Origin of the sequence: Lactococcus formosensis (assembly GCF_018403745.1) — a bacterium.
Classification (GTDB): domain Bacteria; phylum Bacillota; class Bacilli; order Lactobacillales; family Streptococcaceae; genus Lactococcus; species Lactococcus formosensis.
In genome coordinates this window covers 56,789-114,459 of sequence record NZ_BOVP01000006.1, presented here as the reverse complement: position 1 = coordinate 114,459, position 57,671 = coordinate 56,789, and the positions used below count along the sequence as shown (strand labels likewise).

Genomic DNA, 57,671 nt, shown 5'->3' with positions numbered 1-57,671 from the left:
CAACGACGCATCCTGTATTCAATGAATAAGGATGGTAATACTTTTGATAAAGCTTATCGTAAGTCTGCCAAGTCTGTCGGAAATGTTATGGGTAATTTTCACCCTCATGGAGACAGCTCAATTTATGATGCGATGATTCGCTTGTCGCAAGATTGGAAAATGCTTGAGCCTTTGATTGAGATGCACGGGAATAACGGATCGATGGACGGTGATCCACCGGCTGCTATGCGTTATACAGAGGCACGTTTGGCAGAAATTTCGTCGTATCTATTAAAAGATATTGAGAAAGATACCGTTGCTCATGCGTGGAACTTTGACGACACAGAAAAAGAGCCAACTGTACTGCCCGCAAGTTTTCCTAACTTGTTGGTGAATGGCTCAACGGGTATTTCTGCGGGTTATGCGACAGATATTCCACCCCATAATCTCGGCGAGGTTATTGATGCGACAATCTATATGATTGACCATCCTAAAGCTGATGTCGAGAAAATCATGACCCTCATGCCTGGACCAGATTTTCCGACGGGTGCTATTATTCAAGGACGTAGCGAAATCAAAAAGGCATATGAAACAGGAAAAGGGCGCATTGCTGTTCGGTCCAAGGTAGAAGTTGAAAAGCTTAAAGGTGGTCGTGAACAACTTGTTGTTACGGAGATTCCTTATGAAATCAACAAGGCGACTTTAGTTAAACGGATTGATGATGTGCGGGTAAATGCTAAAGTACCTGGGATTTCCGAAGTACGTGATGAGTCTGATCGTGAAGGATTACGTATTGCTATTGAGCTAAAAAAAGAAGCCAACAGTCAACTGGTGCTTAACTACCTCTATAAAAACACAGATTTGCAAATTAATTATAATTTCAATATGGTGGCAATTGACAATATGACGCCACGTCAAGTCGGTGTTCTTCCTGTTCTGCGCTCTTATATTGCCCATCGTCAGGATGTTATCGTTAAACGTTCAAAATTTGACTTGAGTAAGGCTGAGAAAAGGTTACATCTGGTAGAAGGTTTAATCCGTATGGTTTCTATCTTGGATGAAGTCGTTGCTTTGATTCGTGCATCTGAAAACAAAGCTGATGCTAAGGAAAACTTGAAAGTGAGCTATGCTTTCAGTGAAGAGCAGGCAGAAGCCATAGTAACTTTGCAACTTTACCGTTTAACCAATACAGATATCGTAACTTTAGAGAATGAACAAGCCGAACTTGAAGCTAAGATTTTAGAACTCCGTGCGATTATCAATGATGAACGTACACTTTATAACTTGATGAAACGCGAATTGCGTGAAGTCAAGAAAAAATTTGGCAAAGAAAGACGTTCAGAACTGCAAGATAATGTTGAAACGATAGAGATTGAAGCGCAGCAACTGATTGCGGAAGAGGAAACGGTTGTTTCTGTAACACGTGGAGGGTATATCAAGCGTACATCGCCACGTAGCTTTGCCTCTTCTAATGTTGAAGAAGTCGGTAAACGTGAGGATGATGAATTAATCTTTGTTAAAGCAGGCGCTCGGACGACGCAGCATCTCCTGATGTTTACTAGTCTTGGAAATGTTATCTATCGTCCAGTCCATGAATTATCTGATGTTCGTTGGAAGGATATTGGAGAGCATATTTCCCAAACTTTGAACAATTTTGCTAGCGATGAAGAGATTATCTTTGCACAGGTACTGGATAATTTTGAGACTGGTGAAAACTACATGGTCGTCACTGCGGCTGGTCAAATTAAGCAAGTTGAACTCGCTTCCTTTAAACCTTGGCGGACATACCGTTCGAAGTCAATGGCTTATGGAAAACTCAAAGGGGACAAAGACAGTATTGTAACCATCGAGCCTATTTTTAAAGGCGATGAAGATGTGATGCTGATTTCTGAAAATGGATATGCCCTTCGCTTTAACATCTCAGAAATTCCTGTTGTGGGGGCTAAAGCAGCTGGTGTTAAGGCAATGAATCTTAAAGCGGGTGATAGGGTGAAAGCTGCCTTCTTTGTGCAAACAGACAGCTGGTACCTGCTTACACAACGTGGTTTTATCAAACGGGTAAAATCTGAAGATATTCCAGAAACAAGTCGCGCGAATCGTGGTCTTCAGGTTCTACGTCCTTTGAAAACCAATCCACACACCGTATTTGCAGCTGGTAGGGTGATAAATACTGCTAAGACACCACTTTCAGAGACGGTTGATCTTTTCAGTCCTGCAGAAGTAGAAGAAACACAAACTGATAAGAGCCAGATTTTAGAAGTGACCTCAGCAGTGGGCAAAGTCTACCAAACAGAATTAACAGACTTGAACTTATCTGATCGCGCAAGCAATGGTCATCCTTTAGCTGAAGATATTGATCGTGTATTAGAGGCAAAAATAAAATAAAAAAATAATCCTCGGATGAGGGTTATTTTTTTATTGAGAAAAAGTAAATTTATCCTTTCAAAGAGAGGGTCGGACAAGTTTAAAAAAGGTAGCCCAAAGATTTAAAAACAACTGTAAACAGTAAGAAATTATGGTATAATAGAGACAGTGTTTATACATTGAAAGAGGAGAACATGGAAGATAAAAATATCATAAATGTCAATCTTGCTGAGGAGATGAAAACCAGCTTTCGTGACTATGCAATGTCAGTTATTGTGGCACGTGCCCTACCTGATGTACGCGATGGTTTGAAGCCAGTTCATCGCCGCATTCTTTACGGAATGAACGAGCTTGGTACAACGCCTGACAAGCCACATAAAAAATCTGCCCGTATTACCGGGGATGTCATGGGTAAATATCACCCACATGGAGATAGCTCGATTTATGAGGCAATGGTACGTATGGCTCAGTGGTGGAGTTACCGCCATATGCTGGTTGACGGACATGGGAACTTTGGTTCCATGGATGGAGACGGTGCTGCCGCTCAACGTTATACTGAAGCACGTATGTCCAAAATTGCCTTGGAGATGCTTCGAGATATCAACAAAAACACTGTTGACTTTGTTGATAACTATGATGGAACTGAGCGTGAGCCAGAGGTACTTCCAGCACGTTTTCCTAACCTCTTGGTTAACGGAACAACGGGGATTGCCGTTGGGATGGCGACAAATATCCCACCTCATAACTTAGGTGAAACAATTGATGCGGTTGATTTGCTGATGGAAAATCCAGAGGCAACAACGCGTGATTTGATGGAAGTTTTACCAGGGCCAGATTTCCCAACAGGTGCTCTGGTTATGGGGAAATCAGGTATTCGCCGTGCTTATGAGACAGGTAAAGGCTCAATTACACTTCGTGCGAAAACAGAAATCGAAGAATTACCTGGTGGTAAGGAACGTATCATAGTCACTGAGTTCCCTTATATGGTGAATAAGTCAAAAGTGCATGAGCATATTGTGCGTTTGGCACAAGAAAAGCGTATAGAAGGTATTACAGCCTGTCGTGATGAGTCAAGCCGTGAAGGTGTGCGTCTAGTGGTTGAAGTCCGTCGTGATGCATCTGCTCATGTGATTTTGAACAACTTATTCAAACTTACACAATTGCAAACATCCTTTGGTTTCAATATGTTGGCGATCGAAAAAGGGACGCCGAAGATTCTGTCATTGAAACAAATCTTGACCGACTACATCGAACACCAAATCGAAGTTGTTGAACGTCGTACGCGCTTTGATAAAGCTCGTGCAGAAGCCCGTGCGCATATCTTAGAAGGTTTGCGTATTGCCTTGGATAATATTGATCGTATGATTACAATTATCCGCGAATCTGCAACGGATGCTATTGCGCAAAAAGCGATGATGGATGAATTCCAATTGTCAGACAAACAGTCGCAAGCTATCTTGGATATGCGTTTACGTCGTTTAACAGGCTTAGAACGTGACAAGATTGAAAATGAGTATCAAGAGCTTATTGCCTTGATTGCCGATTTGGCAGACATCTTAGCTAAACCAGAACGTGTCAAAGCTATTATTCGTGAAGAGTTAGGCGAGATTAGACGTAAATTTGCAGACAAACGCCGCACAGAGCTTTTGGTGGGAGAAGTCTTGAATCTGGAAGACGAAGATTTGATCGAGGAAGAAGATGTCCTTATTACGCTCTCAAATAAAGGCTATATCAAACGTCTCAGCAATGACGAATTCCGTGCACAAAAACGTGGCGGACGTGGCGTTCAAGGTATGAATATGTCAGACGATGATTTCGTACAGCATCTTGTGTCAACAAGTACGCATGATCATTTACTCTTCTTTACAAATCTCGGACGTGTCTATCGGATGAAGGGCTATGAAATCCCTGAATACGGTCGTGCTGCTAAAGGCTTGCCAATCGTCAATCTTTTAAAACTTGATGAAGGTGAAAAAATCCAAACAGTTATTAATGTTGTGAAGTCAGATGAAGAAAGATATTTGTTCTTTACGACACGTAATGGCTTGGTCAAACGTACAAATACACAACAATTTGCAAATATCCGAACTAATGGTCTAAAAGCTTTGAATCTTCGTGAGGGTGATGAACTTATCAATGTTCTGCTTACATCAGGCAAAGAGAATATCATTATTGGTACGCATAATGGCTTCTCTGTACGATTTGAAGAAGCAGTCGTTCGTGACATGGGGCGCTCTGCCACTGGTGTTAAAGGCGTGAGCTTGCGTGAAGGCGACTTTGTCGTTGGTACAGCGATTGTTCATGATGAACAGGAAGTCTTAGTGATTTCTGAAAAAGGCTTGGGTAAGAGAACCATCGCGAGTGAATATCCAGTCAAAGGCCGTGGTGGTAAAGGGATTAAAGTCATGAATATCACTGAGCGTACAGGTAAGCTTGCTGGCTTAACTGCTATCAATGGTGATGAAGATATTATGGTCATTACCGACACAGGTGTTGTAATCCGTACAAGTGTCGACAATATCTCACAAACTGGTCGTGCAGCACAAGGTGTGAAAATCATGCGTTTAGATGATGATGCCCAAATTGTGACATTTGCTCTTGTCGAACCAGAACAGGAAGACGAAGAAGTAAGCGATACAGAGGTAACTTCAAATACGGAAGAATAAAATGAAAAAATTATTTATCTTCTTAACTGCAGCTGTCAGTATATTTTTACTGGCAGCTTGTAGTTCAAATAAGGAGACACGTGATCTTTTAGAGCAGCCAATCAAAAAGGACGCCACAACGATGGGAACTTATATCCAAGTTACTGTTTATGATAAAGGTAAGGAAAAAGCGGTTGAAGAAGCGCTAAATATTGCCAAAAAATATAACGATTGGGTATCTGTGGATCAAGCAAACTCAGTTGTTGATGAAATCAATGACAATGCTGGTATTAAACCTGTCAAAGTAAATGCCGAAATTTATCAGTTAATCAAGTTGGGATATAACTATTCTGCTAAGAATATGGGCTATGATATTACCATTGGTCCTTTGAGCAAGCTCTGGAATATTGGTTTCCCTGATGCACGAAAGCCATCACAAAGTGAAATAGACAGTGTTTTGCCGTTGATTAACTATCAATTTATTGAATTTAATGAAAAGGAGAGTACCGTCTATCTAAGAGAAAAAGGTGCCCGTTTAGATTTAGGTTCGATAGCTAAAGGTTATACAGCCATGAAGATGGTGGAAAGCCTTAAAGATAATGGCGTAACAACAGGGATTGTTGATTTGGGATCAAGTTCTATTTATGTGATAGGACACTCCCCACGTCAAACGAATGATGCGTGGACGATTGCTATAAAAGATCCTAATGATCCAGAGAAATCGCAATTGGGTATTTTAAAAGCGAGCGACCAACATGTTAATACCTCTGGTATCTATGAACGTTATCTAGAAATTGATGGGCATCGTTACTCGCATATCCTTAACCCTAAAACCGGTTTCCCATTTGATAATGATATTGCCAGTATTACTCTTTTAATCTCTGGTGAAGATGCTACAAATGGAGATGGTTTATCTACGATGATCTACGCTATGGGAACAAAAAAAGGTTATGAATATGTACAAAGCCTGAAAAATGTTCAAGCTGTGTTTGTAGACAAAGATAATAAAGTCTATATTACTGATGGTTTAAAAGATAAATTTGATTTAACCAGTGAAAACTATAAGATAGGTCAAATTAAAGACTTAAAATAGAAAGAGGCAACATGGCGAAAAAAAACAAAAGCTGGAAACGTGTGTTGGTTAATTTGCTTATTTTACTTCTCTTTCTTGTGGGTTTGGTTCTTGTTTTTAATAAGCCTATCCGAAACTGGTTAATCGGTAGAAATACGGCGCATTATCAGATACATAATGTGACGCGTGAAACGATTAAAGAAAATAAAGAAGTAAAGGGAAACTTTGACTTTGATAGCGTGGAATCAATAAGTTTTGAGCAAGTGATGCGGCATCAGTTAAACCGTCAACCGATGCCAGTAATTGGGGGAATTGCGATTCCTGATGTTGGTATTAACCTGCCAATTTTTAATGGTTTAGCTAATGAGAATCTCGCCTTTGGTGCGGGAACGATGAAAGAAGATCAAGTGATGGGGCAGGGGAATTATGCCTTAGCCAGCCATAATGTCACTGGATTTAGTAGTGATGTTAGTCTCCTCTTTACACCCCTTGAGCGTGCGAAAGAGGGCATGGTTATCTATGTCACGGACAAAAATAATATCTACCAATATCGCATCAACAAAATATCTGTTGTTTCTCCAGAACATTCTGAAGTAATCGATGATACTCCAGGAAAGACAGAGATTACCTTGGTAACTTGTGCTGATCCAGAAGCCGTCAACCGAATCATTGTGCATGGCATATTTGAGAAAAAGGTTGCTTATGATGATGCAACAAAAGAGATGACAACTGCTTTTAGCCGTAGTTATAATCAAGTACTATAATAAAAAAACTTCCAGAAAATGTTCTGGAAGTTTTTTTGAGGTTTTTATAAGTCTTGTTTGCGAAGATAGAAAATACCAATTAGACCGAAAACCAAAATTTCTATAATATGATAACCAATACTGAAGAGGCTATTATTGCTTACAAATGTCGAACTAAAATCCGAAGTGCCAACTTGTGCAAGAAAGAGGAAAAATAGACTCATTAAGACTGTTTGGAGAATACGTGAGGCAAAATTAAAAGCGATGTATACAAACAAACCAGAAGTGCTTCCGCGCGTGATAATAACAGCTAAAGCCATCGTGACCATCATTGCAATAAGTCCTAAAATGTAAGACAGAAGTCCCGAAAAAATATCGGCGGAATGAACCAACAAATCAAGCGATCGAAAGAGAGAAAAGACCGTTTCTTGGTTGAAGATAAAGAAAGTAACAAAAGGAACAACTAAGATAAGAAAAAGAGCAATTAATTGAGTCAAAATTGTTGTACCGATTTTGACAAAGTAATATTTGACCCGAGAAACACCACTGGCAATCATCAAACTCATGACTTTATTTTTGTAATCGACATTGAGTAGATGAAAAGGGTATAAGAGAGAAAAGATAGCTAGACCAATGATGGCAAAGACAGTTGTAATCAAAAGAAAAGTGAGGAGGATGGGGAAGTTTTGAAAATCAATGTTTGTCAAACTTACAGCCAACCATGAAAAGTTAAGCAATAGACTTAAAGAAATGAATACAGTAAGGACAATCATGTAGGTTTTATCCATTATGTTTTTGTACATTTCCATTTTAAAAATATTTTTGGCATTCATATTGAGTTCCTCCTATTTCACAAGTTCAATGAACTTGCTTTCTTTTTTTATCTGATAAAACTCAATATCTTGAGCAACAGCTTGCTTGAAGAACTCGCGGTAATTGTCTTCATTCATTTCAAAAATCGTCCAGTTTTCGGCTTGCTGTGAAAACTTAACGTGTAACTCCGTTAGGAAGGTGTGAAGTGCTTGAGGTTGATTTGTTTGGACACGGTAAATATAGGTCTGATTCTTCTTATGAAGATCGAATTTTTCAACAAAATTACCATTTTCTAGGACTAAAACTTCATCGGCTAGAGTTTCAATGTCTTCTTGAACATGACTTGAAATAAGGACCATTCGTCCCTCTGTCTTTAAATGAAGCAGGTAATTTTTAAACCATTCGACAGTTCCTTTATCTAGGCCACGGAAAGGTTCATCAAATATGAGGATATCTGCATCGCTCATCAGGGAAATTAGAAGAATCAGCTTTTTATTCATTCCCAAAGAATAACGGCTTACTTTTTCGTTCAGGTTGTTGTCAATATTTAATTCTTTAGCTAAGATACGTGTTCTTTCTTCATCAAAATTTCCGCGGAGGCCACCAAAATAGCGAAGATTAAACCAACCTGAATAATTTTTATAAAGTTCCATATCATCAAGAACAATACCTACAGATGTCAGTATCCTAGGATTTTCTTTAATGTTTTGGCCGTCAATCTCGATGCTGCCAGAATAGTTGGTAATAATATTGGTTAGCGTTTTAAAAAATGTCGTTTTTCCGACACCATTTCGTCCCACGATTCCATAAATTTTTCCTTGTTCGAAAGTTACAGGGGATAAATCAAGGACATTGTGCGCCTGATAAGAGAAGCGGAGATTTTGAATGTTCAGCGTCATGTTTTTCCTTCTTTCATTTTATGAATAATTCTATCATGTGTGAGTCGCTTTTACAAGCCAATCGAGCAACTGTAATCCAGTATTTACAGCTTTGTTTATTGCGAGAATTATTACGCTTAATGAAATAGAATTAAGGGGAAACAGATGTGCATGAAAGTCCCTCTTTTGTTATAATAGGAGAGCAAGACTAGACTGGAATTGAGAGAATAAATGAATCCTTTATTAAATGGAATGAATGAAAAACAAGCAGAGGCAGTACAAACTACAGAAGGACCACTTTTAATCATGGCAGGCGCGGGATCAGGAAAAACTCGTGTTTTGACACACCGTATTGCTTATCTTATCGATGAAAAAATGGTGAATCCATGGAATATTTTGGCGATTACCTTTACCAACAAAGCTGCGCGTGAGATGAGAGAACGTGCGCTTAATTTAACCCCGGCAGCTCAAGATACATTAATTGCAACATTTCACTCTATGTGTGTCCGAATCCTCCGACGTGATGCTGACCATATTGGTTATAATCGAAACTTTACGATTATTGATCCAGGGGAACAAAAAACCTTGATGAAGCGTATTTTAAAAGAAGCAAACTTGGATCCTAAAAAATGGGAACCTAAAACGATCCTTAATACAATTTCAAACGCTAAAAATGACCTTCTAGATCCAGAAGCTTACGAAGGACAAATCAACGCGCGTAATCCTTATGAGTTATTGACCGCGCGTGTTTATAAAACTTATCAAGCAGAACTGCGTAAAGCGGAGTCGATGGACTTCGATGATTTAATCATGCAAACTTTACGTCTTTTTGATAAAAATCCTGATGTTTTAGCCTATTATCAGGGTAAATTTCAATATATTCATGTTGATGAATACCAAGATACAAACCATGCACAATACCAGCTCGTCAAGTTAATGGCTCAACGTTTTAAAAATATTTGTGTTGTGGGTGATGCAGACCAGTCCATCTACGGTTGGCGTGGCGCAGATATGCAGAATATCCTTGACTTTGAAAAAGATTATCCAGATGCGAAAGTTGTTTTACTTGAAGAAAATTATCGTTCTACAAAAACAATCTTACAGGCTGCCAATAATGTGATAAATAACAATGTGAATCGTCGCCCTAAAAAATTATGGACCCAAAATAATGATGGGGAGAATATCCTTTATTACCGCGCCAATGATGAGCGGGAGGAAGCAATCTTTGCAGCTTCGACGATAAATGAGCAAGTGCAAGCTGGTCGGAAATATTCTGATTTTGCTGTCCTTTATCGGACAAATGCACAATCACGTACAATAGAAGAAGCCTTTTTGAAGTCAAATATTCCCTATAGTATGGTTGCAGGAACAAAGTTCTACTCACGTAAAGAAATTCGTGATGTTATTTCTTACCTTAACGTGATTGCCAATCCTCGAGATAATATGAGTTTCGAGCGGATCGTCAATGAACCTAAACGTGGTGTTGGTCCAAGTGCTCTGGAAAAATTGCGAAACTTTGCGGATATGCAAGGTAAGTCTTTGGCAGAGTCAACTTTGGATATTACTTTATCGGATATTCGAGGTAAAGCAGCTGGTGAAATCTACAATCTTGGACTGATCTTTGACTTCTTGCGTAGCTTTATTGAAACGTCCAGTATCACGGAGCTTGTCGAAGAAATGCTCGACCGCACGGGCTATATGAAGTTCCTACGAATGCAAGCAAATCTTGAAGCTCAGACACGGATTGAGAATATCGAAGAATTTCTCTCTGTGACAAAGAATTTTGATGAAAAGTCAGAAGTACCACTAGATGAAATGACCGGAGAACCAATCAAGGAAACTGGCTTGGACCGTTTGAGTCGTTTCCTTAATGAAGTGAGTCTTCTTTCTGAGGTTGACGAATACGAAGAAGCGAGTGATGCGGTTACCATGATGACTTTACATGCTGCAAAGGGTCTAGAATTTCCTGTTGTATTTCTTATCGGTATGGAAGAAAACATCTTCCCGCTTTCTCGTGTCAATGATGATCCTGATGAATTGGAAGAGGAACGTCGTCTCGCCTATGTGGGAATCACGCGCGCCGAAGAATTTCTTTATATGACAAATGCAAATCAACGTGTACTCTACGGTAAAACCAGCTATAACCGTCCGAGCCGTTTCATCTCGGAGATTGATGATGAATTATTGGACTATGGCGGGATTGCACGTAAGGCTAACTCAAGTTTCAATGCTAGTTATAAAACGGCTGATGGTGCGACACGATTTGGTACTGGCATGTCTATGACAGATGCTCTACATCAACGTAAAGCAGCAGTCAATCCTGGTACAGCACGTGTGATTGAAAAAGCAGATATTGCAACCGAAGACTGGACGATTGGAGACACCGCCGTCCACCGCAAATGGGGCGAAGGGATTGTGTTAGCTGTTACCGGAACTGGTAAGAACATGGAACTGAAAATTAAGTTCCCAGAAGTAGGCATGAAACGCCTTTTGGCTGCGATGGCACCTATTGAGAAAAAGGAGTAAAAATGGATAGGAAACGATGCAAATGGTGCCTTTCTTCGGAGAAGATGATTCATTATCATGATACTTATTGGGGAACCCCGGTCCATGATGATCAGGAACTTTTTGCAAAACTTGTTTTAGATATGAATCAAGCGGGCCTCTCTTGGTCAACCATTTTAAATAAACAGGAAAGCTTCTATAAAGCTTATGATCAGTTTGAGATTGAAAAAGTAGCCAGCTACAGTAAGGAAAAGGAAGAAGAACTGCGCCAAAATGCAGGGATTATCCGGAACAAGCTAAAGATAGCAGCTGCAGTCAATAATGCTCAAAAAGTTTTAGAACTTCAGAAAGAATTCGGTTCTTTTGATAAATACATCTGGTCTTTTACAGAAGGGCAAGTGTTGCAACATCAAATTACTGATGAAAGTTTAGTACCTGTCACCAATGCTTTAGCTGAAGCCATGTCTAAAGACATGAAGAAAAGAGGAATGAAATTTGTTGGTCCAACAATCATCTATGCTTACCTTCAAGCTATAGGTGTGATTAATGACCATGCCGAATATTGTTTCCGAAATAAAGAACTACTGTAAATACTAAGAGTCTGATATCGTTCAGGCTCTTTTTGATGCTTCTTAAAAATCAGTAAAATACTTGAAGTTAAGGTTTAAATTGCTTTGAGAACTCTTCCTTTTTTGATATGCTAATATTTAAAAAGGAGACGAATATCTGTTGGCTTACGGATAAAATTTTAGGCTCTTCAAAGAAGATATAGAAAAAGGAATCCTATGAACACAAAAGTACCAACCAACTGGCGGAAAAATTTTTATTTGTTTTTGATTGGTCAGCTTCTAACGGGTGTAACGTCAATGATTGTCCAATATGCGATAATTTGGTATTTAACCCTTGAAACAGGCGAAGAATCCGTTCTTGCTATTGCCACACTAGTAGGTATGTTACCTATGGCGATTCTGAGCCCTTTTGTTGGGCCGTTTATTGACCGTATCAACAAGAAATTCTTACTGATTTTTTACGATGCTGTGGTTGCAGTAATCGCTTTAGGACTATTTATTTACGGAATTAATAACGATGTTTATCCACTCTGGATGGTTTTTGTGACTATTGGTATTCGTGCGGTAGCACAGACTGCTCAGATGCCTACAGTCCAATCTATTATGCCCACAATGGTACCAGAAGAAGAAATCACTCGAGTCAATGGACAGTTCGGTATCATTCAATCTCTGATATTCATTGTTTCACCTGGGATTGGAGCATTCATGGTAGCAACTCTGCCGATTCATTGGGTTATTTTACTTGATGTGATTGGCTTCATCCTTGGTGCTGGAATGCTGCTTTTGGTTAAAATTCCGGAAGTCGCTTCACAAGGTGAAAAGATTTCTGTTATTAAGGATGCACTTGAAGGGTTTAATATTCTCCGTGAGAATAAACCGATGTGGAAAATGACTCTCATTGGCGCCCTTTTCATGTTACTTTTTATGCCCGCAATGAGTCTCTATCCTCTTGTGACCACGAAATATTTTGGAGGTACAATTGTTCATGCGGGCTGGGTTGAAGTTTTATTTGCCGCAGCGATGCTGATTGGATCTTTTGCTGTCGGTATTTTTGGAAAGACTAAGAACCGTATGCCTTGGATTATTGCTGCCTATCTTATTGTCGGCTTAAGTATCGGTGGTTCAGGCTTTCTTCCTGGAAATATGAATGGGTTTTGGATTTTCCTTGTTTTGAATGTTTTTGCTGGAATCGTGGGACAGATTTATACCACAATGAATATGGCAATTACACAGCAATCATTTGAAGCCCAGTATTTAGGACGTGTTATGGGAATAGTTTCGGCACTGATGAGTATTGCTGGGCCAGTTGGGTTAATCTTCGCTGCCCCTGTAGCAGAGTCTATAGGTGTTCAAAATATGCTCGTGATTGCAGGATTTGGAGGCATATTGTCTGCTTTCCTCTTGTATGTTACACCCTCAGTCCGGAATTATGATAAGTTCTTACAAAGAAAACTAGAAAATGAAGGACAGTGAAATAAATATCAAACCAATAGTTGAAATGGATCCCTTATGATAAAATGAAGCTATCACATCAGGAAGTAAAAAAGAAGTAAAAAAGAAAGAGGCGCTTATGGCTAACATACATCCTTATATTGCACTTAATAATACAAAAGAAGCACTCGATTATTATGAAGAAGTACTTGGTGCAAAAAATATCCGACGTGTTCCTGTCGCAGGTGAACAAGCAAAAGAATTTGGCTTGTCTGAGGAACAAGCAGCAGAAATGACAATGCACAGTCAGTTTGATATTCTAGGAACGACTGTTATGGCAGCAGATAATTTTCAACATGAAGTTTTAAGTTATACGGGAATATCGATTTTATTAGATCTTAACTCTGAAGATAAAGATGCAATGGCAGAAGCGCAAGAATTTTGGAAACACTTATCTGAGTCAGGACAAGTGACAATAAATATGCCTTTTGAAGAACAATTCTGGGGTGGCGCTATGGGAGATTTTACCGATAAATATGGTGTGCGATGGATGTTACATGCACAACCTTACTCTAAACTTGGGGAAATCTAAAAACATTATAAAAAATATATTTTCCTAAAAACGTAGCTAAAAGCTACGTTTTTATTTTCATTGATTTGTATCAGTACAGAGAAAGAAAATAAGTAAGCAGCCAGCGAGTTATGAAATTCTCGCTGAAAAATTAAGAGAGATACTCCTTTATCTGAAATAAGTCTGAAAAAGTGCTATAATTATGTATCTATGAATGGAATTTTAAATGTATATAAAGAAGCGGGTTGGACATCTTTTGATGTTGTTGCCAAACTTCGAGGAATTTTAAAAACGAAAAAAATCGGCCACGGAGGAACGCTTGATCCACAAGTGACAGGTGTGCTGCCTGTCGCCGTAGGTAAAGCCACGCGTCTTCTCGAATACATGGAGGAGGCTGGAAAAGTATACGAAGGTGAAGTGACGATCGGCTTCTCTACAGAAACAGAAGATGCTGAAGGTAAAGTCATTGAAACTACATCTGTTCCGTTAACCCTTTCGGAAAAAGAAATTGATGAAGCAATACGCCTTTTTGTTGGTGAGATTCAACAAATACCGCCGATGTATTCAGCGGTTAAGGTAAAGGGGAAGCGCCTTTACGAATATGCACGTGCGGGGGAAATAGTTGAGCGCCCCGCCCGCAATGTTACAATTAAATCATTCGTGCGGACAAGTCCGGTGACTTTTGAAAATGAATGCGCACGATTTACGTTTCGTGTAGCTTGTAGTAAGGGCACTTACATTCGTACTTTGGCAGTAGACCTCTCTGCTGCTTTGGGTTATGCTGGACATATGTCTAAGTTACAACGGACTGCGGCTAACGGATTACAGATTGATAAAGCACTGACTTTGGAAGAAATTGAGGCTTTTGTCCTTGATGATAAACTTACTGAGATATTGCAGCCCAAGGAAGTTGCAGTGTCTGATTTACCTCGTATTGATGTAACAGACGAACAGGCAGCAGCCGTGCGTGTAGGTAAAAAGTTTGAGGAGGCCGAATTTGGTGAGCTTTGTGAAGCCAAACGCTGTGCTTTCTTTTATCAAAATAAATTGATCGCTGTCTATATGAAACATCCCGAAAAACCAGGAATATTAAAACCAAATAAGGTAATAAATTAAAATGAAAACTTTGTATTTTGACGAAATTGAAAATTGGAATGAACCCACTGTTCTTGTCTTGGGCTATTTTGATGGTTTGCATCGCGGCCATCAAGCACTGTTTGCTGAGGCAAAAAAAATCGCAGCTGTTCTAAATTTGAAGATTGCCGTCTTAACTTTTCCAGAAAAACCGACACTTACTTTTCAAAAATTCGAACCAGATATGTTGCTTAAGTTAACAAGTGATAAAAAACGAGAAGCACTTTTTGCAGAAAATGGTGTGGACTATCTAGTTTTTAAAGATTTTACTTCAAGTTTTGCTAAGCAAACAGCAGAAGAGTTCTCTAAAAATATAGTGGAAAAGTTCTTGCCGAAAGTTGTTATTACTGGATTTGATCATAAAACCGGGTCAGACATGACTCAACTTAAAAGTAGTGAGCAATATAAAGTGGTTGTTGTCCCTGAGGTTGCAGATGATGAAGGAAAGATTTCTTCTACACGGATACGTGAACTTGTGAAGACTGGCGATATCGAAGCAGCAAATGAACTTTTAGGTTATCCTTATGAGACAACGGGAATAGTTGTACATGGCTTTGCTCGTGGCCGAACAATAGGTTATCCCACTGCTAATTTGGCGATTAAAGACTTTATTCACATCCCATCACCTGGTGTGTACACAGTTGATGTTCTTTGGGATGGTAAACGACAACGTGGCTTTGCTTCGATTGGCTATAATGAAACCTTTAACGGTAAAGAAAAAACAGTTGAAATTCATATTTTTGATAAAGATTTGGACTTATACGGGGAAAATTTAACAGTACTCTGGTTAGACAAGATTCGTGAGATGATTAAATTTGATAGCATCGAAGCCTTGATTGTTCAGATGAAAGACGACGAAGAAAAAGCACGTCAATATAAAGTAAAAGAAGCCTAATTTTGATTAGGTTTTTTCTGTTGCTCTTTATTCGGTTTATGAGTTGGGTGTGAGAAAGTTTAAAACGTTAATTCAAGCAGAAAGGGCTAGATTGTGATATACTTAATAAGAACAATTTTTAAGGAGAACATTAATAATGTCACGTAAACCTATTATCGCTGGTAACTGGAAATTGAATAAAAACCTCAAAGAGGTTAAAGAATTTATCGCTAACATTGACGGTAAATTGCCATCAGAAGACAAAGTAGAAGTTGCTATCGCAGCTCCTGCACTTTACCTTGTATCAATGGTACAAGAACGTGGAAATAACCCACTTAAAGTTGCAGCAGAAAATGTTTACTTTGAAAATTCAGGTGCATTCACTGGTGAAATCGCTCCAGCTATGCTTGCAGCAGAAGGAATCGAATATTCAGTAATCGGTCACAGCGAACGCCGTGAGTACTTCCACGAAACAGACGAAGACATCAACAAAAAAGCTAAAGCACTTATCGCAGCTGGTGTAACACCAATCCTTTGCTGTGGTGAAACACTTGAAACTTTTGAAGCTGGAAAAACAGCTGAATGGGTTTCAGCTCAAATCGAAGCTGGTCTTGCTGGTATCGACGGTAAAGATGTTGCAAACATGGTTATCGCTTACGAACCAATCTGGGCTATCGGTACAGGTAAAACTGCCACTGCGGAAATCGCTGACGAAACTTGTGGAGTTGTTCGTTCAACAGTTGAAAAACTTTACGGAAAAGAAGTTTCAGACGCTGTACGTATCCAATACGGTGGTTCTGTAAAACCTGAAACAGTTGCTGAACTTATGTCTAAAGAAAACATTGATGGCGCTTTGGTTGGTGGAGCTTCACTCGAAGCTGATTCATTCCTTGGCTTGCTTGAAATTTACAAATAAGATAAAAAAAAGAAACCTCGATAGGTTTCTTTTTTTTATCTTTTTATCTTTATGAAGTTTTTCTTTTACATCTATCTCTTCTTCAAATAATCTGAGTAATATTCCTTAAGGAGATTAATAATTTGCTTACCAATCAAGTAATAATCCTCTGTAGGCAAGTTGGCTTGGGAAATGCGGAGTGTACCACTAGAAGCACCAAAACCTGTCCCATCCATTAAGACAACACCATTTTTGTCAGCGAGATTGAGCAAGAACTCTAAGTAATCAAAATTTTCTTCCAAATAGATACGGAATTTTTTACCAAAACGGATTTCGGCAAGTTGATAAATATCTACGAGCGTATAATATTTAGCATTCTCTTTCGAGTTGTCTGGCTCTAATTTCATAGCTTTAAGCAAATCTTGATAGCGCTCATCGATAAGAGCATCACAAGCTTCAAAGTAAGGATCTGCCTCTTTACGATGAATCAAATGCGTAAAGGCAAAAAGAACTTCCATGATTTGTTGCGGTGTAGAGAGGCCAGCTGTGTGATAAAGACCAACAGAACGTGAATCAGCAACAATACGTTCGATAAATGGCAACTCTTTAGTGTCATGTGTTACAATATCATAGCGCTTGTCTAGTTTCTCAATATCCTCAGGATCAAGTTCAGAGATAAGACGATCAAAGACATTATCTTCCTGCATAGCAATAAGCCCTAAACGCCAACCTGTTGCACCAAAAAGTTTTGAGAAAGAATAAACGAGAATGGTATTATAAGGGACAACACTATAAACAGATTGGAAATCTTGAACAAAGGTTCCATAGACATCGTCTGTAATAATGATAAGATCCGGATTTTTTTCAACAGCTCGTTTTAAAGCGTCAAGTGTTTCTTGACTGAATGCTTTAGAACCCGGATTTGATGGATTAACTAAGAAGAATGCCTTAATTTCAGGATCTGATAATTTTTCGATTTCTGTTTCGGGAATGCTCCAATTATCACTTTCATCTGAAGTAATCAAGGTTTCGACGAGATTGAACTCACTTAGACCAGGAAGTTGCAAGTAAGGTGTAAAGATAGGTGTGTTAATAGCGATTTTATCACCTGGAACAACTAATTTATTACGCTTGAGTGAGTTGAAGATATAGACAATCGCAGCTGTACCACCTTCCGTTGGGAAGATTTGTGTCTTATCTTCGAGATGAACGCCATTATACAGAATTTTTTCCATAAAACGGTTCAAGACAATTTCGGTATTTCTCAGACAGCGGCTAGGAACAGGATAGTTATTTCCGATAGCGCCATCGATAAATTCCTTAATCACATCGTCAATATTGAGTTTAAGATCAATTTCGATATAATCCATGACATCAATCAAAAATTTGTCAATCTCATCATCGTCAGGTTCTAAGAATGCTTCAAAACGTTGCCCAATACCTTTCAATGTCGTATATCCAGCCATATCAGCTTTTTCAATCGTACGAAGGGAGTCTTTAATACCAAATTCAATTAAGCGATTAAAGGCTAAACGTGCTTTAGTATTAATCCAGTTTGGATTACCGCGACCGGCATTCAAAAAGATATTGGCTTTTTTATTTTTTTCTGCCAGTTTAAGCATTTCAAAGCTAACTTCAAAAGCTCCTAAACCGGTGTAATCATTAATGGTAACTTCTTTTTCCATGTGTTCTCCCATTTAAATTTATTGAACTTTTGTTATTAATTATAACACAAAGAGAGCAAAAGTAGTTATAAGTATCAAACTGGTGAAAATAAGGCTATTCTTACATTACCGAAGATTTTCTATAGAAGTGGTAATTGTTCACTGTTTAGTAAATTTACAGACAGAAAAAGGTCAAAAGCATTATGATATAAGCTGTCTCACTTTTTTGAAAGCCTAGTTTAGGATAAGAAAATTTATTTATCTTATCCTCTTCATTGAATAAAAATCTTGATTATAGAAACTTTTCATGGTATTATTACAGCCTCTCATGTACATTAGGTTAAAAAGTCTGATAGGTATAACGTTTTAGGGATTGAATATGATATACTTTAGTTATCAAACATTATGGAGTAAAAGATGGCATTGCATACTTATGAATTTTATAAAAATAGAAGACACGATCCGAAATGGAGAAGTGCTTATATAAAATTCAGGAATCAGCGGATAATTCAGATGATAATTGGGATTATCGTCGTGTTATTTCTATTAACTCTTGCAGCACTATTCTTAAACTATATGACTACTTATAATTTGACATCGAACGATTTAAATTTAGAGGTAGCTAAAGATTTCTTTGGCTACTGCCTAAGATCATTTGGACGAGCTATTGATAAAATATCTAGTCTGTTTTAATAGTGTCTAAGTTAAATATATTTTTAAAATGAGAGCGTTCGATCGATTAATCGAACATTTTTTTGTTACAATAGTAAGATATGAGTTTTTACCAGTAAAGGAGAGCGGCGAGATGGCATATTTACTTCTTCTAAGTGCTGCTGTTACCTTGTATTTTGCTTTAGGCTACGTTAAAGCAATACTCAAAGGCTGGGTGATTCCCAATAAAGTAACTTGGTTTCTCTGGGCTTTAGCGCCAATGATTGCTTTTTTTGCCACCTTTTCTTCGTCGGGGTTTAGCCTTGGTCAAATTCCTGTTTTCATGGCTGGCTTTACGCCCTTACTTGTTTTTGGCGCTTCCTTTATAAATAAGCAGTCTTTTTGGAAAATAACCTTTTTTGACTTGTCCTGTGGAATAGTTTCACTGATCACCTTAGTTATCTGGTATTTGACACAGAATTCTAATGTGGCGATTTTATTGGCCATCATGAGTGATGCTTTAGCAGCTTTGCCTACCTTGATTAAAGCTTGGAGATATCCTGAAACTGAAAGCATTAAGCCCTTTGCTGCGGGAATAGTGACCACGGGAATTGCCCTTCCCGCTACAAGTACTTGGGATTTTGCACACCTTGCTTTCCCTGTTTATCTTTTTCTGCTTAACATCTTAATGACAGTGATTTTAAAAGTGAAAGATAAGTCAATAAAAATAGAATAAAGTGAAATCTGTAAAAATTATAAAACAAATAATGAAGAGGTAATAAAGTGAAAAAGAACGAAACAAAAGCAGCTTATATACATATCCCTTTTTGCTCACATATTTGTTACTATTGTGATTTTGCTAAAGTTTTGATGACGGGACAACCGGTCGAAGCTTACATCGATGAGTTGCTTAAAGAGTATGATAGCTATGGTATTAGTAGTTTAAAAACGCTCTATATTGGGGGCGGAACACCTAGTGTTTTGCCTGCAGATCAACTTGAAAAATTACTCACGCATTTGACGAAAAATCTTGATTTAGAAGAACTTGAAGAGTTCACGGTGGAAGCAAACCCTTCTGATTTAACAGATGAAGTTCTTGCTGTTTTAGCGGATTCGCCTGTGAATCGTATCTCACTTGGCGTACAATCCTTTGATAATAAACTCTTGAAAAAAATTGGGAGAACACATACTGAAGCAGAAGTCTATTCTTCAATAGAAAGACTACGTGCTGCCGGATTTGAAAACATCACGATAGATTTAATATATGGCTTACCGAACCAAACAATGGAAATGGTTGAGAGGGATGTTCATAAATTCTTAGAATTGGACCTTCCCCATGTTGCCTTATATAGCCTGATTCTAGAAGATCATACAGTATTCATGAATCGTCAACGTCGTGGACGCCTCCGTTTACCATCTGATGATCGCAATGCGGATATGTATGAGTATATTATTGAAACGCTGACTTCTAAAGGTTATTCACATTATGAAGTTTCAAACTTTGGAAAAGTCGGCTATGAAAGTAAGCACAATATGACCTATTGGGATAATGCGGAATACTATGGCGTTGGAGCTGGAGCTTCAGGTTATCTTGATGGCATTCGTTATAAAAATCATGGACCTGTTCATCATTATTTACGCGAGGAAAATAAACGCGTAAATGAAGAAGTATTGACAAGGAAACAAATGATTGAAGAGGAAATGTTTCTAGGATTACGTAAAAAAAATGGTGTATCTATAGAACGTTTCCAAAAGAAATTTGGCCAAACACTTGAAGAAGTTTATGGTGCAGTTATTGCGAAATTAAAGATTCAAAAGATGTTGTTTGAAGCTGATGGACGTATACGGATGACAGAAAAAGGATTTGAATTAGGAAATGAAGTTTTTGAACAATTTTTGTTAGATTAAGTATGTATATCTGAAAAAAATTGTCCTAATCTGTGTTACAATAGTGTGAATGAAGAGTGAAAATAGTAATATGAGAAAAAAGCTTACCCCTCTGGCAACCGTGATTGTTGCTGGAATTTTTACTGCTCTGGTCTTTGTTTTTGGTAACTTAAGGTATCAGGTTCCCGAGATGGCATCGACGCATGAAAAAGAGGAAACGGTGGTTGTAAATAAATCATTAAGCAACGAAGATGTTGATTTAAACCGATTTGTAGTGGATATCTCCGCATGGCAACGACCAGAAGATATTGATTATAATTTAATGAGTCAAGAAGTCATTGGTGCTGTCGTACGTGTACAGACAGGAAAGTCAAGTAAGGACAATGCAGCAGCTTATAAAAGTGGTGAAGATCGTCAATTTAAAACGCACATGAGCGAATTGCAAAAGCGTGGTGTTCCTGTTGCTGTATATGCCTATGTCAATGGTAAAAATGTTGAAGAGATGAAAGAACAGGCACGTCTTTTTTATGAGCGCGCTCATCCTTTTAAACCAACGTATTATTGGCTGGATATTGAAGAGGTCAGCATGGATAACATGAGCGAAGGTGTGGATGCTTTCCGTGAGGAGCTTAAGAGCCTAGGTGCAAAGAATATAGGTATCTATGCTCAAGATTGGTTCTTGACTGACCATAAGATTGATTCTAGTCATTTTAGCTCAATTTGGATGGCTGATTATGGTCGAAATACGGGAATGTGGGATACATCTCCTAAAACGGATTTGAACTATGATATGCACCAATTCACGGACCGTGGACAATTGTCGAGCTATGGTGGGCATTTAGATTTAAACATGATTCGTACGCAAGAACAGTACGATAAACTTTTTAGAAATCCCTAATAAGATAAAGGGAAGTAGCAGTAGACGAAAGTCTATTTTCTTTATGTTATTTTTGAGATAATAAGAAACGAAACAATTGAACAAGTAATAAGATAAAATCAGGAGCGAAGATGGCAAAGAAAAAACAAACAGGATTGAAGGCAGGGGCGGGTATTCTAGGGACAGTTATTGTTCTTGGTTTAGGATTTCTAAAGTCAAATCCAGAAATACTGTCGACAGTTACAGGAACACCCTCGCTGAATCAGCCAGCACAAAGCCAGCAACTTAAAAATTTTAGCAAGGTCGATTATGGCAGTATCAAAGACAAAGTGCCGACACAGTCTTTAGCACAATCGGTTTTAACACCTTCAATTAAAAAGAATCTCAAAGATTCAGTAACTTACAATGGGACAGGTGCTTTTATTGTCAATGACAATAAAACAGATTTGGATGCAAAAGTTAATAGTGCACCTTATGTCCAACTGGCTAAGCAAGATGCTTTAGGCCGTCCTAAACTTGCCAATGCGCTTCTCAATAAGACGAGTCGTCAGTACAAAAACCGTTCAGAAACAACGGGAGCAGATGGGAAGTCTAACAGTGCGAAAATAAATCCTGTAGGCTGGAAACAACTCATGATTCCTTCCGGTTCATACAGCACACTCTATAACCGAGGACATTCGATTGGCTACGCGCTAGCAGGAAATATCAAAGGCTTTGATGCCTCAGAAGCAAACCCACAAAATATCAGTACACAAACCGCTTGGGCCAACCAAGCAAGTAATGGCAATGACGAAAATACAGGACAGAACTACTATGAAGGATTAGTCCGCAAAGCTCTCGATAAGAATAAAACAGTCCGCTATCGCGTAGAACCTATGTATGACGGGAACGATCTTGTTCCTTCCGGTACGCATATGGAAGCTAAGTCGAAAGATGGAAGCTTAGAGTTTAATGTTTTCATCCCTAATGTCCAGCCTGGGATTCAAATTGATTACGCCTCAGGTAAGGGAACAATATTGCAGTAGAATTGTATACTCACTATTAAATAAAATAAAAAACGTAGAAACCCATACTCTGTTTTTACGTTTTTTTATATCTTTTGAAAAGAAGGACTAAATCTTATCGTATTGATCTAGACCGTAGCTTTCAATCATTTGAATGAGCTTCTCGGTATAAGCAGGGTCTGTTGCATAACCAGAGGTTTGCACGGCTTTAGCAGCTTCTTTATAGTTTTTCGCAGCTAAAACACTTGCGTATTGCTTAGGGTTCCATGTTGTTCCTTTAGTAAAGAGATAGGCGTGTCCTTCAACAGATTCTTTCCAGCCATCATATACCCGAAACTTTGCTTTTACGGTAATCCACTTATCATTTTCAAATTCTTTCGTATCTAAAGTAACAGTTGGTACATCACCATAAGCTTTGATCCCAAAAAGATTGTAGTATTTTGCTGCAAGTCCACTTTGACCAAAATTACTTTCTAAAGCAGCCTGAGCCAAAGTCAGAGAGGCGAGAACATGGTACTTTTCTTGCGATTCTTGTGCGTAGGGAGCTATAGTGCGAATGAAGTTGTATTCTGTAATTGTTTCAACTTGGTTAGCGAGCTCAGTGTCATTACGATTATCACTGGTTTGTATAATTCTAAAGTTCAAGAGGTTTGCTGCAACAAAGAGAAAAATCAAAAGCTGCAAAACAATGCGAAAGAAACTTCGGATTTTAGAAGTAGACTTGCGACGCTTTTTATCATATGTCATGACATTAGTATAACAAAAAAGTCTCAATTTGTGGATAGGTTCAAAACTTATTACGCTAGAAAAAATGACAGCTGATTCGTTTTTGAACAGAAATAAAAAAGCTTCCTTTTTGGAAACTTTTTATTTCTTATTTTCTATTTCGCTCTTTAATGGCTTGAGTACCAAATTGTGGTAGGCGAATGACTGAAAGTCGTTGTAAGAGCTCTTGACGATAATCCGCACGACCAACAATTAAAGTGACTTTACTGAAGAGATAGCAAGACAACAATGTGACGGCAAAGTTGGGCAAGGTAAGGTATGTGAGAAGAGAAAGACTTAAGACAATGACATCGCCACCAAATAAAACTTTATCCACTTTGAAGCTCCATTTTTCTTCTAATATTCGGCCCAAAAGCAAGGTGCCTCCAAAAGTACCTTCAGAGATAATGACTAATCCAGCAGCTGTTCCTGAGAGAATTCCGTCAAAAATACCAGCAAAGACGATATTAGAAAACTGGATTCCTGTAATCCCGATTGCTTCGTAAATTATCATCCAGACACTCATAGCGGCTGCACCCGGAATACTGAGAAGAAGCTCACGTGAAGATAAGTATTTACGGCCAAAAGTAAAGAGTGGCACATTAACGAGGAAGAAAGTTAGAGCAGGATTAACACCAAAGACAAAGTCCATCAATACAGAAAAGCCAGCAACGCCATTGCTGGCTAGTCGGTTGGGGATGACGAAAAGCTGTACAGATAGGACATATAGCCCTACGCCGATAAGTAGTATCAGTAAATCCCGCATAAAATATTTATCTATTTTTACGCCTAAAAGTGTCATAAGTTCTCCTTAACAGTTCATTATTTCTAGGATATCCTTAAAGCTTCGAATAAATAATTTCGTATCTTTGTAATTGCTTTAAAGGAGCCTACATTTATCAGTGTTGTAACTATTATTATTACATTTAAAACTTAATTAAACCTTGTATTGGGCAGAAATTACTATTATATTATAGTAAAATCATAAAGATTCAGACAAATATAGAAAAAGATATTGATTCATTAAAAAAGCAGTCTTTTTTAGTCTTGGTTAAGAAGACGAATGTATAATATAACTATTCCAAATAATACTCTTTTTGTAACATCTTTAGTCCTCACCAATGTGAGGACTTTTTAAAATCACAAAATGTTATAATATAAGAATTAGTTAACAGTTTAGTTTAAAGGAGGGAAATACACATGAACAATATAAAAAAAATAGGTGTTACAAGTGAGTTTGCGCCACTGAGACGTGTAGTTTTAACACAATCGGAATTTATCTTACCTCACGAAGAGCATACCAATGATGACGGTTCTTTCCTTGAAGCCGATGTCCTTGATATGTTTAATAATAAAGACACCAGCGGAAAAAATTATGCAGAAGTGTTTCCCGAAAGACAAAAGCAGTGGGAAGAAGAGCGTGCAAATCTGCAAGCTTTGCTAGAAAAATATGATATTGAAGTTTTGCGTCCACGTCTTCTCACGGATTATGAGAAAGAACAAGGAAAAGTCTATGGTGCTGCAAACTTTTTTGTACGTGACCCGTTCTTTACGATTGGTGACTCCTTGATTGAAGGGTCTATGCGCTTTTTCCACCGCCGCAACGAGGTTTTACCCGTAAGAAACTTACTCACTGAACAAGCCTATTCTAGCGATGCTTTTTACGTTTCTCTTCCAATGGCAGATACTTCACAAGGAGAAACGGATGAGAGTGGACCTTTCTTAGAAGGTGGCGATATCCTCGTTTTAGAAAAAACAGTATTTGTAGGAAATTCAGGTAAAGCGAGCAATCATAACGGCTATTTATGGCTTAAAGCTTATTTAGCACATTGGGGCTATCAGGTGATTGAGGTTAAACTCCATCCTGATGTTTTACATCTTGATTGTGCTCTAAGTCTGGTCAGAGATGGTCTAATGATTGTCTGTGAGGAAGCCTTTTTAACAGGTGTACCTGAGCTGCTTAAAAATTGGGATAAAATAAATGTTCCTTTCGAAGATATTGCAAAGCTTGCGATTAATGGCCTCCCAATAAATGAAGAAGTATATATTTTAGATTCAGAGTTTAAATACATCGGTGAAGCCCTTGAAGCACGGGGAGTCCGTCCGGAATACCTTGATTTCAAAATATCCCGAAGTTTAGGTGGATCATTTAGATGTAGCACACAGCCCTTACTTCGAAAATAAGAAGCATAAGTTTAAAACAGAAAGCCAGCCCTTAGCTGTGATATAATTATCAAATGAACTACGAAAACTATATCTGGGATTTAGGTGGCACTTTACTTAATAATTACGAAAATTCTAGTCATGCTTTTGCTGCAGCACTTTGGCAAAAGGAAGAACGAGTCGTTTTGCATGACGATGTATATGCAGCGCTCAAAGTTTCCACTGCTCATGCTGTGGAGCAATACGCGAGCCACATACCAGAGTTTCTTGAAACATACCGAAAACTGGAAGCAGAAGCTTTGGTCAAACCAATTTTGTTTGAGGGGGCTTCAGAGCTCTTGGGTACTATCGTGAATCAGAACTGCAAGAACTTCATGATTTCTCACAGAGACAAACAGGTACTGGATATTCTTGAAGCAGCCCATATTTCTCAATATTTTACTGAAGTTGTCACGGCAGATAATGGTTTTCCGCGTAAACCAGCACCGGATTCAATTAATTATTTAGTGCAAAAATATAACTTAGACCCCAAGAAGACGGTGATGATTGGTGATCGTCCTTTGGACATTGAAGCCGGTCGTGCAGCGGGTATTGCGACTATTTTCTTTGATACTCAGCAGGAGTATTCCAAAGCAACGCGAAGCATCAAAAAATTATCAGACATTATGGAGTAAACTGAACCACAATGAATACTTTTCTTATATCGAATGAAAAAGCTGTTGGGCCAGGCTTTGGCCTTTTTAGTGCCGATCACTTTTTTGCCCTTGCTGTTCTAGCACTGCTCAGTTTTGGCTTGATTCGTACGTACCTTCGGGCAAATGAGGAGAGACGTAAACTGTTACGTCTACTTGTTGCTTCAGTTACCTTATTGCTTGAAGTCATTAGAGATATTATTTTAGTTATGACTAATCAATTTTTGTACGCAGATTTGCCCTTTCAACTGTGTGGACTTGGCATATTCATTATTTTATTTGATGCAGTGCGCTCAAATAAAACGAGTCGTGAGCTCTTGTATAGCTTGACTTTACCTGGTGCAATTTTTGCCCTTGTAACTCCAAACTGGGTAACTAATAACTTTATTAACGTCTTTGTATGGCAGAGTTTCTTGATTCATTGCTTACTCATCTCGTATGTTTTAATGCGGTTGTTTGCTGGTGATCTGATTCCACAATGGCGAGAACTCTGGCGCTCTGCTGCATTTTTGACGATTGTTGTGCCTATTTGTGCCTTTCTCAATCAAGTTTGGAATCAAAACTTTTTCTTCCTAAGAACACCAGTTCCGGGAAGTCCACTTGAACCCATCTATAATGTATTCGGTTCTTATTATATCTTAGGTTTAATTTTTATTGTATTGATGTTTTGGCTTGTTATTTATCTTCCTTGGTCATGGAAAAAATCACCGAAAGTTCGGATGAATTAAGAAAAAAGACGAAATATATTAAACAAAAAAGCAGCGTAAAGCTGCTTTTTTTCTGAAATTATTAAGATGGAATAAAAGCTTTTATGGCTCGCACTATATAGTAAAAAAAGCTAAAATGTGCTATAATTATAAGTAAGTATTTTCAAAGAAATGAGATTATTTTGAACGAAGAAAATAAAGAACAAATTGAAAAAAAGGCAGAAGAATATGATGCCAGTCAAATTCAAGTTTTAGAAGGACTTGAAGCGGTTCGTATGCGTCCTGGGATGTATATCGGATCAACTTCAAAGGAAGGACTACACCACTTAGTGTGGGAGATTGTTGATAACTCTATCGATGAAGCGTTAGCGGGGTTTGCCAGTCATATCGAAGTGTTTATTGAACCTGACAATTCTATTACAGTTGTGGATGATGGGCGTGGTATTCCAGTAGATATCCAAGAGAAAACGGGACGTCCTGCGGTTGAAACGGTCTTTACTATCCTCCATGCTGGGGGTAAATTTGGCGGTGGTGGCTATAAAGTTTCTGGTGGTTTACACGGTGTTGGTTCATCCGTCGTGAATGCTCTCTCTACACAGTTAGATGTTACCGTACATAAAGATGGTCAAAAATATTATCAAGAATATCATCGTGGTGTTGTTGTCGAAGATTTGGCTATTGTCGGTGAAACAGAGAAACGTGGTACGGTCGTTCACTTTACACCAGACCCAACGATTTTCACTGAGACACAAATCTTTGACTATGATAAGTTGGTGACACGTGTCCGTGAATTAGCTTTCTTAAATCGTGGCTTACGTATCTCTATTACCGACAAACGTGAAGGGCAAGAAGACAACCATGCTATGTTCCACTATGAAGGTGGGATTCAATCTTATGTTTCCTTCATTAATGAAAATAAGGAAGTTATTTTTGACACACCCATCTATACAGAAGGTGAATTAGATGGTATTACTGTAGAAGTTGCTATGCAATATACAGGGACTTACCATTCGACAATCATGTCTTTTGCAAATAATATTAATACACACGAAGGTGGTACGCATGAACAAGGTTTCCGTACTGCTTTAACGCGTGCGATAAACAACTATGCAAAAGCTCAAAAGCTTCTTAAAGATAATGAAGAAAATCTTACAGGAGATGATGTCCGTGAAGGCTTGACTGCTGTTATTTCTGTTAAACACCCTAATCCACAATTTGAAGGTCAAACTAAAACCAAATTGGGAAATAGTGAAGTGACAGGTATCGTCAATAAGCTCTTCTCAGAAGCCTTGCAAACTTTTATGCTTGAGAATCCTCAAGTTGCGAAGAAAATTGTTGAAAAAGGTATTCTTGCGAGCAAGGCACGTATCGCGGCTAAGCGTGCGCGAGAAGTGACACGTAAAAAATCAGGTTTAGAGATTTCTAACTTGCCTGGTAAACTTGCTGACTGCTCTTCCAATGATCCAAAACAAACGGAACTTTTCATCGTCGAAGGAGACTCTGCTGGCGGTTCTGCTAAGTCTGGCCGTAATCGTGAATTCCAAGCGATTTTGCCTATCCGTGGTAAAATCTTGAATGTTGAAAAAGCGACAATGGATAAGATTTTAGCAAACGAAGAAATCCGCTCTCTCTTTACAGCGATGGGAACTGGTTTTGGTGCTGATTATGATTTATCTAAAGCACGTTATCATAAGCTGGTTATCATGACCGATGCCGATGTGGATGGTGCGCACATTCGTACACTCTTGTTGACACTTTTCTACCGTTATATGCGTCCTGTAGTTGAGGCGGGATATGTCTACATCGCTCAACCACCAATTTACGGAATCAAAGTCGGCTCAGAAACAAAAGAGTATATCCAACCCGGAGAAAATCAAGAACGTGAGTTGAAACTTGCACTTGAAAAATGGTCTCAAGGACGTGCAAAACCAACAGTACAACGTTACAAAGGTTTAGGGGAAATGGATGACCATCAGCTTTGGGAAACAACTATGGATCCTGATGCTCGTCTTATGGCGCGTGTATCTGTAGAAGATGCCGCTGAAGCAGACAAAATCTTTGATATGCTAATGGGCGACCGAGTTGAACCACGTCGCGAATTTATCGAAGCAAATGCACAATACTCTACTATTGACGTTTAATAATTAAAAACCCTTGTATTTGCAAGGGTTTTGTTATGTCGATTTTCTTGTGTTATTAAAAAGGGGCATGGTGTTGAATGTCATTCAGAGCCTCAATAACTTCTTCACGAATTTTTTTAGTGACATGATTGTAAATATTTAGTGTTGTATTAGCGTTAGAATACCCTACACGTTCCATTATGGTTTTTAAAGGAAGATTTAACTCTGCAAGAAGTGAAACGTTAGAATGACGGAATATGTGGCTATAAAGTGGTTTACTTATATTACATTCTTTTTTTGCTTTTTTTTTGAGATACGATTAAAGGATTGAACTCCTAAGGGTAGATTTATATTTGAAAGAAAACTACCTTAAAGCAAAGAGAATTAAATCTTCAGCTGGTGGAAACACCAATAAAAATCAACGTTTAAAAAATGTGTTTAAAATATCAAATAAATCTCTCTGGTTAACAATGTTTTATGCTAAATTATTTCGTTTTTTTTGTTCCCAAATTGGATATCGCAAAGCTAAAATTTAACCTTTTTTATTCAGCTTACCTTAAGATATAAGCTCTATAATACACACATTCCATAAAAAAGAGTTGGAGATTTTCTAAAAAAGATTTTCGCCTTATTATTCTTCTTCACTCGTATTATCTATTATCTATTATCGAAAAAATGGCCGTAAAAGTAGACCACAATTAGGAGGTCTCTTTTTCTATGAAAAATTTTCACTAGTATTACAAATAAATAAAGAGGAGAAAGCCTTGAAGAAGTAAGCTTTCTTTATCATAGTAAATTTTTGACAATTTATAATAAAGAGAATATAATACTAACAGTGTTAGATAATTAATAGTGTTAGGAATGAAAGATATGGATTACAATCAAGCAGCAGAAACTTTTTTGTCTTGTGTTAAAAGTCGCAGTAAAACTGAAATGATGAGTCGTTTTAGTAAGTATGCGCATGGTGAAAAACTCGTTTTGGTTGGCCTTTATAAAAATACCGGCTCACCGATTTTGCCTAGTGATATTGCAAAGCAAACCAATATGAGTACTGCACGAGTAGCGACAATTCTCAATAATCTTGAGGAAAAAGGACTTGTTACACGTGAGATTTCGCGTACGGATCGCCGTAAAATTTTAGTTGCTATCACAGCTAAAGGACGTGAGGAAGCAGAACAATCAAGAAAAGAAGCAGTAAGCCGTATTGTAAAAATCCTTGAACGAATGGGTGAAGAACGTACCAAAAGTTTTGTTGAAAATGTCCAACTATTTTTTGATTTAGCAATGGAAATATTTGAGGAGGAAAACGAAAAAGTATGACTGAAGAATTAACTAAAGATCAGCCACTCGATATTCATGGTAAACCCTTTAATCGAGGGATTGTTCTTGCACTTATTTTGATTGCTACTTTTGGAGGGATGCTTATGCAAACCTCATTGGGTACAGCAATGCCCACATTGATGAATGATTTTAATATCTCTTTAGCTACAGGGCAACAAGCCACAACATGGTTCCTATTGGCAAACGGTATTATGATTCCTGTATCGGCATATTTGACCACAAAATTCCCAACACGCTGGTTATATTTGATTTCTTATGCAATTTTACTGGCTGGAATGTTTGTCGCATATTCGGCGCCAACATCGACATGGAGCGTCTTTTTAGGGGCACGTATCATGCAAGCTATTGCCGTTGGTATTTCGATGCCCTTGATGCAGGTCGTTATGGTAAACATGTTCTCACCAAAGCAAATGGGAGCTGTTATGGGGGCTATGGGGCTTGTTATTGGTCTTGCACCAGCAATCGGTCCGACTTATGCAGGATGGATTTTAGATAAAGATCATGTCATTTTAGGCTTTACTCTGGAACAATCATGGCGCACAATTTTCTTGATTCCAATGGTTGTTATTGCCATTTGTTGGGTATTGATGCTTATTTTCATGCGTGATATTGTGCCAAATCGTGACATGAAGTTAGATTTTATGTCATTAGTTGAATCTGTGCTTGGCTTTGGGCTCTTTTTATGGGGCTTTACAAATGTAGCCAGCGATGGTTGGGGCGACCTTCAAACGGTTATCCTACCTATCATAGCGGGGGTAGCAATCATTGCGCTCTTTGTCCGTCGTCAATTGCATCTGGAAACACCTTTCTTAAATGTTTCCGTATTTAAAAATAAACAATTTGCTTTGACGACTGTTGTTATGGTACTTTCGATGATGGCTATGATGGGTGTTGAGATGATGTTGCCTTTGTATATGCAACAAGTCCATGGTCTCTCACCTTTGAGTTCAGGTTTGACGCTCCTACCTGGTGCTTTGATGATGGGGGTTGTGAGTCCACTTGCGGGTGCTGCCTATGATAAAGTAGGTGCGAAACGCTTGGCGCGTGTTGGTTTTACCATTTTGGCCATCGGTACAATTCCATTTATGTTTTTGACAACAACAACACCAGAACACTTTATTACTGTGCTCTATGGTTTGCGTATGTTTGGTATTGCGATGGTAATGATGCCTTTAACTGCCTCAGCCATGAACGCTTTACCACGCGAACAATCGGCACATGGTACCGCAGCAAATAGTACAGCACGTCAAGTTGCTTCAGCTGTTGTTGTGGCGCTCTTAAGCTCTGTTACACAAAATATTATTACCAATTCACAGCCTGCAGCAAGCTTGAAAGAGTCCAATCCACTTGCTTTTGCAGGAGATATGTTAGATGCCATGCTTAAAGGCTATCACGCCTCTTTCGCGATAGGGTTAGCCTTTGCTATCCTTGGGCTCGTACTTTCATTTTTCCTTCAAGGGCATATTGTTAAAAACAAAAAAGAAGTAGGAGGTGAGAATTAATGATAATCATACTTATTGCTTTATTTACAATTTTAACCTTCTACGGCTTTATCCACATTGATAAAATATTTTGGCGTGGTCTTGTTGGTGGTTTATCATTAATCCTACTTACAGCATCAGTTATGGCTTTGACAATACACATTAAAGATAACTGGGGTATGGAGAAAGTAACTACTACTGAAACGAAGAAAATTTACACAGCAGGAGACACCAATGCTGCCTTTGGTCTGCTTTTAAAAGCAGAAATCGGTCAAGATACCGATAATTATGCTTTAGTCTACCGTACAAACAAAGAAGATAAAGAGCCTAGAGTTCATTTCCAACCTGATCAAAAACATATGGTTGAAACTTTGAAAAAAACGGCAGACTACAAGCTAACGTCTGAGTCTGAAGCCAAAGTTGTTACAACAACAGTCAAATGGAAATTTAAAGATAACTTTATGAAGTTCCTTTTCGGTATTGGGGGAGAAGAAGGAAAGCTTATTTCTCAGCACGCGCGGGCATATGTGCCTAAGGATACCTGGCTCGTCTTGACCCAAGATGAAGCCAAAAAACTTCAACAAGAAGTACCAGCGATGCAAGCTCAGCAAGAAGCAGCACTGAAAGCAAATCCTGCGCAAGCAAAAGCAATGATGGAACTACAAAAGAACAGCCCAGAGGAATTCACAAAACTGCAAGTTAAGCAGATTAAAGAACGCCTAGGCCTTAAAGAATAACAAGAGAGTCTGAATTTATTCAGACTTTTTTCTTTTAAAGTGTATAGAAAACTGAACTCTTCCCTAATATACGTAAAAAAACAGGAAATGTAACTAAATTGTAATTTTATTCGCTGGGAAATATTGTAAAATAGTGAACATAGAAAGGTTGGTATTATAAAAGTGAACTCTGATAGTAGAAAAAGAATCAGGAACTTGGTGATTGGTGCTCTTCTTACGGCTTTAGGAATTTTAATTCCGATGATTATGCCGGCAAAAATCGTAATTGGCCCCGCATCATTTACTCTTGCTTCACACGTGCCAGTTATGGCCGCTATGTTCTTTAGCCCTTATTTAGCAGCGCTTGTAGCTGTTGGGACCACACTTGGTTTCTTTATTAGTGTCCCAGTTCCCCTTATCTGGATGCGCGCGGCAACTCATATTGTAGTAATGACTGCTGGTGCTTGGTTCTTGAAGAAGAATCCAGATTTAGTTGACAAAAAAGTTAAACTACAAGTTTTTAACCTGATTTTGGGAGTTTTCCATGCAGGCTTGGAAGCCTTGGTTGTTTTAGCCTTTTATCGTATTGGTTTTGCAGATCTTAACCCTCAAGCCTTAAATAGCTTGCTTATGCTTGTCTTCTTCGGTGGAATTGTTCATAGCTTTGTCGATTTCAACCTTGCATTTGGTTTATGTAAAGTCCTCAATAAAATTTATACTATTGATGTCTTTAAAAATTCAAAATTAAAATCATTAGCAGAATAACAAAAGACATTTGCGCTTGATAAGAGCGCTTTTTTGTATCTGCTTCCTTCTAGGATGTGGTATAATTGAGTAACTATGGAAAAATTATCAGATGCGGAAATGTATACTTGGGAATTTTTGGAAGAAAATAAGTCCAAAGTCCAATTGATGTCGATTACTCAAATTGCGGAAGAAGCACATGTGAGTACAGCCACAATTGTACGAACTCTCAAAAAAAGAGGATTTGATGGCTTTGCCGATTTCAAAAATTCTCTCAAAAGAAATAAAAATGGAGCCAATGCGGAAGAAAACAAGATAGTTGGTTTGTCTGACGAAGCCAATCAATACGTTTTTAAAAACTTGATTGAAGTTTCACGGACGATTGGCTTACTTAACCCTGCCGACTTGGAAGCTATTTCGAAAGCTTTAGTGGAAACGAAGATGATCATGACAGTAGCGCGCGGCGCAAGTGAAGCTGTAGCGGATGATATGATTCATCGGTTTCAAACGCTGGGGAAAAATGCAATCAGTCGTTACTATGATGATATGGAAATGTATGCTGAAAAACTGACAGCAGAAGATATGATGCTTATTGTTTCCTCAACAGGTGAGGAGAAAATCATTGTTTCTGCGGCTAAAAAAGCAAAGAAAAAAGGAGCTAAAGTAATAGTTCTAACAAGTAACCATCGAAGCCAACTTGCCCAAATGAGTGATTACTATTTGCTTGCTTATCAAAGCAAATTAGAAAAAGAAGAACTCTATGGGGACGCAGGAAGTATTCTACCTTTAGAAGTCATCTGTCGTATTATGGTTGATATGTTTACCATTTATCGTGCCAAAGGTACAATCAGGTAGAAAAAGACAAGTGAGTAGCTTGTTTTTTTTTGTAAAGTTTTTCAAGGTATTTCATGAGAAAGCGAATACATTTTCAGAAATGTTTAAGATATAATAATTATATTCTTTAAAGATAGCGTTTACATAGAGCGTTTAAATATATCATATCGGAGGACTAACTGTGGAAGCACAACTCTCTACAAGTCAGCAAAATACAACACAAGAAGTACAGGTAGGCAAAGCCGTTCCTGTCATCCTTTTATTGATGATTTTTTCTTTGGTCATTGATAATTCTTTTAAAATCATTTCCCCGAAACTGGTGGAGTATTTCCATGTTTCTGCCAGTACAGTAGCCTGGCAAGTGACCTTAGCTGGATTAGTTATTGGAATGGGAGCAGTCGTCTATGCATCCCTTTCTGACAGCATTAGTATTCGTTCATTACTTATTTTTGGTATTCTTTTAATTTCTGCAGGTTCTTTTATGGGCTACTTGGTTCATGATAATTATTGGTTGGTTGTTTTTGCGCGTGTCATTCAAGCTGCTGGACTGGGCGCTACTGAAACCCTTTATCTTATCTTTGTAGCTCGCTATGTTGCACCAGATAAGCAAAAAAAATATTATGGCTTTTCAACTTCTAGTTTTCAAATTGCGACAGTCATTGGTACTTTGACTGGAGGATTTATCACTACTCATTTGGCTTGGCAAACGCTTTTCCTTGTGCCATTACTTTCTTTATTGGTTATCCCCTTCCTTTTAAAATATCTTCCCAAAGAATCTGGTGAGAAAAAATATATTGATGTGATGGGAATTATGCTTGTTGCAGCTGTTGCTGTTACTGCAATGGTTTACCTGACCAACTTCTCGTGGCTTGTTCTGATTGGTTTTATTTTGGCAACAGTTGTTTTCTTACTCTATATTTCGAAAAAGAAAAATGCTTTTATTACGATAGACTTCTTTAAAAATAAATTGTTTGTCTTTACCTTGATCGCTGCTCTTTTGATCTACTCAACACAAGCTGCCTTTACCTTGAATACATTTTCATTTTTGCTTACAGATGTGTATCAAATGCAATTAGATAGTGTATCTTTGATGTTTATTCCTGCATGTTTAGCAGCTGCGATTGTAGGTAGTCTTTCAGGAGCAATTGCTTCCAAGCTCGATTCATTTAAAGCTGTTATTGTTTCAATGGTGACTATTGTGGTGACAATTGTGCTTGCTGCATTATTTATGGGAGCCTCTGTTTTCCTCTTCACTGGTTTGCTTATTTTAAGTTCATGTGCTTTTGCCATGATGTATGCACCACTCATGCACACAAGTTTGGGAAAAATGCCAGAAGAAAATAAAGGAACAGCAATTGGTTTCTACAATCTTTGCATCAATATTGCAATGTCAATCGGCTTTACTTATTCTTCACGTTTTATTGATGGTGTAAATCTTCATGTCTTTGCGGCAACAGTCAAAGGACATTATAGTGAAGTTCTTCTCATGATTGCATGTGTAGCAATTGCGGCTTTAGCAGTTTTCGTTTTTCTCATCAAAGGGCAACTTCCGAACGAGAAAAGTTTTTCTGCATGAAGGTTTAGCTCTGGAAACCTATTCATCACTAAATAGTTTATAATGATAATATAGAAAGTTCACTAAGTAAGGAGAAAATAATATGCCTAAGAAATTTAATCGTGTTCACCTCGTAGTTATGGATTCCGTTGGAATCGGTGCTGCACCAGATGCAGACAAATTTTTCAACCATGATGTAGAAACACACGAAGCAGTAAATGATGTGAATTCGGATACAATTGGTCACATCTCAGAAATCCGTGGTTTAAATGTTCCTCATCTTCAAGAAATGGGGTGGGGGAATATCCCACGCGATACAGCCCTCAAAACTATCCCAGCTGCTGATCAGCCTAAGGCTTATGTGACTAAGTTACAAGAAGTTTCTAAAGGTAAAGACACAATGACAGGGCACTGGGAAATCATGGGCTTGAATATTCAAACTCCCTTCCCAACATATCCTGAAGGATATCCTGAAGCCTTACTTCAAAAAATTGAAGAATTTTCTGGACGTAAAGTCATTCGTGAAGCCAACAAACCTTATTCTGGAACAGCTGTAATCGATGATTTTGGCCCACGCCAAATGGAAACAGGCGAGTTGATTATTTATACTTCCGCTGACCCTGTGTTACAAATTGCGGCACACGAAGATATTATTTCACGTGAAGAATTGTACAAAATTTGTGAATATGTGCGTTCAATCACACTGGAAGGTTCTGGTATTATGATTGGTCGTATTATTGCTCGTCCTTATGTTGGTACACCAGGAGATTTTACCCGTACTGATGGCCGTCGTGACTATGCCTTGAGCCCATTTGACGAAACAGTGTTAGAAAAACTTTATAATGCTGGCGTAGATACATACTCAGTAGGTAAAATTTCTGATATTTTCAATACGGTTGGCGTGAAATATGATATGGGACACAATAAAAACGATATGGATGGTGTAGATCGTCTACTCAAAGCAATGCGTAAAGAAGAATTCGTTGAAGGTTTTAGCTTTACCAACTTGGTTGATTTTGATGCAAAATATGGCCACCGTCGTGATGTAGAAGGTTACGGAAAAGCTATTGAGGACTTTGACGGACGTTTGCCTGAAATTCTTGAAGCGATGCATGAAGATGACTTGCTGATGATTACAGCTGACCATGGGAATGATCCAAGCTATGTAGGTACAGATCATACACGTGAATATATTCCACTCGTTATTTTCTCACCATCATTGAAAGAACCAAAAGTTTTGCCTTTGGGACATTTCGCAGATATCTCGGCTACTATTGCAGACAACTTTAACATTGACAAGGCTGAAATCGGGGAGTCCTTCCTTGAAAGTTTGGTCTAATTCATGGCCAAAAAAGTTTTTTGCCAATCTTGCGGTATGCCTTTAGCACAAGCGGTCGATTTTGGAACAGAAAGAAACGGGCAAGCAGCGACCGAATATTGTAGATATTGCTACCAAAATGGGACGTGGATACAACCCAATATTACTTTGGAAGAAACAATTGCTTTAGGAAATAAGGCCTTGGATCAACTTGAAATATCAGGATTTAAAAAATGGCTCCTCAAGACACTTTACCCGATGCAAATAAAAGGCTTGAAGCGCTGGAAAAAATAAAAATAAAGGAACACAAAAATGGAATTGAAAATGAAGTTAGCTGAAACGACAAAATACCTCAAAGATCAAGGTGTTGGCGCTATTGATGTCGCTCTTATCTTAGGGTCAGGTTTGGGAGAATTAGCAGGAGAAATTGAAAATCCTGTTATTATCAAATATGAAACAATCCCTCACTTCCCTGTTTCAACAGTTGTTGGTCATGCTGGACAACTCGTCTATGGTGATTTATCTGGTAAGAAAGTCATTGCAATGCAAGGACGTTTCCACTTTTATGAAGGAAATACAATGGATGTTGTGACTTATCCTGTACGTGTGTTCTCAGCTCTTGGTACGCCATCAATTATTGTTACCAATGCTGCAGGTGGAGTAAATAAAGACTTCGCACCTGGCGACTTGATGATTATCAACGATCATATCAATTTCATGGGAACAAACCCATTGATTGGTCCTAATGATGATGAGATCGGTCCTCGTTTCCCAGATATGTCACAAGCTTATGATAAAGCTTATCAAGAACTTGCTAAGCAAACAGCAGCAGAGATGTCTGCTAAAGTGCAAGAAGGTGTCTATATGGGCTTCACCGGACCTACTTACGAAACACCAGCAGAAATTCATATGGCTCGCACGATGGGAGCTTCAGCAGTAGGTATGTCAACTGTACCTGAAGTTATTGTGGCTGTTCATTCAGGAATGCGTGTTCTAGGTATTTCATGCATTACTAACTTAGCTGCAGGAATGCAAAGTGAACTTAATCACGCTGAAGTTGTTGAGACAACAGAACGTGTGAAAGAAACATTTAAAACACTTGTTAAGAATGTTTTAGCGAAAATGTGATAAAATAAGAGAAAACGTGTTAGCGTTTTCTTTTTTTAGTGAAGAAAGCTGGCACCAAAATAACCTAAACATAAGGAGTAACTATGTCAGTTCATATCGAAGCTAAAGAAGGTCAAATTGCAGATAAAATCCTCTTACCAGGTGATCCACTACGTGCCAAGTTTATTGCTGAGAATTTTCTCGAGAATGCTCAACAATTTAATAATGTGCGAGGCATGTTGGGCTATACAGGGACTTATAAGGGACACCGTATCTCAGTTATGGGAACAGGCATGGGAATGCCATCAATCTCCATCTATGCACATGAATTAATCACCGAATACGGCGTGAAAAAATTAATCCGAGTAGGCACAGCAGGTGCGCTAAATGAAGATGTTCATGTACGAGATTTGGTCTTGGCACAAGGCGCTGCCACAACTTCACGCATTATTAAAAATGACTGGCCACAGTTTGATTTGCCGCAAATTGCTGATTTTGATTTGTTAGATAAGGCCTATCACATTGCAAAAAACTTAAATATTCCAACCCATGTAGGAAATGTTCTTTCGGCTGATTTATTCTACAGTGATATTGATACGCTGGCTATAGGTAAATTGGGCGTAAAAGCAGTAGAGATGGAAGCAGCAGCTCTTTATTATTTGGGTGCAAAGCATAATGTCCAAACATTAGGAATCATGACCATCTCTGATAGTCTAGTGACAGGGGAGTCAACAAGTTCAGAAGAACGTCAAACTACCTTTACTGATATGATGCGTGTAGGGCTTGAAACACTTATTGTTTAGGAAAAAGTAAAAGTTAAACCCGAACATTCAAAGGGTAAACTTATTAAATTTAGCATTTACAAAGGAAATTTCCAGATGTTTCTGTTAAAATGATAAGAAAGTTATGGAGATTAGGGAGTTATTTAAAAGATGAAAACAGATATCGAAATTGCACAAGAATGCAAGATGGAAGCTATCACAGACGTCGCTGAAAAAATTGGTTTAAGTTTTGAAGATATCGAACTTTACGGAAAATATAAAGCAAAAATACCACTCGAAAGCCTTAAAAAGTTTGAGGATAATGCTGAGGGAAAACTTGTCTTGGTTACATCTATTAACCCGACTCCTGCTGGTGAAGGAAAATCGACGGTGACAGTTGGACTAGCAGATGCTTTTGCACGTTTGAACCAAAAGGTAATGGTGGCGCTACGTGAACCTTCATTGGGCCCTGTGATGGGGATAAAAGGTGGTGCAACAGGTGGAGGATATGCTCAAGTTCTTCCGATGGAAGATATTAACTTACATTTCACTGGCGATATTCATGCCATGACAACAGCGAATAATGCTATTGCAGCACTTTTAGATAATCATATCTTCCAAGGAAATGCTCTAAACATCGATAGTCGTCGTGTTGTTTGGAAACGTGTCTTAGATATGAATGACCGCGAGCTTCGTCATATCGTTGCTGGCTTAGGCAGTGTAGTTAATGGTGTGCCACGTGAGGATGGTTTTGATATCACTGTAGCCAGTGAGATTATGGCTGTTTTATGTTTGGCTACTTCATTGACAGATTTGAAAGAACGTCTTTCACGTATTGTTGTGGCTTATACTTATGATCGTCAGCCGGTCACTGTGGGTGATTTAGAGATTGAAGGTGCAATTACAGTCCTATTGAAAGATGCACTTAAGCCAAATCTGGTCCAAACTATTGAAGGGACACCCGTATTAGTACATGGCGGTCCTTTTGCCAATATTGCGCACGGCTGTAACTCTGTTCTAGCTACAAAAACAGCCTTAAAATTAGCCGATGTAACTATTACAGAGGCTGGATTTGGAGCAGATTTAGGCGGCGAAAAATTCCTTGATATCAAAACACGTCAACTGGGAAAAACCCCTGATGCTATTGTAATTGTTGCTACTCTTCGTGCGTTGAAAATGCATGGCGGTGTAGCTAAAACGGAACTAACTGGCGAAAATGTTGCTGCCGTTACCCAAGGGTTTGCAAATCTGAAACGTCATATTAAAAATATGGCGAGCTATGGTGCGCCAATCGTTGTAGCCATTAATCAATTTGCCAGTGATACTGAGGCGGAAATAGCTGAGTTAACACGACTTGTTGAAGCAGAAGGTGTTGCTGTGAGTTTGACACAAGTCTTTGAAAAGGGCGGCGCAGGTGGAATTGATTTAGCCGAAAAACTAACAAGTATTTTCACGCAAGAAGCAAGAGAGTTCCATTATCTTTATGATTTAGAAGCATCAGTAGAGAGCAAGATTACAACAGTTGTGACACAAATTTATGGTGGCAAGAAAGTTAATTTTTCTGCAAAAGCAGCGCGTCAATTAAAAGAAATTGAGGAGAATGGTTGGGATAAGTTGCCTGTTTGTATGGCGAAGACACAATATTCATTTTCTGATAATCCTAAACTTCTGGCAGCACCAGAAGGCTTTGAAGTTACCGTGCGTGAGTTGGTGCCAAAGATTGGAGCAGGTTTTATCGTAGCTCTCTTAGGCGATGTGATGACTATGCCTGGCTTACCTAAAAAACCAGCAGCTTTAAATATGGATATTAACGAAGCAGGGAAAATCACAGGTTTGTTCTAAGTAAAGGAGAACGATGGTAAAATCAAAAATTACCCCTTTTATTACATTAAATGGGAAAGCCAAGGAAGCCATGACTTTTTATGCTCAAGTTTTACCAGATACAAAGATTATACGGATGGAATTTTATCATGAAAGTCCAGCTTTTTCTGAAGTGAAAGAAGAGCTAGTTTTAAATGGGAGTTTGGAAATAAAAGGTACTGAGCTTTTCTTTCTTGATATGCAAAAAGAATATGCAGCACCAATACCTAACTGGTCAAATTCTCTTTTTCTGGACTGTGCGACTGAAGTTGAGTTTGATCAAATCTTTGCAGCTTTATCAGAACAAGGAAGCGTGATGATGGGACCAGAATCTGTAGGAGATATTCGCAAATGTGCCTGGATCACTGACAAATTTGGTATTACTTGGCAACCGGTCTGGAAATAAAACAAAAAAAGTTATCCTCTTTAGCAGATAACTTTTTTTGTTTGCTGATATTAAATAAATAAAATTCCGCCATAAAAAAATCTTAACCCCTTGATAAACAAATAATATGACAAAGCGGGAGGGGGCGTGATAAACTTTAAATATCAAAAAATTAAGGAGAACATTACTATGAAAAAGTCACTGAAGCTTTCACTCGCGCTCGTTTCGCTTATTGCCGCAGGAGCTTTAGCTGCTTGCAGTAATGGTGGTTCATCAAGTAAAGAAGAATCAAAAACCAAGCAAACGGAGATTGTTGTAGCTACAGATGGAGCAACTAAACCATTTACCTATTCTGATAATCAAGGAAATTTAACAGGATATGACATTGAGGTTGCACGTGCTGTCTTTGATAAGTTGCCTGAATATAAAGTAACGTATCAAGCGGTTGACTTTTCTGGGATTGTTCCAGGTTTGGACAGTGGCCGTTATCAGATGGGAGCCAATGATTTTGGTTGGTCAAAAGAACGTGCGGAAAAATATAATTTTTCATCACCAATTTCTAAATCGAATAATGCAGTATTAACGAAAGATGGTGATTATAAAACCCTAGAAGATCTTGCAGGTAAAAGTACAATCGGTAATCCAGCTTCTAACTATACAAAGATTATCAATGATTGGAACAATGCGCACCCAGATAAGAAAATAAATATCAGCTACTCTTCAGATAGCACATCTATCAATACACGCTTTAACCAGATTGAATCAGGGAAGATTGATTTCATGCTTTATGATAAAATCTCTCTGCAATCAAGTATTAAGGATCAAGGGTTTGACAGCTTGAAAATTCAAGATATCGATACTTCAACAGGTGATCCTGAACATGACGGTTATGAGTATTTCCTCTTTGCAAAAGATGATGCTGGCAAAGAACTTCAAACTAAAGTCAACAAAGTACTTGCGGAGCTTGAAAAAGATGGTACCTTGAAAAAACTTTCAGAAAAATTCTTTGATGGAGATTTTGTACCTGAAGCAAGCAAGTTTAAATAAATATTTCACAGACAAGAAAAAATTTTTAGTTTCTTGTATAATAGTAGGAGTAGTGTAAAAGCTGTCCCTGAGTCTCTCACACACAAATGCTTGTGGCACGAGTGAGGGGTTCAGACAGCTTTCTTTGATGAAGAGAATAAAAATGAATAAAAATAAAAAAATAATTTTAGGCTTGGGAGTTTTGCTCCTGTTGATTATTTTGCCTATGCTTCCCTTTTTGATCATGCAAGGGCAATATAGTTTTGACGAATTTTGGACGATGTTTTTCACCAAAATTTTTAGTTGGAAAGACTTTACAGCAGCCTTTGTACCAATCATTAAAATGATTCCTATCTCATTGCAGATGACACTTATCGCAATGTTCTTTGGTCTTATTTTGGGATTGCTCCTTGCACTTGTCAGAATAAATAAAATTCCCATTTTAGACCAGTTACGTGCCCTATTTGTTTCCTTTACACGTGGGACTCCTATTTTGGTGCAACTTTATTTGACTTATACAGGGATTCCGTTGATTCTTAAAGCAATCAATATGAATTATGGTACGAATTATACGGTTAACTCTGTTCCTGCCATGCTCTTTGTGATTGTGGCTTTTGCCCTTAACGAAGGTGCTTATAATTCAGAAACAATTCGCTCAGCCATTCAATCTGTGGATAAAGGTCAAATTGAAGCAGCACGCTCTCTTGGAATGACTAACTTTCAAGTTTTTTGGCGCGTAATCTTACCTGAAGCAGCTTCTGTTGCAACGGCGCCATTAGGAAATGCTTTGATCGGCTTACTCAAATCGACTTCACTGGCTTTTGTGGCTGGTGTAGTCGAAATGACCGCTCAAGCTCAAATCATCGGTGGTTCAACCTTCCGTCTTTTTGAAACCTACTTAGCTCTGGCTTTAATTTACTGGCCAATCTGTATTGTTTTGGAAATCTTGATTCGTAAGATTGAAAGTAAACTAGAAATCAAAATGCCTAAAGCAGCGCGAAAAATCTCACTTGGACGCAATCCTTTTGATAACGGGGTGACCAACAAATGATAAAAATTTCAAATTTAAGTAAATCTTTTGCCGGTAATGTTGTTCTTGACAATCTTAATCTGGAAATTAAAGAAGGTGATGTTATTGCGCTTATTGGTGCCTCAGGTGCCGGTAAGTCAACTTTTCTACGTTCAATTAACTATCTGGAAGAAGCAGACAGTGGTCAGTTAGAAATTGATAATTTTAAAGTAGACTTTGAGCATATCAGTAAACAAGAAATTCTTGAACTTCGCCGTAAAACAGGAATGGTCTTCCAGCAATTCAATCTCTTTGAACGTCGTACAGCCCTCCAAAATGTGATGGAAGGCTTGATTCAAGTTAAGAAGATGCCCAAAGCAGAAGCACAGAAGCTCGCTGAGAAGAACTTAAGAAAAGTAGGGCTTGAAGATCGCATGGATTACTATCCAAAATTCTTATCTGGTGGACAAAAGCAGCGTGTAGGAATAGCACGAGCTATGGCGATGCAACCGACTTTACTCTTACTTGATGAGCCAACATCAGCACTTGACCCAGAACTTGTTGGCGAGGTTCAGGATACGATTCTAAATGCAGCCAAAAACAAACAAACAATGGTTTTAGTTAGTCATGAGATGGACTTTGTCTATAATGTTGCGACAAAAGTTCTTTTCCTAGAAAAAGGAAAAATTATTGAAGAAGGCAGTCCAGAGGAAGTGTTCCATCATCCTAAAAATCCGCGGACGAGTGAATTTCTCTCTCGTCATGTTAAAACCATTGATATAGGAAGTTCAAATGATTAATTTAGTTTTACAGTTTTATCTTAAAGGTTTACTCATTTCTTTTTTAGTTGTAGGTTTACTCAGTCTTTTGTACGGTTTTATCTATTGGCTCCGTAATCATCATAAACCCCGAAATGTCTGGCGCAATCGCTTATTTGACATTATTTTGGTGGATATTTTGACGATTCCGATTTTGAGTTTTGCAGTTGTTGGTATACTGATTATTTTAAGAATCAGATGATTGTAAATCAAAATAATGGCAAATAATCAAAAGAGAATTTATAATGGTTCTATACTTGAAGAGGTGAATTATGACAGAAAAAATTTACGATGTAGTAGTTATCGGTGCCGGGCCTGCAGGCATGACCGCAGCTATGTACAGCGCTAGAAGTGAAATGAAAACATTGCTTCTGGAACGAGGTGTTCCTGGCGGTCAGATGAATAATACAGCAGAAATTGAAAACTACCCAGGCTATGGTCAAATCATGGGCCCTGAACTTTCGATGAAAATGTATGAGCCTTTAGCTGATCTTGGTGTTGAAAATGCTTATGGCTTTGTCACATCAATCGTCGATAATGGTGCAACAAAAACTATCAATACTGAAGAAGAAGTATTTGAAACAAAATCAATCATCATTGCAACAGGAGCAAATCATCGAAAATTAGGTGTTCCTGGAGAAGAAGAATATGGAGCTCGTGGAGTATCTTACTGTGCTGTCTGTGATGGTGCTTTCTTCCGTGATCAAGATATCTTGGTTGTTGGTGGTGGAGATTCTGCTGTAGAAGAGGCCATTTTCTTAACACGTTTTGGTAAAACAGTAACAATCATGCACCGCCGTGATGAATTACGTGCTCAAAAAATTATCCAAGAGCGTGCCTTTGCTAACGATAAAATAAAATTTATTTGGGACTCTGTTCTTGAAGAAATCAAAGGTGACGAACGCAAAATTGAATCTGTACGTTACAAAAACGTTAAGACAGGTGAAGTTACAGAAGCGGACTTCGGTGGTCTCTTTATCTATGTAGGTTTAGATGCTGTATCTGAATTTGCTCGAGATTTGGGTATCACTGATGAAGAAGGTTGGATAATCACAGATGCAACGATGAAGACAAGCATTCCAGGTATCTTTGCAGTTGGTGATGTACGCCAAAAAGATTTCCGCCAAATTACTACTGCTGTAGGTGACGGAGCTCAAGCTGCTCAAGAAGCCTATAAATATGTAGAAGGATAAATCAAAAAGAACGTGCTTGACTGCCGTTCTTTTTGATTTATCGTTCGTATTCTAGTAACAAATGTGTTATAATCATATTAGTGCAATTCTGATTAAGGAAGAAAATATATATGGATAAAGTAATTTACGACGTACTACTCGTTATTATGTTAGTTATTTCTGCAATTTTAGTTATTTCAATTTTGATGCAGCCATCTAAACAAGATGGTGCAGCAGATGCCTTTTCAGGTGGTTCAGGAGAACTGTTTGAAAGACGTAAAGCACGAGGCTTTGAAGCTGTCATGCAACGATTTACAGCTATTACTATTGGCATATGGCTTGTGCTTGGTTTTATCTTGGTAGTTCTCTCTACGAAATGAAAAAATATTAACATGTGAATGAAGGGCTTCAAAATAAGAGGCGCTTTTTTTATTAAAAATAAAAATAATAGACAAATGTTAACCAATCATGTAAGTTTTTTGATACAATTTAAATACATAATTTCATAATTTCAATTGACTCTCCAACGCGGAGAGCTTTTTATTTCAAAATAAAAAACTCTCTTTAATAGTAAAGAGGAGTTTTTTTATGTTCATTAAGAATTTAACGATAAATTTTGGCAAAAATAAAACGTGAACTTGGACCTACCAAAAATAATTGGAGGGGTAGTGCAACAATAACGTTCAAAAACCAGGTTTTACCGTACAGTAGAAGTAAACTATCTACCGTTGGTGTACCTTCCATGACAATTCCGAAAATAGACATAAGGGTAACCATTCCCAGAATCATGAACAAGGAAATAAAAATTCCAAGTTGTGCAGGAGAAGGCTGTAAGTTCTTTTTACTGATGTGAGAGAAAACAATTTTTTTCGCTAGTGGGCCGACGAGTGCAAGGTCAAGTATGACAGCAACAAGTAGAGCGAGCGGAAAACCAGTTGCTACATTTCCCCAACTTTCCATATTTATACCACTAGCTTTAAAAACATTATACATGGTCATTACAAAAACCATCATTCCTGCAATTAGTCCAGTAAAAACAAGTTCTTCTTTAAAATTTTTAGGCATCTTTTTCTCCATTCTTTTTAAGTGCACTATATCTTAACATAAATGATCCTATCTTCGTAAGTGAAAAGTTAAAAAAGAACGAAAAAAGTGAAAATTTAATAATGATTCTGGTCGATATTGGTGTTTTTATCATTCAAAAAATTTTTTGAAAAAATAATCTTAAATACTTGACGTTTACATAAGTAAACGACATAATACAAATATAGTTTACAAACGTAAACGGAAGAGGTCGAAAAATGAAAATTAAGACACATATAAAACGATGTTGATACTATATTAAACTAGGTAAGATAAATTAGTATCAGAAAGAGGAGATAAAATGACCAACTATATTTTCAAACCAGGTGATAAAGATCTTACACCTGTTCTGGTTTTGCACAGCACGGGTGGTGATGAAAAACAGTTGATTCCCCTGGCTGAAGACTTATTCCCCAATCACCCTCTCTTATCTATTCGTGGGCGAGTCAGTGAGCAAGGAATAAACCGTTACTTTAAACTCAAGGGACCTGGCTTTACGAAAGAAAATTTTGACTTGGAATCGTTGAATCAAGAATCCCAATGGCTGGCGGCAGAAGTTGTACGCTTGGGAGAAGAATATGAGCTGGATCTTAGTAAACTTGCGGTGATTGGTTATTCCAATGGTGCTAACGTTGCACTTTATATGCAACTGAAGGGGCTCATACAATTCGATAGAGTTTTGGCTTTTCATGCCATGCAACTTACAGATGTAGCCACCCCCGTAATCGCAGATGAAAGTAAAATCTTCCTAACACATGCGGACAATGACCCCATCGTGACTCGAGCTAATCTTGAAGAACTCTCTTCTGACTTGCAAAAAACAGAGTGTGAACTTGAGGTATTTAAAGCCAGTTTTGGTCATCAATTAAGCAATGAGGAGCTTGTAGCAGCCAAAAAATGGTTAGCCGTATGAAGAAAAAAATAAGCATACATGAACATGTCTTTCCAATCAAAAAAATTATAGAGAAACTAAAAAAAGAGGAAAATCCCATGAATACAGAAATCGAAACACAAAACATCCTTGGTGGAGTTCACCACGTTACAGCAATCACATCAAGCGCACAAAAAAATTATGACTTTTTTACAAATATTTTAGGTTTACGTTTAGCAAAACTTACTGTCAATCAAGATGATTATGAGACTTATCACCTTTACTTCACAGGGGAAGACGGGAAAAGTCCAAACATGACCTTCTTTGACTTCAAGGATATTCCTAAAGGAATGCACGGTGCAAACAACATTGAACGCGCTTCGTTTCGTGTACCAAGTGACGCCTCTCTTACTTACTGGACAGAGCGTTTTGAAAATGCACATGTTAAACATGGCGAAATCAATGTCAAATTTGGCAAGAAAACACTGGAATTTGAAGATTTCGATGGTCAAAAATACCAATTGATTTCCGATCAAGACAACACAGGTGATGCTGCACTTGATCGCTCATGGCTTCTCTCAAATGTAGCGCCTGAACACGGAATCATTGGCATGGGGCCAGTCTTTGTGAAAGTTACGGACACTTACAATTTGCGGATTATTTTGGAAACAGTCTTTGGCTTCCGTTATGCTGGTCAAGAAAATAATTTGCATCTTTTTGAAGTAGCCAATGGAGGCAATGGTGCAGCTTTGATCATTGAAGAAGCGGAGGAAAATGAGCGTTATGCTTATCAAGGCTACGGTACAATTCACCATTTGGCATTGGGAACGACAAATCCTGAAACTTTAAATTACTGGATTGAACGTATTCAAGCCTTTCGTTTGCCACATTCTGGCTTGGTGGATCGTTTCTACTTCTCTAGCGAATACGTGCGTGTAGCGCCAGGGGTTCTGTTCGAAATCGCAACATTTACACCAGGTATTGGGGCCCTTGATATGGCTGAGTCAGGTGATGGTGCTGTCGATAGTTATGAAGAAGCGTTAATTACTTCCGGTTTCTGGATTGACGAATCAAAAGAAGAAGCAGGGAAAGATTTAAGCTTACCTCCTCATCTCTTCCCAGAAGATGAAGCTATCAAAGCACGTACAGCAGCAAGTTTACGTCCTTTAGATACTTCGGATACCATGCGTGATCGTAGCCATGATGAACTATGGACAGTTGAAAAAGTTGTTGAACGACGAGAAGGTGAAAGTCTTGAAGCCTTTGAACAACGATATCTTGGAAAATAAAAGGAAAAAACGTTTCTATCATTATGACAGAAACGTTTTTTTATTATAAATTAAAACGATATCCAACACCCCAAATGGTTTCTATAGGTTGAGTAGACGACTGAGCATTTTTTAACTTTTCTCTTAGTCTTTTGATGTGGACCACAACGGTAGCAACATCTGTATCATAAATATCCATCTCCCAGATTTGTTCGAATAAACTTTCCTTACTCCATACTCGATTTGGGTGTTCGGCTAAAAAGAGCAGCAGTTGGAATTCCTTGTTCGTGAGGATAATTTCTTTGTCTGAAACATAAACCTTGTGTGAATCCTTGTGGATGATAAAATCATCTATCTTAAGCATATCGGTGTTTTCTTTAGGTTTTAAAAGTTTATAGTTCTGGATATGAGCTTTGACTCGTGCCACCAGTTCATTGGGACTGAATGGTTTAATCATATAATCGTTAGCCCCTAAGCCAAGTCCGCGAATTTTATCAATATCCTCTTTTCTCGCGGAAACAATCATGATGGGCGTTTGTTTTTTATTTCGAATTGCTTTACAAATCTCAAATCCATCAACCCCAGGAAGCATAATATCCACGATAATTAAGTCAAAATCTAGATTTAGAGCAGTGATTAAACCAGCTGTTCCATCTGTTTCAATCACAGCATCCATTCCGTTAATTTCCAAATAGTCCTTTTGTAAATTGGCAATACTCACATCGTCTTCGATGATTAAAATTTTATCTTTCATTGTTGCTCCTTATGCTTCAGGTAGAATTATTATAATACGTGTGCCTTTATTTAAAGTACTTTCGGCATGAACAGACCCTCGATGTTGTTCTACGATTTGTTTGACAATACTCAGCCCTAAACCACTGCCCTTTATCTGAGAAGTACGCGACTTATCAGATCGGTATAAACGATCGAAAATATAAGGTAAGTCCTCAGGTGAAATTCCTCTGCCATTGTCTTCAAATATAAACTGGATACCTTTTGAGGTTTTAAATAAAGTGAGTATAATCTCTAACTGCTGCTCTGCTTGGGCAAATTTAAAACTGTTTTGGATGAGGTTTTGCATAACTCGGTCAAAGTAAGCTGTATCCAACAGCACAGGAAGTTCATCTTGTGGGAGTTGGAGGATAACATTGACATTTTCGTGTCTGGCAATTTCGGATTCAAACTTCTGGATATAAAAGGTAAAGTCGATTTTGCTAAAACTTAAGTTGACACTGTCCATATCCAGCTTCGAGTAAAGGAAGAGTTCATCGATAAGTTCATTGAGTACCAAGCTCTTTTCATGGATGGTTGCCAAATAAAGTGCTCGTTTTTCTGGCGTCTGAGCAATGTTTTCCTGCAAACCTTCGACATAACCAAGGATTGAAGTTATCGGTGTTTTAAGATCATGCGAGATGTTGGCAATCAGTTCTTTACGATTTTCTTCATACTTTTTCTGAACCAAGCGTGCAGCTTGAAGATCCGTCCACATCTGGTACAAACTTTCTTTTAGCTGTTCAACCTCTTTTGCACCCTTCGAATCATCAGTAAATGGATTTCCCGTAAGTATATCATCCTGTTCGACCAGATAGCGGGCATTTTTTTCTAGAGTAACTAAGGGTTTGATGACGGTTTTTGAAAGCCTCTTACTGATAAACCAGAAAATAAGAGCAGATAAAATGAGAATGAACAGAATCATCCAGATGCCCCAACGAATGAAGAATTCAAATAAGTTAGTTTGTCTTTTTAAAATCATAAAGTCACCAAAAGTTCCATCTTCATATCTAAAGCTGTACTTGATGTAATTATAAAAACGTCCATTGTTGTCCATCGTGCCTGTCGGATTAAGATTGCTTTCGTCGAACGCAGGCATATGAACCCGGAGTGAAGAAGCTTTCAGCTCTTCGGAATGATAGAGGACATTATTGCCTTTACGAATGACGATATTAATATTTTGCTTTTCGATGCTCTGAATAATATCTTTGACTTTGTCCTTTAAAGGAGGCTCAAGAAGATTTGGCGAACTTTTTACCAATGTTTGCAAAGTCAGAAAACTTTGCTTTTCTTGCTCTGAGAGAGGCTGGTTTGTCGTTAACATACTGTAAATATTTTTTATAGAAGGAATCTTACCCAAAGTACTGTAAGATACAACAGAAAAAATTAAGAAAACAGAAACTAATGTCACCGCGATAGCACTGATGTAAGTAGTGATAAATCTATGTTTTATTGTCATATAGCTCTTTCTCAACCAAATGCTAAAAGTTTATAATTTGTTCATAATTTAGCCATTTGGAGTTTATATTTGCTTGCTATAATAAATTATACAATAAAAAAGGAGATTATCTTATGAAAGTTCAAAAAATAGTATTGTTCTCATCTATCTTAGCACTTGGTGTCTTTGTAGATACTTATGTGTCAGATCATTCAGCCCAAGCCGATCAAGTGTCTCAACATTGGTCTTCACATAAACCCGATTCTTCATTAGGAAATCGATATGAAAAAACATTGTCACAGACCAATTGGCAAGGCACAAAAGTTTATGATGCTCAGGGCAATGATTTAACGAAAGAAAATAGTAACTTTATCGGTCTTGCCAAATATGACAACAAAACAGGTTACTATGAATTTTTTGATAAGGCAACCGGAAAAACCAGAGGAGATGAAGGAACATTTTTCGTAACAAATGATGGTACAAAACGTGTGCTCATCTCTGCAACACAAAACTATCAAGCTGTCGTTGATATCACAGAGTTGAATCACCACAAATTTACTTACAAACGAATGGGTGTGGATAAAAACGGCCAACCAATAGAGGTGTATGTAGAGCATGTCCCATACAAATCGAAAAATCTTAAATTTACACATGGACGTGAAAAATTAAGCAGTCAAACAGGTAAAATTGTGAAGTCAGAGCCCGGAAGTCAAATTCTTGGTAATAGTTTGTGGCATGGTACAGTTGTGCGCGACGAGCAAGGAAATGACGTAACAAAAGAAAACCAAATGTTTATTAGTCTTGCAAAATTTGATACTCAGACAAGCAAATATGAATTTTTCGATATCAATACAGGAAATACACGTGGTGATTTTGGTTACTTTGATGTGATTTTCAAAAATAAAATTAGAAGTCATGTTTCTATTGGTCAAAATAAATACGGTGCTGCATTAGAAATCACGGAGCTAAATTCTCAAAAATTTACTTACAAACGTATGGGGAAAGATGCAGCTGGCAAAGATATCGTAGTCTATGTAGAGCATGAGCCATACAGAGGGGTTTTTAATCCAGAATTTACCTTCTAATAAAAAAAATAGAGTGAAATCCTCTATTTTTTTACGTAGCCTCAAGAAGAAATAATAAAAGGACACTTTATTTACATTCATTCTCTTTTGTTTTATTAATAAATACTTGCATAAATATACATATAACTGTATAATAAATCCAAAGAAAAACATAAAGAGGAAGTAAATGTCGCAACTAAAAAAAAATAAATTAACAGCAATTTCTTTAGCACTGATGATTTTTACATCGGTGTATGGCTTTGGGAATGTTCCGCTCGCCTTTTTTCAAATGGGCTACGGATCAATCATTTGGTATATTATTAGTGCCTTAGTCTTTTTCATTCCATTTTCTTTAATGGTCACTGAATTTGGTTCAGCTTTTAATGCTGAGAAAGGCGGTATTTATACATGGATGGAAAAATCAGTGGGGCCATCCTTTGCCATGGTTGGTACTTTGATGTGGTACATGTCATGGGTTATCTGGTTTGTCTCTGTGGGTAACCGGATACTTGTACCTATATCGAACATGATTTTTGGCACAACGATCTTACCGAGCACAGTTATCGTGTCACTTTTGGCCATTCTTATCATGTTTCTCGTGACGTTCATTTCGCTTAGAGGGCTTGAAACCATAAAAAAAGTGGCCTCAGTTGGGGGTATTGCTGTTGTTTCACTTAACTTTATCCTCATCATCGGTGCCTTTATTATTTTAGCTAAAAGTGGTTTTCAACCTGCAACACCTTTAACGATAAACTCATTGATATCAACACCAAACCCAACATTGCAACCTGCAAGTTTTGTTACTTTTATTGCTTTCTTAGTTTATGCTATCTTTGCCTACGCTGGAGTAGAATCTGTGGGAGGACTGGTTGATGAAACAGTGGAACCGAAAAAGAACTTTCCTAAAGGTATCTTACTTTCGGCCGCCATTATTGGTATTGGTTATTCTTTTATGATTCTTTGTACAGGTTTTTTCATTAATTTTGATAAAGACTGGATTCCGGGGATTATGGATGGTTCAGTTAACCAAGGCAACATCACTTATTTTATGATGCAGCAGCTGGGTGAAAAACTGGCAGAATCCTTCAATCTATCGTCTGGTGCGGTACATACTTGGGGAACAGTTTTTGCTCGTTATGTAGGACTCTCGATGTTTCTCACTCTTATAGGGGCACTCTTTACTTTGATTTATTCTCCACTTAAACAACTGATGGAGGGGACACCAGAAAAAGTATGGCCAGGAAAACTTGGAAAAATCGAGAATGGAGTGCCTAAAAATGCTATGAAAGCTCAATTCATCATTGTGACCCTGATGATTTTATTGAATATGGTGATTTCACTTATCAATAAGGGCGCAGCAGATAAATTCTTCCTAGTCATTACTAACATGAGCAATATTGCTTCTAGTCTTCCTTATGTCTTTATCGTCTTTGCTTATATCAAATTCAAGAAAAATCAGGCAATTGAGAAACCTTTCACGATTATGAAAAACCAAGCCTTTGCTATCGGTATCTCTTGGATTGCAGCGTTGATGATTATTCTGGCAGACTTCTTTACAATTATCGAACCCGTCATAAATTATCTCCAAGCGCCAAGTGAAATCCCTTTGGGAAGTGTGTATTCGGATATTATCTCAATGATAGCTGGACCAGTTGTCTTCAGTATATTAGGCTGGTGGCTGATCCGAAACTATAAGAAGCAAAATGTTAAGATATAAAATATAAGGAAAAGACGGAAATCTTTGAAGAGATTATTACAATTTTAGGAAATTCCTAACATTTCTTTGGAAATATTTCCCCCCACAATTTATTTTGAATTGATTAATGATATTATATGCTATAATAATATCCTACTAAAACATGTGAGGAACACAATGGATGATCGAATCAGAATAAGCAGTACATGGCTTGTCATAATAGCAGTTGGTCTTGTTTTATTTAGCTATGGCGCACACTCTCACAAATTATCTTTAGAAGGGCTGGGAGCGATAGCTTCCGTTGGTGCTCTCTTTTGTGGCTTATCGGGTGTAGTTATTCGGTTGATAAGACGAAAGCGTGGACAACGTTTTAAGTAATCCCACAAAAAAACATCCTTATCTTTTGAAGATGAGGATGCTTTTTCATTTATCGTGAATATTTACCATCGATAAAGGTAATATCGTCTGTGTCACTATATGTACTGTAAGCTTTCACGAGGGAGATTATCCAGTCGGTGAGTGACCAAATACCAAAAGTCATCCAGTTACATAGAAGTTTAAAGATACCCATGCCGATTTGACCACGCATAAAGCGGTCAACGCCAAAGTGTCCAACTAAAAAGTTTCCAATCCAAACAAAAATATGTTTGTTAATCTTCTTTTCATTCATAAAAGTTTCTCCTTGCCCTTTTAGCGTGATTCGCGCACGTATTTCATTCTTCAAGAGACTAGCTTGCGATATGATTTGTTCCCATTTTTTTATCTCTTACTCTTTTCATTATATAGACAAGCTCCCCAAGATTCAAACATTTAATAAAAATTTTTCAATAAAATATACTCTTTCATTTAGTTAATAATAAATACTTTTTGTATCATCCCGTACGTGTGATAAAATGAGAGAAGGAGGATAAAAAATGGATACAACTCAAGCTCTAGCAAAACTTAAAGCTCTTGTAAACACTTCTTTGTATTATAATAAAGATGTGTATGACCGAGAAAGATTAGAAGAAATGAAAGAAATTCTCTTTGAAATTTCTCAAAAGTTGACCTCTTACTCAAAAGATGAACTGGAAGCCTTCTTTAATGAGGATTTAGGTTATGTCACACCCAAAGTGGATGTAAGAGCTGTTGTCTTTGAAGATAACCGTCTCTTACTTGTGAAAGAAAAGGCCGAAGGACAATGGTCTTTACCTGGAGGCTGGGCAGATATCGGTTATTCCCCCGCAGAAATTGCTCAAAAAGAAGTAAGAGAAGAAAGTGGGCTTGAAGTGATACCGTTACAGTTGTTTAAGTTGGTTGATAAGGCCAAACATCCTTATCCTAAAAGCTTGAATTATGTTTATAAGCTCTTCTTTTATTGTGAGCCCAAAACTTTAGAGTTGCATCCGGGATTAGAAACTTCGGAGGCACGCTTTTTCTCGCGGGAAGAAGTTGAAAACTTGCAGAATATTTCTGTGGATCGAAACACACGTGAGGATCTTCTGGAAGCTTTTGAATATCATAATCATCCGACAGCAGGGGCAAAATTTGATCGCGTGTAGTAAAAGGTGGTTCACGAAAATATCAAATATGTTATAATATCATTATTCCATGCGGACGATGAAAAAGATTGGGCTGTTTAGGATGATTGCCCCTATTGAATAAACGATTACGGAGAAATCAGTGGAGATTTTATCGTTTATCGAGCCAAAAAGTAGCGGGCTGCTAACAGTCCGCATTTTAATTTTTAAAATAATAATGTATGTGCTTGGGATTGAAAAGAATCACCAAAGTGCATAGAGAAAAAGAAATATTGGAGAAACATGAAAATAAAAGAAGTTATATTGGATGAACTTAAAAAACATCCAAAGAGAGCCTATGCTGTAGAAGAATTGGCAATGGAACTGGACCTAACAAAGGCTTCAGATTTTAAACTATTTGTTAAAACTTTAGCTGCTCTTGAAGGGGAAGGATTACTGGAATTTACAAAAAATGGAAAAGTCACACTAGCCGAAGTAAAAGCAGAACTTGTCGGAATCTTCCGTGCTAATGCGAACGGTTTTGGCTTTGTAACAGTGGATTCTGATGAGCCTGACGTTTTTATTCCTAAGGGAAGAACGGCTTTTGCTCTTGAAGGAGATGAAGTAAAAGTCGAACTGAAAAGTAATGCCAATCCTTTAAAGGGCACAAGTGCTGAAGGGGTAGTTACAGAGGTTTTAAAGCGCGCGGTCACTCAGCTTGTCGGAACTTTTGTCAAATTTGACGAAAAAGAACGTCAAGAGTTCAATCGTATCGGTTACGTAAAATCACGAAATAAAAAGTTGCCTTATCATGTCTTTTTGACAGATAAGGGTTTGGTACCAGAAGATAAAGCAGTAGTGCGTGTTGACATTACCGCTTATCCAGATAAGAAAAATCCCAAAAGTATGCAAGGTTTGGCTGTCGAAATTGTCGGACAAGCAAGTGATAAAGGAATCGATGTTCTTGAAGTTTTAGCTTCACTTGGTATTCGTTCTGAATTTCCAGAAGACGTTTTGGCGCAAGCGAACGCTGTGCCAGAAGAAGTTGATGAAAAAGATATCATGGGACGTGTGGACTATCGTAATGAGATTACTTTCACCATCGATGGTGCAGATGCAAAAGACTTAGATGATGCTGTACATATCAAGCGCTTAAGTAATGGCAACTATGAGTTAGGGGTTCACATCGCCGATGTGTCTCATTATGTCACTGAAAATTCACCCTTGGACCGTGAAGCTTTTGAGCGTGGAACATCCGTATATGTGGCCGATCGTGTCGTGCCTATGCTGCCTGAACGACTCTCAAACGGTATCTGTTCACTCAACCCTCGCGTTAATCGGTTGACGCAGTCTTGTGTGATGGAAATTACACCTGAAGGAAAAGTCCTTCAGTCACAAATTGGTCCTTCCATTATCAAGACGACTGAACGTATGACTTACGATGATGTTAACTTGATGCTTGCTGGTGATGAGGGAGCATTGGAAAAATATGCTGCAATTAAAGAATCCGTAGAGATTATGTCTGAACTTCACGAAGCTTTGGCAGCAATGCGGAGCCGTCGTGGAGCGATTGATTTCGAAACGATGGAAGCACGGATCATCGTTGATGAGAATGGCTTACCTATCGAAATTCGCAAACGCAGTCGTGGAACAGCAGAGCGCATGATTGAGTCCTTTATGTTGATTGCTAACGAAACAGTTGCAAGCAGCTTTGAAGCACGTCATTTACCAGGGATTTATCGTATTCATGAGCATCCAAAAGAGGAAAAAATGACCCGCTTTATCGACTTTGCTGCAACCTTTGGCTTGCAAGTCAAGGGAACATCAACAGAAGTCAGTCAAAAAGCTTTGCAAGAATTTTTGAAAAAAGTGAAAGGTCAACCAGGAGAAATGGTCCTCTCAACGATGCTTTTGCGTTCGATGCAACAAGCACGCTATTCGGAAGACAACTATGGTCACTTTGGCTTGGCAGCAGAAAACTATACGCACTTTACCAGTCCGATTCGTCGTTATCCTGACCTGATCGTTCACCGCTTAATCCGTGAGATGGATCAACCAAGTCCAAAGACCATCGAATATTGGGCAGAAAAAATACCGGAAATTGCCCAACAATCAAGTAACCGTGAACGCCGTGCTGTCGATGCTGAACGCGAAGTTGAAAAGATGAAAAAAGCTGAATTTATGGAAAAACATGTCGGCGAACAGTTCGAAGGTGTTATTGCCAGCGTTACTCGCTTTGGAATGTTTATTGAGCTTGAAAATACTATTGAAGGTTTGGTTCATATTTCTACTATTAAAGGTGAATATATGAACTTCCATGAACGTATGATGGCACTTGTGGGAGAAAAAACAGGACTTGTCTTCCGTATTGGTCAACCCATCAAAATCCAAGTCACTAAAGCGGATAAAGTTACCGGTGATATCGACTTTGAATATATCAAGAGTGATCTAGATGTTGTCGAAAGTAATTTAAAATCTAAAAAAGAAAAAGGCCCACGCCGTCGACCAAAAGCAAACCGTTCTGAAAATAAAGAGGAACGAAAAGCCTCAAAACACGGAAAAAATTTCTCTGAAAACAGCAGAAACAAAAAATACAGAGGAAAATCCAAGGATGAGGATCGAGAACGTAAAAACGATTTCGATAAAAAACCAAATAAAAAGAAAAAGAAGAAGCCTTTCTACGCGGATGCAGCAAAAGGAAAGTTCGGAAAAAATACGAAGAAAAAAGCGAAAAAATAAAAATACTTTAGAGGAGAAAAGCCTATGTCAGAACAATTGAATCTTGAGAAAACGGCCTTGGTCCTGATTGATTTACAAGAAGGCATTGTAAATCGTCCACAGCTTGAACCCT

At 38.1% G+C, this 57,671-nt stretch carries 56 protein-coding genes (2 of these 56 running past the window's edge); 46 read left to right on the top strand and 10 right to left on the bottom strand.

All coding sequences use genetic code 11. The features are described from left to right. The 4 genes from parC to KJS37_RS08230 form a co-directional block, all read left to right on the top strand. A protein-coding gene (parC, locus tag KJS37_RS08245; RefSeq protein WP_165712096.1) for a DNA topoisomerase IV subunit A crosses the window boundary here: on the top strand, window positions 1-2,364 show its 3' portion. It extends 120 nt beyond the left edge of the window; the window shows 2,364 of its 2,484 coding nt (coding positions 121-2,484); its start codon lies beyond the left edge, outside the window; the stop codon is at window positions 2,362-2,364. Between the two features lie 173 nt (window positions 2,365-2,537). Further along, window positions 2,538-5,009: a DNA gyrase subunit A gene (gene gyrA, locus KJS37_RS08240; RefSeq protein ID WP_213496813.1), complete on the top strand. Its 2,472-nt coding sequence runs from the start codon at window positions 2,538-2,540 to the stop codon at window positions 5,007-5,009. Window position 5,010: 1 nt separating this feature from the next. Beyond that, a complete protein-coding gene (locus KJS37_RS08235; protein WP_165712094.1) occupies window positions 5,011-6,081 on the top strand; it encodes an FAD:protein FMN transferase in 1,071 nt (356 codons plus the stop codon). A gap of 11 nt (window positions 6,082-6,092) precedes the next feature. After that, window positions 6,093-6,824: a class A sortase gene (locus KJS37_RS08230; protein ID WP_165712093.1), complete on the top strand. Its 732-nt coding sequence runs from the start codon at window positions 6,093-6,095 to the stop codon at window positions 6,822-6,824. A 44-nt stretch (window positions 6,825-6,868) separates the two neighbouring features. Here KJS37_RS08230 and KJS37_RS08225 read toward each other — a convergent pair whose 3' ends face one another. Both KJS37_RS08225 and KJS37_RS08220 read right to left on the bottom strand, forming a co-directional pair. Continuing rightward, window positions 6,869-7,636, bottom strand: a complete 768-nt coding sequence (locus KJS37_RS08225; protein ID WP_017369800.1) for an ABC transporter permease — start codon at window positions 7,634-7,636, stop codon at window positions 6,869-6,871. A 12-nt stretch (window positions 7,637-7,648) separates the two neighbouring features. Further along, window positions 7,649-8,515 carry an ABC transporter ATP-binding protein gene (locus KJS37_RS08220; RefSeq protein WP_213432332.1) on the bottom strand — a complete coding sequence of 289 codons (867 nt, stop codon included), beginning with the start codon at window positions 8,513-8,515 and terminating at the stop codon, window positions 7,649-7,651. Between the two features lie 210 nt (window positions 8,516-8,725). Here KJS37_RS08220 and pcrA point away from each other — a divergent pair, with 210 nt between their 5' ends. From pcrA to tpiA, 7 genes are all read left to right on the top strand, one after another. Next, complete coding sequence (gene pcrA, locus KJS37_RS08215) at window positions 8,726-11,020, top strand: DNA helicase PcrA (RefSeq protein ID WP_213496811.1); 2,295 nt, start codon at window positions 8,726-8,728, stop codon at window positions 11,018-11,020. 2 nt (window positions 11,021-11,022) lie between these two features. After that, window positions 11,023-11,589: a DNA-3-methyladenine glycosylase I gene (locus KJS37_RS08210; RefSeq protein ID WP_165714144.1), complete on the top strand. Its 567-nt coding sequence runs from the start codon at window positions 11,023-11,025 to the stop codon at window positions 11,587-11,589. A 195-nt stretch (window positions 11,590-11,784) separates the two neighbouring features. Continuing rightward, a complete protein-coding gene (mdt(A), locus tag KJS37_RS08205; protein ID WP_017369796.1) occupies window positions 11,785-13,041 on the top strand; it encodes a multidrug efflux MFS transporter Mdt(A) in 1,257 nt (418 codons plus the stop codon). A 97-nt stretch (window positions 13,042-13,138) separates the two neighbouring features. Further along, window positions 13,139-13,591, top strand: a complete 453-nt coding sequence (locus tag KJS37_RS08200; protein ID WP_165712088.1) for a VOC family protein — start codon at window positions 13,139-13,141, stop codon at window positions 13,589-13,591. 189 nt (window positions 13,592-13,780) lie between these two features. Then, window positions 13,781-14,686, top strand: coding sequence for a tRNA pseudouridine(55) synthase TruB (truB, locus tag KJS37_RS08195; protein WP_213496809.1), 906 nt, complete (start codon window positions 13,781-13,783; stop codon window positions 14,684-14,686). Window position 14,687: 1 nt separating this feature from the next. Continuing rightward, window positions 14,688-15,599 carry a bifunctional riboflavin kinase/FAD synthetase gene (locus tag KJS37_RS08190; protein WP_165714147.1) on the top strand — a complete coding sequence of 304 codons (912 nt, stop codon included), beginning with the start codon at window positions 14,688-14,690 and terminating at the stop codon, window positions 15,597-15,599. Between the two features lie 136 nt (window positions 15,600-15,735). Then, entirely contained in the window at window positions 15,736-16,494 is a 759-nt protein-coding gene (tpiA, locus tag KJS37_RS08185; RefSeq protein WP_004258230.1) for a triose-phosphate isomerase, read from the top strand. Window positions 16,495-16,565: 71 nt separating this feature from the next. Here tpiA and KJS37_RS08180 read toward each other — a convergent pair whose 3' ends face one another. Beyond that, a complete protein-coding gene (locus KJS37_RS08180; protein WP_017369792.1) occupies window positions 16,566-18,158 on the bottom strand; it encodes a bifunctional aspartate transaminase/aspartate 4-decarboxylase in 1,593 nt (530 codons plus the stop codon). Between the two features lie 784 nt (window positions 18,159-18,942). Here KJS37_RS08180 and KJS37_RS08175 point away from each other — a divergent pair. The 4 genes from KJS37_RS08175 to KJS37_RS08160 all read left to right on the top strand — a co-directional run bounded on the left by KJS37_RS08175 (window position 18,943) and on the right by KJS37_RS08160 (window position 22,577). Then, the gene (locus KJS37_RS08175; protein WP_213496807.1) at window positions 18,943-19,524 is read left to right on the top strand and encodes a hypothetical protein; all 582 of its coding nucleotides are present in this window, start codon (window positions 18,943-18,945) and stop codon (window positions 19,522-19,524) included. A gap of 47 nt (window positions 19,525-19,571) precedes the next feature. After that, complete coding sequence (gene hemW, locus KJS37_RS08170) at window positions 19,572-20,696, top strand: radical SAM family heme chaperone HemW (protein ID WP_213496805.1); 1,125 nt, start codon at window positions 19,572-19,574, stop codon at window positions 20,694-20,696. Between the two features lie 70 nt (window positions 20,697-20,766). After that, window positions 20,767-21,573, top strand: a complete 807-nt coding sequence (locus tag KJS37_RS08165) for a GH25 family lysozyme (RefSeq protein WP_017369788.1) — start codon at window positions 20,767-20,769, stop codon at window positions 21,571-21,573. Between the two features lie 110 nt (window positions 21,574-21,683). Further along, the gene (locus tag KJS37_RS08160) at window positions 21,684-22,577 is read left to right on the top strand and encodes a DNA/RNA non-specific endonuclease (RefSeq protein WP_213496802.1); all 894 of its coding nucleotides are present in this window, start codon (window positions 21,684-21,686) and stop codon (window positions 22,575-22,577) included. 87 nt (window positions 22,578-22,664) lie between these two features. Here the strand turns inward: KJS37_RS08160 and KJS37_RS08155 are convergent, their stop codons facing one another. Together KJS37_RS08155 and KJS37_RS08150 are read right to left on the bottom strand one after the other, a co-directional pair. Next, window positions 22,665-23,303 carry a glycoside hydrolase family 73 protein gene (locus KJS37_RS08155; RefSeq protein WP_243415539.1) on the bottom strand — a complete coding sequence of 213 codons (639 nt, stop codon included), beginning with the start codon at window positions 23,301-23,303 and terminating at the stop codon, window positions 22,665-22,667. 127 nt (window positions 23,304-23,430) lie between these two features. After that, window positions 23,431-24,123, bottom strand: coding sequence for a YitT family protein (locus tag KJS37_RS08150; protein ID WP_096368437.1), 693 nt, complete (start codon window positions 24,121-24,123; stop codon window positions 23,431-23,433). 398 nt (window positions 24,124-24,521) lie between these two features. On the opposite strand from KJS37_RS08150, the gene KJS37_RS08145 reads away from it, so the two are divergent. From KJS37_RS08145 to gyrB, 4 genes are all read left to right on the top strand, one after another. Continuing rightward, entirely contained in the window at window positions 24,522-25,505 is a 984-nt protein-coding gene (locus tag KJS37_RS08145; RefSeq protein WP_213496800.1) for a dimethylarginine dimethylaminohydrolase family protein, read from the top strand. 53 nt (window positions 25,506-25,558) lie between these two features. Further along, window positions 25,559-26,158, top strand: coding sequence for an HAD family hydrolase (locus KJS37_RS08140; protein ID WP_213496798.1), 600 nt, complete (start codon window positions 25,559-25,561; stop codon window positions 26,156-26,158). An 11-nt stretch (window positions 26,159-26,169) separates the two neighbouring features. Further along, window positions 26,170-26,904, top strand: coding sequence for a YwaF family protein (locus tag KJS37_RS08135; RefSeq protein WP_213496796.1), 735 nt, complete (start codon window positions 26,170-26,172; stop codon window positions 26,902-26,904). Window positions 26,905-27,065: 161 nt separating this feature from the next. Then, window positions 27,066-29,024, top strand: coding sequence for a DNA topoisomerase (ATP-hydrolyzing) subunit B (gene gyrB / locus KJS37_RS08130; protein ID WP_017369781.1), 1,959 nt, complete (start codon window positions 27,066-27,068; stop codon window positions 29,022-29,024). 55 nt (window positions 29,025-29,079) lie between these two features. Here the strand turns inward: gyrB and KJS37_RS08125 are convergent, their stop codons facing one another. Beyond that, window positions 29,080-29,262 (bottom strand): site-specific integrase, encoded by a 183-nt coding sequence (locus tag KJS37_RS08125; RefSeq protein ID WP_373306142.1) that lies wholly within the window; start codon window positions 29,260-29,262, stop codon window positions 29,080-29,082. A gap of 94 nt (window positions 29,263-29,356) precedes the next feature. Between KJS37_RS08125 and KJS37_RS08120 the strand changes: the two genes are divergently transcribed. The 19 genes from KJS37_RS08120 (at window position 29,357) to secG (ending at window position 45,510) form a co-directional block, all read left to right on the top strand. Continuing rightward, the gene (locus tag KJS37_RS08120; RefSeq protein WP_213496794.1) at window positions 29,357-29,539 is read left to right on the top strand and encodes a hypothetical protein; all 183 of its coding nucleotides are present in this window, start codon (window positions 29,357-29,359) and stop codon (window positions 29,537-29,539) included. Between the two features lie 334 nt (window positions 29,540-29,873). Then, window positions 29,874-30,323 carry a MarR family winged helix-turn-helix transcriptional regulator gene (locus KJS37_RS08115; protein WP_096368432.1) on the top strand — a complete coding sequence of 150 codons (450 nt, stop codon included), beginning with the start codon at window positions 29,874-29,876 and terminating at the stop codon, window positions 30,321-30,323. Beyond that, complete coding sequence (locus KJS37_RS08110; protein ID WP_213496792.1) at window positions 30,320-31,846, top strand: MDR family MFS transporter; 1,527 nt, start codon at window positions 30,320-30,322, stop codon at window positions 31,844-31,846. The genes KJS37_RS08115 and KJS37_RS08110 overlap by 4 nt, the downstream gene beginning before the upstream one ends. After that, window positions 31,846-32,562: a DUF4811 domain-containing protein gene (locus tag KJS37_RS08105; RefSeq protein ID WP_213496790.1), complete on the top strand. Its 717-nt coding sequence runs from the start codon at window positions 31,846-31,848 to the stop codon at window positions 32,560-32,562. The genes KJS37_RS08110 and KJS37_RS08105 overlap by 1 nt, the downstream gene beginning before the upstream one ends. 162 nt (window positions 32,563-32,724) lie before the next feature. Further along, window positions 32,725-33,306 carry a hypothetical protein gene (locus tag KJS37_RS08100; protein WP_004258153.1) on the top strand — a complete coding sequence of 194 codons (582 nt, stop codon included), beginning with the start codon at window positions 32,725-32,727 and terminating at the stop codon, window positions 33,304-33,306. 75 nt (window positions 33,307-33,381) lie between these two features. Then, complete coding sequence (locus KJS37_RS08095; RefSeq protein ID WP_017369775.1) at window positions 33,382-34,140, top strand: MurR/RpiR family transcriptional regulator; 759 nt, start codon at window positions 33,382-33,384, stop codon at window positions 34,138-34,140. 160 nt (window positions 34,141-34,300) lie between these two features. Next, entirely contained in the window at window positions 34,301-35,695 is a 1,395-nt protein-coding gene (locus KJS37_RS08090) for an MFS transporter (protein ID WP_213496788.1), read from the top strand. Window positions 35,696-35,777: 82 nt separating this feature from the next. Beyond that, window positions 35,778-37,013, top strand: coding sequence for a phosphopentomutase (locus KJS37_RS08085; RefSeq protein WP_213496786.1), 1,236 nt, complete (start codon window positions 35,778-35,780; stop codon window positions 37,011-37,013). A 3-nt stretch (window positions 37,014-37,016) separates the two neighbouring features. Next, window positions 37,017-37,286: a zinc ribbon domain-containing protein gene (locus KJS37_RS08080; RefSeq protein ID WP_165712024.1), complete on the top strand. Its 270-nt coding sequence runs from the start codon at window positions 37,017-37,019 to the stop codon at window positions 37,284-37,286. 18 nt (window positions 37,287-37,304) lie between these two features. Further along, window positions 37,305-38,120, top strand: coding sequence for a purine-nucleoside phosphorylase (locus KJS37_RS08075; RefSeq protein WP_213496784.1), 816 nt, complete (start codon window positions 37,305-37,307; stop codon window positions 38,118-38,120). An 83-nt stretch (window positions 38,121-38,203) separates the two neighbouring features. After that, complete coding sequence (gene deoD, locus KJS37_RS08070) at window positions 38,204-38,902, top strand: purine-nucleoside phosphorylase (RefSeq protein WP_213496782.1); 699 nt, start codon at window positions 38,204-38,206, stop codon at window positions 38,900-38,902. Window positions 38,903-39,031: 129 nt separating this feature from the next. Continuing rightward, on the top strand, window positions 39,032-40,702 hold the full coding sequence (locus tag KJS37_RS08065) for a formate--tetrahydrofolate ligase (protein ID WP_213496780.1): 1,671 nt from the start codon (window positions 39,032-39,034) through the stop codon (window positions 40,700-40,702). A gap of 13 nt (window positions 40,703-40,715) precedes the next feature. Then, the gene (locus KJS37_RS08060) at window positions 40,716-41,126 is read left to right on the top strand and encodes a VOC family protein (RefSeq protein ID WP_213496778.1); all 411 of its coding nucleotides are present in this window, start codon (window positions 40,716-40,718) and stop codon (window positions 41,124-41,126) included. Between the two features lie 168 nt (window positions 41,127-41,294). Next, window positions 41,295-42,152: an amino acid ABC transporter substrate-binding protein gene (locus KJS37_RS08055; RefSeq protein ID WP_017369767.1), complete on the top strand. Its 858-nt coding sequence runs from the start codon at window positions 41,295-41,297 to the stop codon at window positions 42,150-42,152. Window positions 42,153-42,294: 142 nt separating this feature from the next. After that, entirely contained in the window at window positions 42,295-43,182 is an 888-nt protein-coding gene (locus KJS37_RS08050; RefSeq protein ID WP_213496775.1) for an amino acid ABC transporter permease, read from the top strand. Further along, window positions 43,179-43,940: an amino acid ABC transporter ATP-binding protein gene (locus tag KJS37_RS08045; RefSeq protein ID WP_017369766.1), complete on the top strand. Its 762-nt coding sequence runs from the start codon at window positions 43,179-43,181 to the stop codon at window positions 43,938-43,940. The genes KJS37_RS08050 and KJS37_RS08045 overlap by 4 nt, the downstream gene beginning before the upstream one ends. Next, complete coding sequence (locus KJS37_RS08040) at window positions 43,933-44,160, top strand: DUF4059 family protein (protein ID WP_004258121.1); 228 nt, start codon at window positions 43,933-43,935, stop codon at window positions 44,158-44,160. The genes KJS37_RS08045 and KJS37_RS08040 overlap by 8 nt, the downstream gene beginning before the upstream one ends. A 70-nt stretch (window positions 44,161-44,230) precedes the next feature. Continuing rightward, window positions 44,231-45,151 carry a thioredoxin-disulfide reductase gene (trxB, locus tag KJS37_RS08035; protein WP_096368420.1) on the top strand — a complete coding sequence of 307 codons (921 nt, stop codon included), beginning with the start codon at window positions 44,231-44,233 and terminating at the stop codon, window positions 45,149-45,151. A gap of 110 nt (window positions 45,152-45,261) precedes the next feature. After that, a complete protein-coding gene (gene secG, locus KJS37_RS08030; RefSeq protein ID WP_096368419.1) occupies window positions 45,262-45,510 on the top strand; it encodes a preprotein translocase subunit SecG in 249 nt (82 codons plus the stop codon). Window positions 45,511-45,733: 223 nt separating this feature from the next. Here the strand turns inward: secG and KJS37_RS08025 are convergent, their stop codons facing one another. After that, window positions 45,734-46,195, bottom strand: a complete 462-nt coding sequence (locus tag KJS37_RS08025) for a DUF2798 domain-containing protein (protein ID WP_213496773.1) — start codon at window positions 46,193-46,195, stop codon at window positions 45,734-45,736. Window positions 46,196-46,514: 319 nt separating this feature from the next. Between KJS37_RS08025 and KJS37_RS08020 the strand changes: the two genes are divergently transcribed. Together KJS37_RS08020 and KJS37_RS08015 are read left to right on the top strand one after the other, a co-directional pair. After that, window positions 46,515-47,126 carry an alpha/beta hydrolase gene (locus KJS37_RS08020; protein ID WP_213496771.1) on the top strand — a complete coding sequence of 204 codons (612 nt, stop codon included), beginning with the start codon at window positions 46,515-46,517 and terminating at the stop codon, window positions 47,124-47,126. 77 nt (window positions 47,127-47,203) lie between these two features. Continuing rightward, window positions 47,204-48,373: a VOC family protein gene (locus KJS37_RS08015; RefSeq protein ID WP_213496769.1), complete on the top strand. Its 1,170-nt coding sequence runs from the start codon at window positions 47,204-47,206 to the stop codon at window positions 48,371-48,373. A gap of 43 nt (window positions 48,374-48,416) precedes the next feature. Here the strand turns inward: KJS37_RS08015 and KJS37_RS08010 are convergent, their stop codons facing one another. Then, complete coding sequence (locus KJS37_RS08010) at window positions 48,417-49,106, bottom strand: response regulator transcription factor (RefSeq protein ID WP_213496767.1); 690 nt, start codon at window positions 49,104-49,106, stop codon at window positions 48,417-48,419. Between the two features lie 9 nt (window positions 49,107-49,115). Next, window positions 49,116-50,582, bottom strand: a complete 1,467-nt coding sequence (locus KJS37_RS08005) for a sensor histidine kinase (RefSeq protein WP_213496765.1) — start codon at window positions 50,580-50,582, stop codon at window positions 49,116-49,118. 113 nt (window positions 50,583-50,695) lie between these two features. Here KJS37_RS08005 and KJS37_RS08000 point away from each other — a divergent pair, with 113 nt between their 5' ends. The 3 genes from KJS37_RS08000 to KJS37_RS07990 all read left to right on the top strand — a co-directional run bounded on the left by KJS37_RS08000 (window position 50,696) and on the right by KJS37_RS07990 (window position 53,699). Continuing rightward, window positions 50,696-51,646: a DUF4822 domain-containing protein gene (locus KJS37_RS08000; RefSeq protein ID WP_213496763.1), complete on the top strand. Its 951-nt coding sequence runs from the start codon at window positions 50,696-50,698 to the stop codon at window positions 51,644-51,646. A gap of 166 nt (window positions 51,647-51,812) precedes the next feature. Continuing rightward, on the top strand, window positions 51,813-53,342 hold the full coding sequence (yjeM, locus tag KJS37_RS07995) for a glutamate/gamma-aminobutyrate family transporter YjeM (RefSeq protein ID WP_213496761.1): 1,530 nt from the start codon (window positions 51,813-51,815) through the stop codon (window positions 53,340-53,342). Window positions 53,343-53,498: 156 nt separating this feature from the next. Then, window positions 53,499-53,699 (top strand): hypothetical protein, encoded by a 201-nt coding sequence (locus tag KJS37_RS07990; RefSeq protein WP_213496759.1) that lies wholly within the window; start codon window positions 53,499-53,501, stop codon window positions 53,697-53,699. 49 nt (window positions 53,700-53,748) lie between these two features. Here KJS37_RS07990 and KJS37_RS07985 read toward each other — a convergent pair whose 3' ends face one another. Further along, window positions 53,749-53,991, bottom strand: a complete 243-nt coding sequence (locus tag KJS37_RS07985; protein WP_019291898.1) for an NINE protein — start codon at window positions 53,989-53,991, stop codon at window positions 53,749-53,751. Window positions 53,992-54,235: 244 nt separating this feature from the next. On the opposite strand from KJS37_RS07985, the gene KJS37_RS07980 reads away from it, so the two are divergent. From KJS37_RS07980 to KJS37_RS07970, 3 genes are all read left to right on the top strand, one after another. After that, on the top strand, window positions 54,236-54,862 hold the full coding sequence (locus tag KJS37_RS07980) for an NUDIX hydrolase N-terminal domain-containing protein (protein ID WP_213496757.1): 627 nt from the start codon (window positions 54,236-54,238) through the stop codon (window positions 54,860-54,862). Between the two features lie 261 nt (window positions 54,863-55,123). Further along, window positions 55,124-57,559: a ribonuclease R gene (gene rnr, locus KJS37_RS07975; protein WP_213496755.1), complete on the top strand. Its 2,436-nt coding sequence runs from the start codon at window positions 55,124-55,126 to the stop codon at window positions 57,557-57,559. Between the two features lie 24 nt (window positions 57,560-57,583). Beyond that, window positions 57,584-57,671: the 5' portion of an isochorismatase family protein gene (locus KJS37_RS07970; protein WP_096368413.1), read on the top strand. The gene runs 497 nt beyond the window's last position; the window shows 88 of its 585 coding nt (coding positions 1-88); its start codon is at window positions 57,584-57,586; its stop codon lies beyond the right edge, outside the window.

Excerpts from the sequence above, each read along its gene's own strand:
- KJS37_RS08020 (WP_213496771.1), top strand. The coding sequence starts at position 46,515 with ATGACCAACTATATTTTCAAACCAGGTGATAAAGATCTTACACCTGTT.
- KJS37_RS08220 (WP_213432332.1), bottom strand. The coding sequence starts at position 8,515 with ATGACGCTGAACATTCAAAATCTCCGCTTCTCTTATCAGGCGCACAAT.
- KJS37_RS08010 (WP_213496767.1), bottom strand. The coding sequence starts at position 49,106 with ATGAAAGATAAAATTTTAATCATCGAAGACGATGTGAGTATTGCCAAT.
- truB (WP_213496809.1), top strand. The coding sequence starts at position 13,781 with ATGAATGGAATTTTAAATGTATATAAAGAAGCGGGTTGGACATCTTTT.
- KJS37_RS07980 (WP_213496757.1), top strand. The coding sequence starts at position 54,236 with ATGGATACAACTCAAGCTCTAGCAAAACTTAAAGCTCTTGTAAACACT.
- trxB (WP_096368420.1), top strand. The coding sequence starts at position 44,231 with ATGACAGAAAAAATTTACGATGTAGTAGTTATCGGTGCCGGGCCTGCA.
- KJS37_RS08060 (WP_213496778.1), top strand. The coding sequence starts at position 40,716 with ATGGTAAAATCAAAAATTACCCCTTTTATTACATTAAATGGGAAAGCC.
- KJS37_RS08190 (WP_165714147.1), top strand. The coding sequence starts at position 14,688 with ATGAAAACTTTGTATTTTGACGAAATTGAAAATTGGAATGAACCCACT.
- KJS37_RS08040 (WP_004258121.1), top strand. The coding sequence starts at position 43,933 with ATGATTAATTTAGTTTTACAGTTTTATCTTAAAGGTTTACTCATTTCT.
- KJS37_RS08045 (WP_017369766.1), top strand. The coding sequence starts at position 43,179 with ATGATAAAAATTTCAAATTTAAGTAAATCTTTTGCCGGTAATGTTGTT.
- yjeM (WP_213496761.1), top strand. The coding sequence starts at position 51,813 with ATGTCGCAACTAAAAAAAAATAAATTAACAGCAATTTCTTTAGCACTG.
- KJS37_RS08235 (WP_165712094.1), top strand. The coding sequence starts at position 5,011 with ATGAAAAAATTATTTATCTTCTTAACTGCAGCTGTCAGTATATTTTTA.
- rnr (WP_213496755.1), top strand. The coding sequence starts at position 55,124 with ATGAAAATAAAAGAAGTTATATTGGATGAACTTAAAAAACATCCAAAG.
- KJS37_RS08155 (WP_243415539.1), bottom strand. The coding sequence starts at position 23,303 with ATGACATATGATAAAAAGCGTCGCAAGTCTACTTCTAAAATCCGAAGT.
- KJS37_RS07990 (WP_213496759.1), top strand. The coding sequence starts at position 53,499 with ATGGATGATCGAATCAGAATAAGCAGTACATGGCTTGTCATAATAGCA.
- KJS37_RS08075 (WP_213496784.1), top strand. The coding sequence starts at position 37,305 with ATGGAATTGAAAATGAAGTTAGCTGAAACGACAAAATACCTCAAAGAT.
- secG (WP_096368419.1), top strand. The coding sequence starts at position 45,262 with ATGGATAAAGTAATTTACGACGTACTACTCGTTATTATGTTAGTTATT.
- KJS37_RS08025 (WP_213496773.1), bottom strand. The coding sequence starts at position 46,195 with ATGCCTAAAAATTTTAAAGAAGAACTTGTTTTTACTGGACTAATTGCA.
- deoD (WP_213496782.1), top strand. The coding sequence starts at position 38,204 with ATGTCAGTTCATATCGAAGCTAAAGAAGGTCAAATTGCAGATAAAATC.
- KJS37_RS08140 (WP_213496798.1), top strand. The coding sequence starts at position 25,559 with ATGAACTACGAAAACTATATCTGGGATTTAGGTGGCACTTTACTTAAT.
- KJS37_RS08225 (WP_017369800.1), bottom strand. The coding sequence starts at position 7,636 with ATGAATGCCAAAAATATTTTTAAAATGGAAATGTACAAAAACATAATG.
- KJS37_RS08230 (WP_165712093.1), top strand. The coding sequence starts at position 6,093 with ATGGCGAAAAAAAACAAAAGCTGGAAACGTGTGTTGGTTAATTTGCTT.
- KJS37_RS08055 (WP_017369767.1), top strand. The coding sequence starts at position 41,295 with ATGAAAAAGTCACTGAAGCTTTCACTCGCGCTCGTTTCGCTTATTGCC.
- KJS37_RS08160 (WP_213496802.1), top strand. The coding sequence starts at position 21,684 with ATGGCAAAGAAAAAACAAACAGGATTGAAGGCAGGGGCGGGTATTCTA.
- KJS37_RS08000 (WP_213496763.1), top strand. The coding sequence starts at position 50,696 with ATGAAAGTTCAAAAAATAGTATTGTTCTCATCTATCTTAGCACTTGGT.
- KJS37_RS08095 (WP_017369775.1), top strand. The coding sequence starts at position 33,382 with ATGGAAAAATTATCAGATGCGGAAATGTATACTTGGGAATTTTTGGAA.
- KJS37_RS08180 (WP_017369792.1), bottom strand. The coding sequence starts at position 18,158 with ATGGAAAAAGAAGTTACCATTAATGATTACACCGGTTTAGGAGCTTTT.
- gyrA (WP_213496813.1), top strand. The coding sequence starts at position 2,538 with ATGGAAGATAAAAATATCATAAATGTCAATCTTGCTGAGGAGATGAAA.
- KJS37_RS08200 (WP_165712088.1), top strand. The coding sequence starts at position 13,139 with ATGGCTAACATACATCCTTATATTGCACTTAATAATACAAAAGAAGCA.
- KJS37_RS08050 (WP_213496775.1), top strand. The coding sequence starts at position 42,295 with ATGAATAAAAATAAAAAAATAATTTTAGGCTTGGGAGTTTTGCTCCTG.
- KJS37_RS08115 (WP_096368432.1), top strand. The coding sequence starts at position 29,874 with ATGGATTACAATCAAGCAGCAGAAACTTTTTTGTCTTGTGTTAAAAGT.
- KJS37_RS08150 (WP_096368437.1), bottom strand. The coding sequence starts at position 24,123 with ATGACACTTTTAGGCGTAAAAATAGATAAATATTTTATGCGGGATTTA.
- tpiA (WP_004258230.1), top strand. The coding sequence starts at position 15,736 with ATGTCACGTAAACCTATTATCGCTGGTAACTGGAAATTGAATAAAAAC.
- KJS37_RS07985 (WP_019291898.1), bottom strand. The coding sequence starts at position 53,991 with ATGAATGAAAAGAAGATTAACAAACATATTTTTGTTTGGATTGGAAAC.
- KJS37_RS08105 (WP_213496790.1), top strand. The coding sequence starts at position 31,846 with ATGATAATCATACTTATTGCTTTATTTACAATTTTAACCTTCTACGGC.
- pcrA (WP_213496811.1), top strand. The coding sequence starts at position 8,726 with ATGAATCCTTTATTAAATGGAATGAATGAAAAACAAGCAGAGGCAGTA.
- KJS37_RS08085 (WP_213496786.1), top strand. The coding sequence starts at position 35,778 with ATGCCTAAGAAATTTAATCGTGTTCACCTCGTAGTTATGGATTCCGTT.
- KJS37_RS08165 (WP_017369788.1), top strand. The coding sequence starts at position 20,767 with ATGAGAAAAAAGCTTACCCCTCTGGCAACCGTGATTGTTGCTGGAATT.
- KJS37_RS08210 (WP_165714144.1), top strand. The coding sequence starts at position 11,023 with ATGGATAGGAAACGATGCAAATGGTGCCTTTCTTCGGAGAAGATGATT.
- KJS37_RS08015 (WP_213496769.1), top strand. The coding sequence starts at position 47,204 with ATGAATACAGAAATCGAAACACAAAACATCCTTGGTGGAGTTCACCAC.
- KJS37_RS08080 (WP_165712024.1), top strand. The coding sequence starts at position 37,017 with ATGGCCAAAAAAGTTTTTTGCCAATCTTGCGGTATGCCTTTAGCACAA.
- KJS37_RS08175 (WP_213496807.1), top strand. The coding sequence starts at position 18,943 with ATGGCATATTTACTTCTTCTAAGTGCTGCTGTTACCTTGTATTTTGCT.
- KJS37_RS08145 (WP_213496800.1), top strand. The coding sequence starts at position 24,522 with ATGAACAATATAAAAAAAATAGGTGTTACAAGTGAGTTTGCGCCACTG.
- KJS37_RS08110 (WP_213496792.1), top strand. The coding sequence starts at position 30,320 with ATGACTGAAGAATTAACTAAAGATCAGCCACTCGATATTCATGGTAAA.
- KJS37_RS08005 (WP_213496765.1), bottom strand. The coding sequence starts at position 50,582 with ATGACAATAAAACATAGATTTATCACTACTTACATCAGTGCTATCGCG.
- KJS37_RS08065 (WP_213496780.1), top strand. The coding sequence starts at position 39,032 with ATGAAAACAGATATCGAAATTGCACAAGAATGCAAGATGGAAGCTATC.
- KJS37_RS08135 (WP_213496796.1), top strand. The coding sequence starts at position 26,170 with ATGAATACTTTTCTTATATCGAATGAAAAAGCTGTTGGGCCAGGCTTT.